Raw genomic sequence first — 56,907 nt, forward strand, 5'->3', positions numbered from 1 at the left:
TTTTGTGGCTATGGTGCTGGTATTTCTGGGCGCACTGTTCACCGGGCTGGGACTCTACGACGTCCTTGGAAATTTTGCCGGTGCGGGGTCGATTGTGCCCATCACCGGCTTTGCCAATTCCATCGTGTCCCCCGCCATGGAGTATAAGCGGGAGGGCATGGTGCTGGGCGTGGGAGCCAAATTGTTTTCCATCGCCGGGCCGGTGCTTGTCTATGGCATCAGTGCGTCGGTGCTGGTGGGGATCGTCTATTTCATCCTCCATGCCTGCGGCGTGGCGACGCCCCTGTGAGGAGGAGACGAATGAGCAAGAAACACCGCGGCGCCCAAAGCGTCGCATTTGAGAAGCCGGTCTATCTCATCGGCCGGGGCTGCGTCGGCGGCGTGATGGAGGGAAAAGGCCCTCTGGCCCGCCATTTTGATATTCTGGCCAGCGATGCCCTCTGGGGCGAGGATTCTTTTGAAAAGGCGGAAAGAAAGTTCTTTTTTGAAGCGGCGAAAAAGGCCATAGAGAAGGGAAAGAAAAGCTCCCGGGATATCGACTTCCTGGTGGGCGGCGATCTTTTGAACCAGATCATTTCCGCCAGTTTTTCCGCCCGGGATCTGGATATCCCGTATCTGGGGCTGTATGGCGCCTGCTCTTCCATGGCAGAATCCCTGGCCGTCGGTTCCATGATCGTGGACGGCGGCTTTGCCAGCCATGTCCTATGCGCCACCAGCAGCCATTTCGGCGCGGCGGAGCGGCAGTTCCGCTTCCCTCTGGAGTTGGGCACACCCAAACCGCCCACCGGCCAGAATACGGCAACAGCCGCAGGGGCCAGCCTGCTTTCCGACGCCAACGACCTCGGCGACCCGGGATGCCCGGTCATCAGGCGGGCGACGATTGGGAATGTCGTGGACTTTGGCGTGACGGATGCCAACAATATGGGAGCGGCGATGGCGCCTGCGGCGGCGGAAACCATCCTGAACCATCTGGAGGATTTTTCCCTGGAGCCGGATTACTATGACAAAATCGTCACCGGAGACTTGGGAACCTTTGGTTCCGAACTTCTCATCGATTTGGCGAAGCAGGTGAGCGGAACAGATCTTTCCAAAGTGCATTACGACTGCGGCGCTTCCCTGTATGCCGGGCTGAAGAAGGTCTATTGCGGGGCCAGCGGCTGCGGATGCAGCGCCAGCGTATTGAACGGTTATCTGCTGGACGAGATGCAGGCGGGACGTATCCGGCGGATCTTGTTTGTCGCCACCGGCGCGCTTCATTCCCCCACCAGCGCGCAGCAGGGGGAAAGCATTCCCGGAATCGCCCATGGCGTGGCCATTGAGAGAGGAGATGTCTGAATGGATTTTATGGATTTTGTAAACGCGTTTTGGGTGGGCGGGCTGATCTGCGTCGTCGGGCAGCTGCTGCTGTCCCTGACCAACATGACCTCTGCCCGCATTCTGGTGGCCTTTGTCACGGCCGGGGTGATTTTGACGGCGTTGGGGCTGTATCAGCCCCTGGTGGAATTTGCAGGCGCGGGGGCCACCGTTCCCCTGACCGGGTTTGGCTATTCCCTAGCCACCGGGGTTATTGAGGCCATTGGGGAAAAGGGATTTCTCGGCGTGTTCACCGGCGGCATCACGGCAGGAGCGGCGGGGATCACCGCGGCCATTGTCTTTGGATATCTGGCGGCGGTGATCTTCAATCCCAAAATAAAAAAATAGACCTGGGCGCTATCCAAACGGGGAAAATCGTGATACACTGAACCCGAGAAACACGAAGGAGGCGCAAGGATGAAAGCGGAAATACTATGCGTGGGAACTGAGCTGCTTTTGGGGGATATTGTCAACACAAACGCGGCGTATCTCGCCCGGGAGCTGGCGGCGATGGGCATCAATGTCTATCACCAGACGGTGGTGGGCGATAATCCCGGGCGGCTCAAAGAGGCGCTGGGAGAGGCCTTTGGCCGGGCGGAATTGGTCATCATGACCGGCGGGCTGGGGCCAACCTATGACGACCTCACCAAGGAGACGGTGGCGGGCTATTTCGGCCGGGAGATGGAGCTGAACCAGCCTTCTCTCAAAGCTATGGAGGACTTTTTCTCCTGCCGGAATATGAAGATGTCGGAAAACAACAAAAAGCAGGCCATGATGCCCAAGGGCGCCACGGTTTTTGCCAACCATAACGGGACGGCGCCGGGGCTGGCCGTGGAGGGAGAGGGAAAGATTGCCATTCTCCTGCCCGGGCCGCCCCAGGAGATGCAGCCCATGTTTCAGGAGGGCGTGCGGCCTTTTTTGATGAAATATTCCGGGCAAATCATCCTCTCCCATTCCATCCACATGATCGGGATTGGGGAGAGCGCCCTGGAGCAGCAGATGCGGGAGAGCATGCTGGCCCATAAAAACCCTACCATCGCTCCCTATGCCAAGCAGGGAGAGGTGCTGCTCCGGGTGACGGCTTCGGCCAAAACCCGGGAAGAGGCGGAGGCGCTCCTGCGGCCGGAGGTGGAAGCCATCTGCCGGGAATACAGTGAATATGTCTATGGCGTGGACGTGGGGGATCTGCAGCATGCCCTGGTGGCCGAGCTTTTGAAGAAAAAGCGTATGGTAGCCACTGCCGAGAGCTGCACAGGAGGCCTGGTGTCCAAACGGATTACCGAGGTGCCGGGAAGCTCAGAGGTGTTTGAATGCGGCGTCTGCTCCTATGCCAACCGGATCAAGAGCCAGATTTTGGGTGTTGGGGAGGAAACCCTCGCGGCCCATGGTGCGGTGTCGCCGGAGACGGCGGCTGAAATGGCGGCGGGGATTCGGAAACTATCCGGGGCGGATATCGGGATTTCCGTTACGGGCATTGCCGGGCCGGGCGGCGGAACGCCGGAAAAGCCGGTCGGGCTTGTATATATCGGTGTAGACAGTGAGCCGTTGACCACGGTTGTCCGGCACCAGTTTGGCAGCCGGCGCAAGGATGGCCGGGAATATATCCGCTATGTGGCGGCGTCCAACGCCCTCCGTCTGGCCCTTCAGGCAGCAAAGCTCTTTTAAAGGCAGGAAGCCCGGGAGCGGCGAGTTGGCAGAGAGAAAACGGGCGGCGGGGTCTGCGTTTCTGCCTGCCGTATTTCTCTGCCCCGGGAAAAAGCGGCAGACGGTTCTTGTATGCAGTCTCGTCCGGGTTCCTTTCAAAAGAAAATTCCCGTAAACCCAAAAACGGGTTGGATAAAGCTCCTGGGAATATAAAAAACAGCGTGCAACAGCGCGCTGTTTTTTTATTGGCAGTCAATTCTTTTCAAAAAATGGAGCAAGACCTTGGGAAATTTTGAAGTGGTTCCATCCCTGCCAAAACCCTCCGTCGGGATGCCGGGGCATCCCGGGAAGAGAACCCAAGTCACAAAGGTTTCTTTGGTTCCTTCTTTTCAAAGGATGGGCAAAGCCTTTGGAAGTTTTGAAGAAATTCCCGCCCTTCCAGAAAACTTCGGACGGGATGCCGGGGCATCCCGGAAAGAGAACCCAAGTCATGAAAGTTTCTTTGGTTCCTTTCTTTTCAAAGAAAGGAACACCTTAAGAAGCGTATTCTGGGGAAAATGTATTGCCCTGCAAAAACGGCAGGATATATCTGCCGGCGGTTATGGCAGGAAAACGGAAAAATTTGAAATACCCGGGCCAAAGAAGGTACGCTGTGATGGAAAAAATATGTCCGCTGGAAATGACGTTTCCCGCATTTTTTTCAAAGAGGTTTCGGTTTTTCCCGGAGTTATGTTTTGTTTCCATTCATCATCTGCATGAGGCTGGCCATCATGGAGGGGTCCATGCCGCTGCCGCCGGCGCCTGAGTTCCCCATGTTTTTCATATTGCCCATCATTTTCATCATGTTCTGCATCTGCCCCATCTGGCCCATCATCTGCGCCATCTGTCCCATATTTCCCATGGGACCGGGATTTCCCTTGCCGCCGGGCCTGCCATTCGGGCCGCCCATCTGAGAAAGCAGACCCAGCATAGAGGCCATATCCTGGGCCGGGCCGCCGGGTTTGCCGGAATATTTCTGGATCTTGTCATTGATATCCAGCGCCCGCTCCAGCTGTGTAAAAGTGGCGTCGGATTCCCGGCCGCCATAGCGGCGCAGCACTTTCAAAAGCCCGAAGAGCTTTTCCCGATTGGTGAGGGCGCGCTTCATGGTATAGGGCTGGAGGCCGTGATACGGCCCGCGGGAAGCAATATCCCCGGCGATCTGCTGCATTTCCAAAAGGCCGTCGATGGTCTGCCGGTCGGGGGAGGAGACATAGGGATAGATATCCCGCAGCAGATGAAAGGCGGTTTTGTTGCATAGGCCGTCTTTGATGGTGAGGGAGAGGAGGGAAGCCAGAAGCGGCGAAAAGCCAGCCAGATGCTCCTCCGGAAACGGCGCCTCCGGCTGCGAAGCCGGGGGCGGCTGGTATACCGCCGAGCGGGGCGGGCGATGGGATGAAAAATTCTGCATGTGCATTCCTCCTTTGCATAAGGTGCCTATAGTATCTTATGTGGCGCAGGAAAAAAGTTGAACGGTTTTCCTCTGGAAAGAATATATATAGACAGAAAAAAACAAAGGAGGGCTTTTGCGGATGGCAAGAGATTTCAAAAGTTTTTTAAAGGGCAAAGGGAAAAATGTCGATCCGGAAATTGAGGAAAAAATCCCCCCGGAGCAGCGGGACACGGCCTATGCCCTGCGGGATCAGATCGCGCAGTATGAAGGAAAAAGCGAAAATGAGCTGATGGAACAGCTGTTTGCCGCGGTGGAGCAGGGAAAACGGGACGGCACTTTCTCCAAGGAGGCGCTGGAGCAGTTCGCCGGGCAGGTGGCACCCATGATGGACGCGGCCCAGCGGCAAAAGCTGCAAAATCTCATGCAGCAGATCGAATAAGGGCGAAAACAGAAAAAAACACCGGAAAACCCGAAAAAAGCGCGAAAAACCGGGGTAAATCTCCGCGGCAGACGACACCTTTCTGAAGGCTTTTGTGATTGAATGAATGATACACAAAACCATATATATACAAAAGATACAAAAGCGAGGAAGGAACCATGGCGGAATTACGAAGAGAGAGGCAAAAGGCAAAGATGGAGGTCAACGTCACGCTGCACAGTGTGATGACGCTGGGGATCGTGTTTGCGGCTGGATTTTTGATCGGCCGGGTGCGCATCAGCGACGGCATCTGGCCTTTTGGCGTGGCCTATGTTCTGGCGGCGTTTCTCCATGCCGACCGGATCAACCCCTATATGGCCCTGGGCGGCGTGCTGGCCGCCCTTGCCACCTATATTTCGCAGATGGACAACATCGCATTCAATTTCGCCGTGGTGGGGATTGCGGCGGCATTGATGATCGTGGCCAGCTGTCTGAAGCTCCCCATGCGGCCGCTGACTGCCATAATCGCGGCAGGAATTGCCTATCTCATCGGGACGCTGGCCTTCAAGCTCTCCTTGCTGCTGGCGGCGCTGTCCTCCCTGGTAGAGATGGGGCTCTGCATGCTCATGGTGCTGGTGCTCCATAACGCCTTCCGCTTTTTCGCCGAAAGCCGGCAGCGGCGGGTTCTGAGCGATGAAGAGATCATCAGCCTTCTCTTTGTGGCGATTCTGGGTGTGCTGGGGTTGGGAGATATCCATGTGTTCGGCGTATATCTGCGCAATATCGTCGCCGTTTATCTCTGCCTGATGGCGGGATTTCTGGGAGGCGCATCCGTGGGCGCCGGCGTGGGACTGGCCCTGGGGCTGGCCTGCGTCATCAGCGGGGCGGACACGCTTTATATGGCCAATCTGGGCATCTGCTCCCTGGTGGGCGGCGTATGCAAAAAGCTCAAACGGCCGGGAACCGCCATCGGTTTTCTGGCAACCAACCTTTTCATGACCTTTTATGCGGCGGAATCGGCCACACTCATCCTTCCCATCATCGACGCCCTGCTGGGCACGGCAGGCTTTCTGTTCACGCCCAAGAGCGTTTTGGAGTTCATCGGCAAATATGTGGATGTTAACCTGCTGCGTGTCCATGAGCAGAAGCTGCATCTGGAACGCTTCCGGGAGCTGACCACCGGGCGACTCAAGGAAATTTCCCGGGTGTTTGCCAATGCGTCCCGGATTTTTGCGGATTCAGCCAGCAAAAACAAAGAGACGGGGAGCATCTCCTATATGATCGGAACCATTCCCGAAAAGTGCTGCGCTTCCTGCATGTTCTGCCGGAGCTGCTGGGATGAGGATCTGGAAAAGACCTATGCCCTGATGCAAAAGCTCTATGAAAAATATGATAAAAACGGGAATATCTATGAACGGGATCTGGGACAGGCCTTCCAAAAAAAGTGTATCTATCCCGAACGGCTCATCAAGGCGGCCCGGAGCGTGTTTGAAAAATACCGTACCAACAGCAAATGGGAGAGCAAGATTGTGGAGAGCCGGGCTATGGTGGGCGAACAGCTCAACGGCGTTTCCCGGGTGATCGATTCGCTGTTAAAGGAAGTGCAGATCGATCTGGAATTCCGCCCGGATCTGGAAGAAGAGATCCGCATCGGCCTGGACGGCGCGGGGATCTCTGCCAAGGAGGTCTGCGCCTATATCTGCGGCGGAAATATCCAGGTAAACCTGCTTTTGAAAAACTGCCATGGGCAGGAGCTCTGCCGGACCCGGGTGCAGCGGGTGATCTCCGAGGCCTGCGGCGTTCCCATGCAGATGCAGGATCTGGGCCCCTGCACGGGGCGGAAATACTGCCGCCTGCGCTATGAGCAGGCCAAGGCCTATAGCCTGCAGAGCGGCATTTCCCGGATGAAGAAGGAAGGAAGCAAGGTTTCGGGCGACGCCTATTCTTTTGAAGGGCTGCGGGACGGCCGGTTTATGCTGCTTTTATGCGACGGCATGGGAAGCGGCGAGCGGGCCGCCCAGGAATCCAGCGCCGCCGTCTCCCTGATGGAGGATTTTTATAAGGCAAATTTCGACGATAAGACCGTATTGGATGCCATCAACAAACTGCTCCTTTTGAGCAGCAGCGATGAAATTTTTTCCACAATGGACCTCTGCATGATCAATCTCATCGATGGAAATGCAAAATTCACCAAGATCGGCGCGCCCCATTCCTATCTGATCCGGGGCAACACCATCAAAAAGTTACAGGCGGGCACACTGCCCATCGGTATCCTGGATGAATTCCGGCCGGCGGTTTATAACATGAAGGTGGAAAACGGCGACTTAATCATCATGTTTTCGGATGGGATTGCGGATCTGGAAAACGCGAGCGACGCCCTGTTTGAAACGATTTTGGAGGCGGCTAAGCTGCGCAGTACCCAGGAAATTGCCGACCGCATCCTCTCCATGGCCCTGGGCATCGACGGCGGGGAAGCAAAGGACGATATGACGGTGATGGTGACGCGGGTGGTGAAAAACCGGAGTTTTGCGGCATAGCGGGAGAATTGCAAGAACCCCTCATTCATGATAAAATAAATTGAACTTTTATTATTTTTCCCCAAACGGGGGAAACGCACTTATCTTTTTTATCATGAAGGAGCGAAACATGAACAAGGACTGTTTGGAAGTTTTGCAGAAACTTTCCCGCGATTATTCCTATCGGAATATCTTTGATATCATGATGGGCTATGGCGATGCCACAGCCGCGGAATATCTGGATGCGCAGGATGAAATCGCAAAGCTGACCTACCGGGAAACCGGGCAGGAAGCGCGAAACGCGGCAGCGGCCCTTTTGGAGGCCGTGGATGAGCCAAAAGGGAGCTTTATCGGGCTCAAGATGGAAAACAGCCCCCATTGGCCCTCGGTTTTTTGGGGTATTCTGATGGCGGGCTTTCAGCCCGTTCTGCTGGATGTCCGCGCCGAACCCGAAGCAACGCTGAATCTGCTGGATCAGGCGGGCGCCGTCGGCATCATTACCGAGGAGGATGCGGGAGAATACCTGGGATATGAGGTGTTGCGATTGGAAAGCCTGCTGGAAAAGCAGGCGGCGCCGGACTTTGCGCCGGATTGGGCCGACCGGGTGGCTCTCTGCACTTCGGGAACGACGGGAACGGCTAAGGTATTTGTCTATGACGGAGCCGCTATGGGGCACCAGATGGATAACGCCCGCTATTTTCTCGGAAACAATGAGGACATCATGTATGATGCGTCGGACGGCCCGCTGAAAAACCTGGCCTTTTTGCCTCTGCATCATATTTTTGGCTTTGTGGCGGTGTATATGTGGTTTTCCTTTTTTGGAAAAACCATTGTCTATCTGAAGGACCGCAATCCCAAAAATATCATGGATGCCTGCAAGCGCCATGAAGTAACGCATATTTTCTGCGTGCCGCTGTTTTGGAATAATGTGGCCCAGGGCATCCTGCGCAAGGTGAAGCAGGGCGGCGAAAAGCAGGAAAAGCTGTTTGCCCGCATGAGCCGGCTGAGCATGCGCCTGCAGCGCAATATGAAGCGGCCGGGGCGGAAGATGGTGGGCGCCTCGATTTTCAAGGGGGTCCAGGGCAATCTGGTGGGCGGCAGCATCCGCTTCCTCATCAATGGCGGCGGCCATATCCTCCCGGAAACCTTAAAGACCATCAACGCCGTGGGCTATCCTCTCTATAACGGTTTTGGGATGACCGAGGCGGGCATCACCTCTGTGGAGCTGAGCCAGGAGATTGACAAGCGGATGGAGGGCAGCGTAGGCGAGCCGTTCCATTCCATCGAATATAAAGTGGAGCCGATTGGCAGGGGGGATAACGTAGGCGAGCTGTTCATCCGCGGCGAATCGCTGCATTCCGGGCGCATGGTCGATGGGCAGTATATCCCCCGCAGCCAGGAAAACGGCGGCTGGTTTGCCACGGGCGATATCGCCCGGATCCAGGACGGACGCCTGTTCATTGAAGGGCGGCTCAAGGAAGTCATCATCAACGAATCCGGTGAGAATGTCTATCCCGACGAGCTGGAGGACTATTTCTCTGAAATGCCGGGCGTTGCCCAGTTCACAGCGGCGGGCATCGACACCGGCGCGCCCTATGAGGAGATCATGCTTATTCTGCAGCTGGCGGAAGATGCCGACGCGCAGACCATCGCCCAGCTGGCGGAATATATCGGGGATGTGAATATCGCGCTGCCTATGTATAAAAAGGTGCGCAAGGTGCTGGTTTCGGATCACCCCCTGCCGGTGGCCAACGGCATCAAGGTGCAGCGGCAGAAGCTGAAAAAGCTCATTGAAGAGGGAAAGTGGAGCTATCGCGTTCTGAATCTGACCCTGCAGAAACTGGAGGGAGCGGATGCGGAGAAATCCCAGGGTTCCTCTGCCATTACAGACGAGCGGTTTACCCAGATTAAAGAGGATGTCCGCAAGGTGTTTGCCGAAGTGCTCATCCTAAACGAATCTGAAATTGGGGATTTTGACCACTTCGTGACGGATCTGGGCGGCGACAGCCTGTCGGTGATCGGCGTCATTGCCCAGCTGGAGGAAAAATACGGAATTTTCATTTCAGATGCCGAATTCGCCGGAGCGGTGAACGTCCAGCAGATCGCCGAGCTGCTCTATAAGAAGCTCTATGGCGGAGACGATGCCCAGGAAAGCGCGCCCGCGTCCCAGACGATCCGGGAAACAAAAACGGCGCAGCGGGTATGGGACTTTAAAAAGACGCGGGAATATGCCGAGCTGCAGCAGCGGTTTGAAGAAAATATGCAGCTCTCCAGCAATCCCTATTTTGTGGCCCATGACAGCCTCATCCGGGACACCAGCCTGGTAAATGGCCGGGAGGTCATTAACCTGGGATCCTATAACTATCTGGGCCTTTCCGGCCATCCGGAAACTGTGGCGGCGGCCGTGGAGGCTGTGGAGAAATACGGCACCTCCGCCAGCGGCAGCCGGGTGCTGGCCGGGGAAAAGACGCTCTATCAGGAATTGGAGGAGGCCATTGCGGCATGGAAGCACACGGAAGCCGCCGTGGTGCTGACGGGCGGATATGCCACCAACCTGACCTTTATCGGCAACTTCTGCGGGGAAGGGGATCTCATTCTCTATGACTCCCTCTCCCATAATTCCATCGTCCAGGGCACCCAGCTTTCCCGGGCGGAGAGCAAAGCCTTTCCCCATAACGATATTGCGGCGCTGGAATCCATGCTCCAAAATATCGAGGGGAAATATACGAAGGTTCTGCTGGTGGTAGAGGGCGTTTACAGCATGGATGGAGACATTGCCCCCGTGCCGGAGTTTGTCCGCCTGAAAAATAAATATCACACCTTCCTGATGGTGGATGAGGCGCATTCCAGCGGAGTCATCGGCGAAAACGGCGGCGGCGTGGACGATTATTTCCATCTGAACCCGACGGATATCGATATCAAAATGGGGACGCTCTCCAAGGCGCTGGGCACCTGCGGCGGTTATATCGCCGGGAGCAGGGCGCTTGTCGACTATCTCAAATATTCCCTGCCCGGCTTTGTATTTACGGCCGGAATCAGTCCGCCCCTGGCGGCGGCCTGCAAAAAATCGGTGGAGATCATCCGGCGGGATAACCATCTGCCCGCCAAGCTCCATGCGAACATCGCCCATTTCGTGAAGGGGGCCAAGGAGCGGGGCTTTGATACCTGCCGTGCGGCGGAATCCGCCATTGTGCCCGTGATGATCGGGCCGGACGACCTGGCTTTCCAGATCTCTTCTGAAATGCTGGAACGGGGTGTGTTCGTTCCTCCGGCGGTGTTTCCCGCAGTAGCTAAGGGGCAGAGCCGCCTGCGCTTCTCGATTTCCGCCGCCCATTCGCTGGAACAGCTGGACCGGGCTCTGGAGGTTTTGGAAGAGGTGATGGCGCTTCACGCCAAAGATTTGAAAACCGACGCCTAAACGCGGGACTTTTGTGGTATACTAATGGGACGGAGCGATTGCAGGCTCCGTCCTTACTATATCAGAACGATGTTGGGGCCGGAAAAAACGCGGAACCGACGGGCAAAAGGAGAGTATGATGAAAAGAAACCGAGTAATTGCCGGGGCGATGGCCCTTGTATGCGCATTTTGTCTTGCCGCATGTGCGGCGCCGCCGGAAGCGGCCCCCAGCGGTACGCCCAGCGCGAATGCCCAGCCCTCTGCCGGGGCGTCTGCATCGCCGCAGACTCCTGCGGCTTCTCCCGAGGCTTCCCAGCCTGCGGCGGGAAGTATGGAGGCCGTGCGGGAGGCCATTCACGGCGTTCTCAAGGCCGACGGCGTCCAGGGCGGCATTGCGGAAAGTGAATATGCCGACGGCGCTTTCCCCGGATATGCCGTGCAGAACCTGCCCGAGGGCATGGAAGAGATTCCCCCTTCGGCGCTCCAGGCGGACGGCATGGAATCCGGCCTGTATATCCAGGCGCTGATGAACGTCCGTTCGGATCTGATCTATGTCATCCGGGCGACAGACGAGGAGGCCGCAAAAACCATCGAAGAGCAGCTAAAAGAGGTTCTGGCAGGGCAGGAGGAGACCTGGAAGCAATATCTGCCCGACCAGTATGAAAAGGTGCAGAACACGATTTTAAAGCGTGAGGGAACGCTCGTATATTATATTACCTACGACAATCCCGAGGCGGTGGAGCAGGCTATCCTGGGCGCGGCGAAATAATCTGAAGACGGGAGGAGGGCGCTGAAAAAGCGCCCTTTTTGGCAATATGGTATTCAGCGGGATTCCCTTTCTATTCTATTTCCTGCCGGCGGCGCTGGCGCTGTATTATCTGGTTCCCTGGAAGCTGAAAAATCTGGTGCTTCTGGTGGTGAGCCTGATTTTCTATGCCTGGGGCGAGCCGGTCTATATCCTGCTCATGCTGTTTTCCATTCTGGTGGACTATACGGCGGGGCGCGTGATTCATCGGTACCGGGGCAGCGGAATCAGCAAGCTCGCGCTCTTTTGTTCCATCGCCGCCAATCTGGGGCTTTTGGGATTCTTTAAATACAGCGGCTTTATTGCGCAAAATCTGGCGGCGGTGGGGATTCCCGTTTCTTTTGCGTCCCTGCCTCTGCCCATTGGGATTTCTTTTTATACCTTCCAGACCATGTCCTATTCCATCGATGTATACCGGGGAACCGCGCCTGTGCAGAAAAACATCATTGCCTTTGGCGCTTTTGTATCCATGTTCCCCCAGCTTATTGCCGGGCCGATTGTCCGCTACAGCGATATTGCGGCGCAGCTGGAAAACCGAAGGATCACCCTGGACGGCGTGGGGGAAGGGGCGATGCGGTTTATCCGCGGCCTGGCAAAAAAGGTGCTGCTGGCCAACCCCATCGGCCTTTGCTGGGAGGCGGCCCGGGGCGGAGCGGATTCGGTTTTGGGAGCATGGCTGGGGATCGGGGCCTTTGCCCTGCAGATCTATTTTGATTTCAGCGGCTATTCGGATATGGCCATCGGGCTGGGAAAGATGATGGGATTTGATTTTCCTGAAAATTTCCGCGCGCCCTATCGCTCGGCCAGCATTTCGGAATTCTGGCGGCGCTGGCATATTACCCTGGGGAGCTGGTTTAGGGACTATGTCTATTTTCCCATGGGAGGGAGCCGATGCAGCCGGGGACGGATGGTTTGGAATCTGGCGGTGGTCTGGCTGCTCACCGGGCTTTGGCACGGCGCGGAGTGGAATTTTGTGGCCTGGGGAGCATATTTCGGCGTATTCATCGCAATGGAAAAGCTCTTTTTATCCGGCTGGCTGGAGAAGATCCCCGGAAAGGGCGGCGGCCTGGTGCGCCATGGCTATGCTCTTTTGGTGGTGCTTCTGGGATGGGTGCTCTTTGCCTGCAATAGCCTGCCATCGGCATTTTCCTATTGGCAAAGCCTCTTTTCCGGCCCTCTCTGGAGTGGGAACGCCCTGTATACCCTCTCAAACTACGGCCTGCTGTTCCTGCTTCTGATCGCCGTTCAGCTGCCATGGGAGCGGTGGTGCAGCGGCCTCGCTGAAAAATGGATGAAAAACCGGGGAGGACAGGCGGCCCTGTGCCTGGGGTATGTCCTGCTGTTCGGCCTGTGCGTGGCGTATCTGGTGGATGCGTCCTTTAATCCTTTTCTCTATTTCCGGTTCTGAGGAGACGTGTGATGAAAAAGACAATGGCAATATTGTTCGCCTGCCTGCTCCTGGGCGGCAGTCTGGCAGGTCTGCTCCTGCCGGACCGAGGATTTTCCCCAAGGGAGCGGCGGAACTTGGCAAAGCTGCCCAAATGGAGCCTGAATGCGTTGTTTTCCGGTGAATTCACCAAAAAATTTGAAAGCTATGCCCAGGATCAGTTTCCCCTGCGGGATGTGCTCATCAGCGTAAAGGGAACGGCCGAGGAGCTTCTGCAAAAAAAGGAAAACAACGGCCTCTATTTTGGAAAAGACGGATATCTTTTGGATGGGCTTGCGGATTTTTCCCGGGAGAAATGGCAGGAGAATCTCTCCTATATCCGCCGGTTTGGCGAGAACTTTCATGGAAAGACGGTTTTTCTCCCGGTGCCCACCAGCGCCGGGGCTTATCCCGAAAAGCTGCCGGCCTTTGCGCCGGTTACGCAGCAGGACGCACTCATTGGCGAGGCGGAGAAGCTCTGCGGCAGCCGGGTTGAGACTGCCGACGCCCTGCCAAGCCTTCGGGAAGGCGGGGAGGGGCTGTATTTCCGGCTGGATCACCATATGACCATGGAAGGGGCTTTTGTGCTCTATCAAAAGGCCGGAGAGGCCCTGGGATTTGATCCGCTGCCCCGGGACGCCTTCACGGCAAAGACGGTTTCCCGGAATTTTTACGGTACCTATTATGCCAAGGCCGGGCGGCTGACAGATGCCCCGGACTCCATTGATATCCTGCTCCCCAGGGAAGAATTTTCGGCGGCGATGACCATTCAGGATACGGGCGAGACAATTCCTGGGTTGTATAGTCAAAAGCAGCTGGAGGGATACGATCCCTATGCCGTGTTTCTGGACGGGAACCATGCCCGCGTGACCATCCGGACGGGTGCGGGCAACGGAAGAAAGCTGCTGGTCATCAAGGACAGCTATGCCCACACCCTGGTTCCCCTGCTGGCGCATCACTATGAGGTGATCGAGATGATCGACCCCCGGTATTACCGACAGGATCTCTATGCCTTTGCGGAGGAGCAGGAGATTGACGAGGCCCTTCTGGTTTTTGGCCTGGCCAATCTGGATCAGGAAACCGGATTGAGCACCCTTTATCTGGGAAGTGAAAAATAAAAAAAGGCCGCTGAAAAAGCGGCCTTTTCTCCATATGCGCTAGTTTTTATCGTTGGGGAAAATGCGCCCATAGGCGGCATGCACTGCCCGGGCAGATTCCAGAAGAAACTTTGTTTCCGTATCCGAAGCCTCCTGAAAAATCCGGGCAAAGTCGTCCTGTAAAACGGATTTGGATTTATAGATAGAATCGCATAACAACTCGTCTACGCTGACATGCAGGGCATTGGCGATACTGACGAGCGCCGGCAGACTTAATTTTGTATGTGCATGTTCAATGTTGCTGATGTGCTGGGTGGACAGATCGCAGAGGGCTGCCAATTTATCCTGTGTCATTTCCCGGCGAAGCCTTGCTTTGCGGATTCGTTTTCCAATGGCTTCATAACTAAGTTCCATAGTACATCTCAGCCTGCTTTCTTTCGGTTGATGCTACTATTGTATTCTGTTCACAAAATGCTGGAAATAAACGATATAAATTATAATCTATATAGTTATATATCCCGCCAAAATAATGTATATTTTTCGTCAACATTCTTCCAAAACAATTGATTTTTCCCCGGAAAAATCACAAAATTGTATTGTCGGAAGGGTTCCATGCCCGGATAGGGGACAACCTTTGGCATCGAGGGGATGGAAACGCGGAGAAGGACGCAGCCGCTGTTTTTTTGCAAAAGCGCGGCGCGGGTATATGTAAAACGAAAATCCCTGCTAAAAAAGATGGTTTGGAAAAGCAGGCATGGAGAGAAAAATGCCGGGCCTGTTTTGTTTTGCGAAAAAACAGGGGATATAATGCACGAAGGAGGAAAAAGAAATGCAGGAACCAAAGACACAAGTGCCGCGGGAAAAATGGACAGACAGGGTAAATTTAACGGCTCTGTTGACCCGGATTCTTCTGGGACTTCTCCTGACGGGAGCGGTACTGTTGGGGATACATTTCCTTTTCCCGCCGCGGGCGGAGGAGGGGCGGACAGTGATCGTATCCCAAGGGGGAACAGTGTCGCCCGCAGCGGCAGCGATGGCCCGGCAGACAGCCCCCCGCGCCGAAGGAACGCTGCTGCTGGTGAACTGGGAAAACCCGGTGCCCTTTGACCGCCCGGAAGGGTTAGTGACTCAGGCGGAGATTTTTGGCGACGAGGTCGTGCTGGTCAACGGCGAAGGGTCAGTCAACCGGGAGGCGGGGGAAGCGGCAAAAAGGATGTTTCTGGCGGCCCGGGCGGAGGGGATCGGCCGATATAAGATCTCCAGCGCCTATCGCTCCATCGCCTATCAGGAAAAGCTGTGGCAGGCGCGGCGCAGGCAGGACCCCTGCTATGGCGACGACCCCTATACCAATCCGGTAAAGGCTATGCCCGGATGTATGAGTGAACACACCACCGGGCTGGCCCTGGATATTTTATCCGAGAACCACGAGACGGCCAACGATGCCTATGGGGAGACACCGGAGGGAAGATGGCTGGCAGAAAATGCGCACCGCTATGGCTTTATCCTCCGCTATCCCGAAGGAAAGGAGCATATCACCGGGGTGATCTATGAGCCGTGGCATTACCGCTATGTGGGAGTGGAGGCGGCGACAGAGATTTGGGAACGGGGAATTTGCCTGGAAGAATATCTGGGGGCATAGAAAAAGCGCCGTGCGGCGCTTTTTCCATATCTCCGGGATTCTATTCTTGATGTTCGGAAATCTCCTGGACGTTATAGGGGGTTTCCTGATAGACATAATAGTTGAGCCAGTTGCAGAAAAGCAGGTTGGCATGGCCGCGCCAGCGGACGACCGGCGCCTTTGCAGGATCGTCGCCGGGATAGTAGTTCTTGGGAACGTCGATGGAAAGCCCTTTGGCGATATCCCGGTCATATTCCCATTTCAAAGTGTTGGGGTCATATTCGCTGTGGCCGGTGACAAAAATCTGCCGGCCCTTTTTTGCGGAGACGAGATAGACGCCCGCTTCCGGGGATTCGGCGATAATCTTCAGCTTGGGATTTTTTTCAATATCTTCCCGCCGGACGCCGGTATGGCGGGAATGGGGAGCGTAGAACACGTCGTCAAACCCCCGGGTCAGCTGCTCGCTGTGGTCGGTCACCTGATGGCGGAATACGCCGAAAATCTTTTTATCCAGGGCGTATTTGGGAATGCCATAGTAATGATATAGCCCCGCCTGGGCCGCCCAGCAGATATGCAGGGTGGAAAAGACGTTTTTCTTGCTCCAATCCATGATCTCGGTAAGCTCATCCCAGTAATCCACCTCTTCAAAGGGCAGCTGCTCCACCGGCGCCCCCGTGATGATCAGGCCGTCCATCTTAGAATCCTTGATGGCGTCGAAGGTAGTATAAAACGTGCGCAGATGCTCATGCGAGGTGTTTTTGGCCACATGATCCTTGGGACGGATGAGAACGACTTCCACCTGCAGCGGGGAATTTCCGATGAGCCGGAGAAGCTGCGTCTCGGTTTCGATTTTTGTGGGCATCAGATTCAAAATACCGATTTTCAGCGGGCGGATATCCTGATGGCTGGCCCGCTCGTCCGTCATGACGAAGATGCCCTCCTCGGAAAGTGTTTTGGCCGCCGGAAGGTCGGCGCGTATGTTAATCGGCATAGAAATCTCTCCTTTTTCCTTCACATTTTTCGCGTTTGACAACTATTATACTTTATCCTAGAATAAATGTATAGGACGAAAAATGAAAAACCGGAAGGAAACCGAAATTTTATGAGCAATATCAGTGATTGGATGCGCTTTAAATCCCAGAGTGTAGCGGACGAATTGGTGGAGATCAACGCCCGGCAGTTTCTCCGGGAAAACATCAGCGGCTTTGGCATGAAGGGCCGGGTGGTGGAGCTGCTGGGGGAGCTGAAAGCGGCGCTGTTTCCCAGCCTCTATGAGCGCGAGATGGAAAATGCGGATTACCTCAGCTCTCAGGTGCTGGACCGGCTGAACACGGCGACCCGCCTGCTCAATGGGATCATCAAGGACGTTCTCATGAACAAATGCCAGCTGGAGAAAAAGGGAAGCTGCCATGGCGCGGAGTGCGCCCAGCGGGCGGACACCATGACTGTGGAATTTATGGAGAGCCTGGGGGAGATCCGGCGCATGCTGACCCAGGATATCAAGGCGGCCTATGAGGGCGATCCCGCCGCCCTCTATACGGAGGAAATCCTCCTGAGCTATCCGTCGGTGGAGGCCGTGAGCGTCTATCGCATGGCCCATCAGCTCTTTGTCATGGGCTTGCCCCTCGTTCCGCGGATTATGACGGAATATGCCCACCAGCTGACGGGCATCGACATCCATCCCGGCGCACAGATCGGCGAGCATTTCTTTATCGACCACGGCACGGGCGTGGTCATCGGGGAAACATGCGTCATCGGTAAAAATGTCAAGCTGTATCAGGGCGTGACGCTGGGGGCCAAGAGCTTTGAGCTGGATGAAAACGGCAATCCCATCAAGGGAGTCAAGCGCCATCCCAACATCGAGGATAATGTGGTCATCTATGCCGGCGCCACCATCCTGGGCGGCGATGTGACGGTGGGGCATGACAGCGTCATCGGCGGAAACGTCTGGCTGCTCAGTTCCGTCCCGCCCTATACAAAGGTTTATAACGCGACGCCCAAGCCCATCATCAACACCATGGCGGGCGATGGGGAACAGGAATAAGGCGATCTGATTTTTCGCAATGGAGGAATCCGGGGCCGGTGTATCCCGGAAGAGAGCCGCGGGGCTTTTGTCCCCGCCCGGAACGGCAAAAGATAAAAGGAGAAAGATTATGTGGTATTCCGCGAGCTATGCTTCTCCCGTAGGCCGGCTGCTGCTGGCCAGCGATGGAGAAGCATTGACGGGACTCTGGCTGGAAGGCCAGAAATACTATGGCGCGACGCTGGCGGGAGAGGCGTCCGAGGGCTGCCCGGCGGTTTTGGAGACTGCAAAAGCCTGGCTGGACGATTACTTTGCCGGGAATAAACCGGCGGTTTCCGACCTGCCCCTGCGGCCCGCGGGCAGCAGCTTCCGGCAGATGATTTTCGGCATCTTGCTGGAGATCCCCTATGGACACACGATAACCTATGGGGAAATCGCAAAAAAGGCGGCCGCCCGGATGGGGCGGCCCAGCATGTCCGGGCAGGCCGTGGGCGGCGCGGTGGGGCATAACCCCATCTCCATCATCATTCCCTGCCACCGGGTGGTGGGCACCGGAGGGAGCCTCACGGGGTATGCGGGCGGCCTGGACAAAAAGATATGGCTGCTGCGCCATGAGGGCACCGATATGTCCGGCCTGTTCCGGCCCCAAAAGGGGACTGCTCTTTAGGGATTAAAAGAAGAAAAATATAAAACGGCCAGAGAGGGAATGCTTTTCCCATCTCGGGCCGTTTTTTTATAACAAATGACGGCGAAGAAATTGGGGCGGGTTTGGGGCGGATACATGCGTTTGCTCCCCTTCCGGCGGCCCGGAATGATTCCTCATTCGATATATCCTGATGTTCCGGATCTGCAATACCCCGTGCCTTCCAGCCGTATAACTGCATCGTCTCCCAAGCTTATAGCCGCTGGAAAACAGGATCTTTGCCGGCTCTGGCAGGAAATGCAGGAGAGTGTCAGCCATGATCCTCCCGCAGCCGTTCCAGAAGGGCGGCGTCCGGGGCGACAGTCAGGGTATGATGGCCCTCATAGAGCACCATGCCCGGGCGGGCGCCGTTGGCCTTCCAGACATGGGAACGGGGACAGTAATCGATATCCACTTTTCCGGCATTTTTGCCCCGGCAGAGGGTGGCGGCAATGGCGGCGGCCTCCAAAAGGGCGGTATCCGTGGGCGGATTGCCGCCGGTGAACAAAATGACATGGGAGCCGGGCAGGTTCTTGCTGTGCAGCCAGATGTCGTCTCCCCCCGCGATGCGCAGGGTAAGAGCGTCGTTCTGGCGGCTGTTGCGGCCTGCAAGGACGGTAAAGCCATCGCTGGTTTTGAATTTGAGCGGGGAGGCCAGAGGATCGCTCCGCTTGATTTTTTCCCTGGGTTCGGCGGAGAGATATCCGTATTTGATCAGCTCGCCCCGAACCTCCTGCAGATCCTCGATCGTCTGCGCCGCGGCGGCGTTATATTCCAGCTCCTCCAGATAGGCCAGCTCGGCGGCATATTCCTTTTCCTTTTGGGCGGCAATGAGAGCGCCGTTTTTTAATTTGCCCACCTTTTTAAAGTATTTGGCGGCATTGGCCGAGGGCGAAAGGGCCACGTCGAGGGGTACGCGCAGGGGCTCGCCGGTATAGTAATTGGTAAGGGTTACTTCCTTCGCACCCCGGGGAATCTGATAGATATTGGCGGTAATCAGCTCGCCATAGAGGCGGAAAGTGTCGCTTCGGGCGCCGGCCGCCAGGGTTTCCCGCTGAATCTTCAGCTTTTTTTCCACCCGGACGATATGCTGGCGGAGGACCTTCTGGAGAGCGCCGCGCTTGGCCTGCATGCGGGCGGCTGTGGAACGGAGGTGAAAATATCCGTCTACCAGGCTGTTGACCGTGGGGAAGGAAAGCCGCCCTTTTTTAGAAAAAGTAGCGTCATAGGGAACGATGGAGAAAAAGACGGGCATTCCCTCTGCGTTTTTTTGCAGGCAGGGCGACGGATGGGACAGACTGCTCCGGATAAAATCCAGAAGAAATTCTGCCAGCTTTTCTGCCTGGGCTTCACTCAAAAGCGAGGGCGCAGCGCCATGATAGCGCCGGGCAAGGATTTCTTGAGCCGTTTGAAAGGAGATGCCCTCAATGGAGCGGGGCAGGCAGTCCGGAAGCTCTCCCCGGCCCAGCACGTCCGCGATGCTCTTCGCGGAGGCGGATAGGGGGTTGAGCTTTTCCATTTCCGGCGGGACATAGGCCATGCCGGGCAGAACCTGCCGCACCCGGCTCATATCAAAGGAAACGTGGCGGATGCTGTCTAAAATGACATCACTGCCGTTTAGAAGCATGATATTGCTGTATTTCCCCATAATTTCAATGACCAGAGTAAATTGCTGCAGTACGCCCATTTCGTCCTTGGCCTCGATGGCGATGCGGACGATGCGCTCCAATCCGGGCTGTGCAATGGAGAGAATGCGGCCCCCGCCGATATATTTGCGCAGCAGCATGCAGAAATTGGGTGCCTGGAGGGGATTGGACTTGGGATGCTCGGTGAGATGAAGGCGGCTGTCGCCCCCCGCTGCCGAGAGGAGAAGCCGCTTCTTGCCGCTTTGGGTATGCAAAAGAAGGAGCAGCTCCTCGCGCTCCGGCTGGTGGATTTTTTCTATTTTTGCTCCCACGAGGGATTGCAGCTCCTCCGCGATCCCCCGGAGCGTGAGTCCATCTAATGTCATAATACGCCCCTTTCTTTCTGTCTTTTCATTATACTGCCGCCTAACCGGGGAAGCAACGGCTTTTTTTGCGCAAAACCGGCATAGCGGGGCGTCTTTTCCCATATAGTTATGGTGAGAATTGGCATATAAGGGGGAAACAGCATGGCGAAAAAACGGGCTTGGATGGCGGCGCTGCTGGCAGGGTTGCTTCTGCTCACCGGCTGCGGGGCAGACGCACTGCCCCAGGAAGAGATTCCCGTGGAGGGAGATCCCCTCATGCGGGATACCCTTGTCTATTATGAACAGGACGATGGGCTTCTGGTGCCTGTCGTAGTCCAGGAGGAATGGAGCGAAACCATGCTGACCTCCCTGGCGGAACGGCTGGTGGCCAATGAACTGGAGCAGCTGGATCTGGAGGAAGCCGGGCTGACGGCGCTGCTCCCAGGGGATACCCGGGTGAATGTCACGCTGGAGGACGGCACGGCAACCGTGAATATGCAGTCCAGCTGGCTGGGAGAAGTGAGCGCCAAACGGGGCAAAAATATCGCCGCTTCCATGGTCAACACTCTCTGTCAGTTCCCGGCGGTGCAGCAGGTGCAGCTGCAGGTCAACGGAAAATCCGAAAAGCTGGGAGAGACGGATATCTCAAAACCGTTGACGGAGATGGATCTGAACCCGGAAGGGAAGGCGGGAAAGAATACGCCCGTAACCGTATATTATAAGACGGCGGATACCGGCCTGCTGGTGCCCGTGACAAAATATGTAAAAAATGTTGAACCCGAGACGGTTGTGGAAACCATGCTGGGAACGCCGGCCACGGATAACGTCATGAGCCTGTTCCCCTGGGGGACGCGGATTCTGGATGTGAGCCTGGGAGAAGACGGCGTGCTTTCCCTGAATTTCAGCAAAGAGTTTCTCGAGCTGCGGGAAAATCCCTATCTGGAAAATATCGTGATGAAAAATATCCCCATCACCTGCAAACAGGTGGATGGCGTTAAAGATGTGCGGGTCTATGTGGAGGGCGAGGAATATCAGCCCCTGAGTAAAACGACTATGAGCGTATTTGGAAATGAGCTGGGCCGGACGGGAATGGCAGAGGATGAATAGAGGAATAAGAAAACAGGCGTTATCTTCGGATAACGCCTGCCGTACATGCGCCTATTTCGCGTATTTTCCCATGGAATCCCATTCCTCCGCCTGCGCGGCGGCAAAGTTTTTGAGAACCATGGCATCCACGATTTCATCGATCACCTGCCGCTGATCCAGGGGAAGGGAATGATATTTGCTGAGCAGATCCTGGTCTGCGGAGGAAAAGGACGAATCCGCCTCCTGAAAGAGCGGGCCCTCTCCGGTTGCCAGCCAAAGGGGATTGACGTGAAATTCCCGGCATACGGAATCCATGAACCGGGCGCTGGGATTTTGCTTTTTTCCACGCAGGATCATGGAAATATAGGCCTGTGAAAAGCCGATCCGTCTTGCAAATTCCCCTTTTTTTATTCCCAAAGCGCGGATCAGCTCGTTTAACCGCGTTCCCAACATATGTATCACCTCTTTCAAATAGTATCATCCAAATTTTTCTAAGTCAATAAATTGTATCACAGATTGTATTCGATTCCATGATTCCCGATCAATTTCTAAAAAAAGGAAATTTTTTTGAAAATTCGGGAAAAAAGTGTTGACGAACTTAACTTAATGATATATATTTTAACTAAGTTAAAAAAGGAGTGCGATGGACATGACACCGAAACGGGAGATTCTTGCAGAAATGCTCAAGAAAATGACCATCGAAGAGAAACTCAAATACCTGAACCAATCACAAAAGCAATACTTGAATGCCTGCATGGAGCAAAAACTGTCCTGCGGCAACACAGCGCAGAGGAGAAACGGAAACACAAAAGATATCTCTTCTGCACAAAAGCACCACCAAAAGAACCCTTTGTTTTAGAAAAAATGTAGACGCGTACATTCGCAACAGAATCCGGATATGGAGAAGGCAAGAGAGGTTTGGCATGAATCAGCGTGAAATTGCGCGGCTGGCCGGCGTCTCCACTGCGACGGTTTCCCGGGTGATCAACAACGACCGCCGGGTGACCGAGCAAACCAGGAAACGCGTGCAGCAGGCCATTGATGAAAACGGCTATGTGCAGAATATGAACGCCCGCAACCTTAGGGTATCCCATTCGCATGCCATCGGCTTTCTCATTTCCAATTTTGCAAATCCCTTTTTCCTGGACGTTTACTGCGGCTTTGAGCCTGTCTTGAAAAAGTTGGGATATAATATCATCATCGGGAATACCAATGAGGATATAGGGCAGGAAAAGGATGCCATCGACCTGATGCTGCAATACCGGGTGGACGGCATTGTGGCCAGCTTTGTCGGGCCTAACAGCCAGACACTGGGAAAGATCACCCGGCTGGGCACCGAGGTCTTGCAGCTGGACCGGAAACTATCCCATTTTTCTTCAGACTGCGTGGTAATCGATAACATTGCGGGCGCCATGCAGCAGGTGGAATACCTGGCGAAGCTGGGGCATACGCGCATCGCCCTCATCAAAGGAACAGATTTTGATTCCAACGGCATCGACCGCCTGCGGGGCTTCCATATGGGAATGGAGAAAATGGGCCTGCCGGTGCGGCCGGAATATATCGTGGGCGGAGAATTTTTGGAGGATGCGGCCTATCGGGCCACCGTGGAACTGCTGTCGCGGCCGGAACGGCCGACGGCGATTATCGCCCATAACAACCTGATGTGCATCGGAGCATACCGCGCCCTGCGGGATATGCGCATCAACATCCCGGCGGAGATCTCTCTCATTGGATTTGACGACTTTGAATTTTCCGAGCATCTGCAGCCCAGTATCACCCTTATCGACCGCCCGGTGCGGGAGATGGGAGAACTGGCGGGGAAAATGATGATCGAGCGGATTGAAAAGACCTATACGGGCGCGGCCCGGCAGGTGGTTTTCCCCGTCCGGCTGAAGGTGGGCGGCTCCTGCAGCGTGCCGGCAGACAAATGAAATACTTTTCCTTTCAACTGATAAACAACGGCGTTTTTCTATAGATTCAATTTGTAAAGTTTGAAAACCGAATCGAAGGGCACCGGCAAGGATGCCGGCGAAATAAAACGGGAATGGCCCCAGGTGTATTTTGTGTACCCAAAATGTAAACGTATACAGAGCCGGGCCGCTCCCATGAAAGAACCTTTTTAAGAAAACAAAGGAGGCTATGCAAAATGTGTGAAGGAAAATGCAGCGGATGCGCGGGGAAGAAATGCGGGGAATACCGGGCGCTTCCCGGGGAAAAATCCAAGAAAATCAAGGAGGACCTGTTCAAATATGAATCCGGCGGCACCTTTTGGCGGGTGACCAACGATTCCGCAGACCGCATTCCCGTCTATGAAAAGATGGAAGGGCTGCGCATGTGGGACGTGGACGGCAATGAATATATCGATACCTATGGCCAGTTTGCGGCCTCCTGCCTGGGGCATGCGCCGGGGCAGCTCATCGATGCCGTGACCGATCAGATGCGGACACTCATGCATGTTTCGGGGGATACGCCCAACGTGCCCCGGGCGCAGCTGGTGAAAAAGCTGGCGGAAGAGGTGGCTCCCGGGGATATGCGGGGAGACGCTAAGGTACAGTTTGAACTGGGCGGAAGCGGCGCCGTGGAGCTGGCGCTGCAGATCGCAGAATATTCCCAGAAGGACCCGCAAAACGATTTTATCTCCTTCTTTGGCGCCTATCATGGCCGGACGACGGCGGCGCTGACCGTGGCTCCCAACATCTATTTCCGGGACCGGCTCCCCACCATGGCCCAGAAGGTCACGCGGGTGCCATACGCCTATTGCTACCGCTGCCACTATGGCATGGAATACCCCAGCTGCGACATGTACTGCGTGAAATACTTAAAGAAGCTGTTTGAGTCGCCGGAATACGGCATCTATGACCCAACAACCAAGACCAACAGCATCGCGGCCATCATCGTCGAACCCGCTCAGTTCCATACCGGCGGCATCTATCCCCCGGCGGAATTTATCCAGGGCGTGCGGGAGGTATGTGACGAATACGGTCTTGTCATGATCGATGACGAAATCGCCGTGGGCATGGGGCGCAGCGGAAAATGGTGGTGCATTGAGAATTACGGCGTCACCCCGGACATGATCACTACATCCAAGGCGCTTTCCGGCGGTGTTTGGCCGCTTTCCGCCGTAATCGGCAAAAACAAGGTGATGGACGTCTGGAACGAGCATCCGGATAAACATATGGGCACCTGGCACGGCAACGCCGTGGGGGCCCGGGCGGCGCTGACCGTCATCGACGAGATTCAGAAGAACGGATATCTGGAGAAGAACGCCGAACACGGCCGCTATTTCCTGGATGGCCTCAAGCAGATCCAGAAGAAGCACCCCATGGTGGGCGACGTGCAGGGCATCGGCCTGGGCCTGAGCCTGGAGATGGTGCGGGATAAAAAGACCAAGGAGCCGGCGGAGGCAGAAACCATTGCGGTCATCAGAAAGGCGCTGGAATATGGCATGACCATCTGCCGGGCGGCCTACTACGGCAACCGGATGACTTTCATGCCCGGCTATATCGTGACCAAGAAGGATATTGACCTGATGCTGGATATCACGGATCGCTGCATCAGCGAGGTGGAGGCGGGAGATTTCTGATCCCCCTGGCATGGAACCCCTGCGGAGGCCCGGAGCAAGGGCCTCCCATGAAATAAAAAGGAGGAAATTATGAAAAAGAAGGTAGGTTTGGTATTTTTGGCGCTGGTTCTCTGCCTGTCCATTGTGGGATGCAGCGGGACGGAGACGATCTCCATCGGCGCGATTCCCCAGGACCCCAGCGTGGAATTCTATACCCGGATGGTGGAGGGATACCAGGACGGAGCCAAGGAAATGGGCGTGGAACTGGATGTCCAGTATTCCAATAACAACGTGGAAGAGGAAACCCGCCTCACCGAAGCGTTCATCAGCCAGGGAAGCTCGGGTGTGATTGTCAACCCCATCGACAGCGTCGCTATCGCAGGCCCCATCCAAAAGGCAAAGAATGCGGGCAAACACATTGTTCTTACTGACGTGACGCCGGAGGACGACCCGGGCGCGACCGCCATTGTGACCTCGGATAACTATTCCGGCGGCAAGGCTGCGGGAGAGATGATGATGGAAATGCTTCCTAATGGGGGCAAGATCATCATGACCAAATTCAAGTTTAGTTCTATCGCCATGGACGACCGCTATAACGGCTTCCAGGACGCCATCGCCGGCTCCAACATTGAAATTGTCGATACTATCGACGTGGACGGCACCCGGGAAGACACTCTTGCCAAGATCACGCCCATGCTGAGCAAATATCCGGATCTGGCCGGCATCTTCTGCTCTCAGGGCGACCCGGCGATTGGATGTCTGGCGGCAGTGGACGCGGCCAACATGAGCGATCAGGTCACCATTCTCAGCTATGACGTGGAATCCGAAGTGGCGGAGGCCATTAAACAGGGATCGGCCATCAAGGGCGGCGTCACCCAGTTCCCCTATGTCATGGGCTATGAGGCCGTGCGGCAGACCGTGCGCGCCATCCGCGGCGAGGAATATGAAAAGCTCATCGAGCTGCCTGTGCTTCCCGTGACCAAGGACAACGTGCAGGAGCTGATTGACGATCAGGCAGAGTTTTTAAAGAAATACGGCGGATATGACCTGGCGGCGGGAAAATAAACACCCGTAAAGCAGCGCAATAACGACTGTGCCCGCGGCGGAGGTTTCCGCTGCGGGCAGTTAAAGGGGTGAAAAGGCATTGGAAGAGAACATCGTAACGTTGCGGGGCATTGGAAAGGCTTTCAACGGCGTGCAGGTGCTTTCCCAGGTGGACCTGGATTTTAAAAAGGGAGAGGTGCATGCCCTGGTGGGAGAAAACGGCGCGGGAAAGTCCACGCTGATGAAAATTCTCATGGGCATCTATGACCGCACCCAGGGAGAAATTGTCATTGATGGGAAGGAGATGGACGAAACCTATTCCATCAACACCGCGCGGGCTAACGGCATCAACATGGTGCCGCAGGAACTGGCGCTGGTCCCGGCGCTCTCGGTCGGGGAAAATATCATGATGGGCCGGAAAAAGGGAAACCATGGGTTTTTCAGCCTGAAAAAAACGCAGCAGGAGGCCATTCCCTATCTGAACCAGCTGGGAATCACGGTTTCCCCGGAGGTGCGGGTGGATAGCCTGCCCATCTCCTACCGCCAAATGGTCTCCATTGCAAAGACCTGCGCGGACGACGCCAAGCTCATCATCATGGATGAGCCGACATCCTCCCTCTCCAAAGAGGAAGTGGATGAGCTGATGGCGGTCATCCGCAGGCTCAAGGAGGATGGAAAGACCATCATCTATATATCGCATCTGCTGGATGAGATTTTCGCCATTTCCGACCGCATCACCGTGTTGCGGGACGGGAAAAAGATCGTGACTAAACGGACGGAGGAGCTGACGCAGCGCGAGCTCATCTCCTATATGGTGGGGGAAGATCTGCTCCATACCCAGGAGGCGCTCCGGGAGGACGGCGAGGAGGGAGAGGATATCCTCCGCTCCGCCGGGGAGACGCCCGTGCTGGAGCTTAAGGATATACGGCGCAGGGGAACGGATAAGCGCGTGTCCCTGCGGCTCTACCCCGGCGAGATCGTGGGGGTTACGGGCCTGATCGGCGCGGGGAAAACCGAGCTGATCCGCAGCATCATCGGGCTGGACAAAATGGACGAGGGGCAGATTTTTGTGAAGGGCAGGCCGGTAACCATCCGCTCGCCCCGGGATGCCTATGCTCTGCGCATTGCGACCGTGCCCGAGGACCGCAAGCTGGAAGGGCTGGCCCTCATCCGCAGCGTCCGGGAAAATATCTCCATGACGCAGAAATACCGCAAATCCATCAGCCGCGCGGGCTTTATCGACAAGAAAAAGGAACGGGAAAATGCGCTTTCCCATATCGAAAAGCTGAACACCAAGGTGGCGGATCTGGAACAGCGGGTGCTGAAACTGTCCGGCGGCAACCAGCAGAAGATCGTGATTTCCAAGGCGCTTTTGTCCGGGCCGGAGATCCTCATTATGGATGAACCCACCCGGGGCATCGACGTGGGCGCCAAGGCGACGATCTATCAGCTGCTTCAGGAATTGAAAAAAGAGGGCATGGCGATTCTCTATTTCTCCTCGGATGTTTCCGAGATGTCCTTTGTGGGCGACCGTGTGCTGGTCATGCGGGAAGGAGAGATCGTGCGGGAGCTTCCCAAAAAACAGGCGACCGTGGAAAACATGCTGAACTACATGGCAGGGGGAACAAGCAATGAATAACAACAAAATTGGAGGAACAACGCTCTGGCAGCGGCTCAGGAGCAACCTGTCCCAATATGCGGGCGTTCTGGCGGCGCTGGTGGTTCTGATCGTCGTGGCGACCATCTTCAAGCCAGTTTTTCTGAGCGGCGATAATATCGTCAACATGATCGTCAACAGCACGACCATCGGTCTCGCAGCATTCGGCATGACCTTTGTCATCCTGACGGGCGGCATCGATCTTTCCGTGGGCGCTCTGGCAGCCCTGACCGGCGTTTTTGCCGCCGATCTTTTGGGCCGGGGCGTACCGATGGGCGTGGTGATCCCTCTGGGGATTATAGCGGGAGCGCTGGTCGGCATGGGTGTGGGAGCGATTATCGCAAAAACCAATATCCCGCCCTTTATCGTCACGCTGGGGCTGACCAATATCTATAGCGGCCTGGCCATTGCCTATAACGACGGATATCCCGTCCCCATTGCGCTGGAAGATCCTTTCACTGTATTGGGCAACGGAAAAATTCTCGGCATCCCCACGCCCATCCTGGTGCTGATTGCCGCGTTTATCATCTGCTATATCATATTGAACAAGACAAACGTCGGGCGCAATGTTTTCATCATCGGCGGAAACAAGGAGGCGGCCCGGCTTTCGGGAATCAGCGTCACCAAAACCACCATGTTCAGCTTTGCCATTCACTGCGCCCTGGTGGCCCTTGCGGGAATGATTCTGGCGTCGCGCCTTTATTCCGGCCTGCCCTCTGCGGGCAAAAACATGGAGATGAACGCCATCACCGCTGTGGTTCTGGGCGGCACCAGCATGACGGGCGGCGATGGCAATATCATCGGCACGGTCATCGGCGTGCTTCTATTGCAGGTGCTTTTGAACGTGATGACAATTTTCAGTTTTCCGGCCTTCCTGCAGTCGCTGGTGCAGGGCGTGATCGTGATCGTCGCGGTGCTCTATGACTATCTGCGCAAAAAGAAGATCTGACCATCAACAACAATAGGAGAACGGGATAGAGAATATGGGAAAAGTAAAGATTGGACTTATTTGTGTTTCTCTCGAAGGAGAGCATACCGAGCTGGCCCAGAAATTTCTGCGGGAGGCCCGGCAGGCTTTAGAGGCCGCCGGTGTGGGAGTCGTCAACCCCCAGGACCCCGTCACGCTGGACGGCGGCCAGGTGGCGGCCCAGTGCCGTGCGGCGCAGGAGGCAGGAGCGGAGGGAATCGTCTATATGGCCGGGACCTGGCTGCTGGCCACGCATATCGTGGACGCGGTTTTACAGAGCAGCCTGCCTGCGGCGGTCTGGGGAATCCCAGAGCCGGTGTCTTTTTCCTCGGTGGGATGCAATGTCGTGCATGGCGCATTGGATGAAATGAACATCCCCCATAAGCTGCTCTATGGAATGCCGGGGGATCCCGGGGTCTTGGAGGAAATCCGGGCCTTCGCGCAGGCAGCGCAGGCCGTGAGAAAGCTGAAAAACGCTCGGATGGGCCTCATCGGCGGACGCACCATCTGCGCCTATCCCACGGCGGCGGATCCGAACCAGATCAAGGCCCTGTTCGGCACGGAGGTCGAACATATCGACCAGCTGGTGCTGCTGGAAAAGGCAAAGCAGGTTCCGGATGCCCGGGCGGAAGAATGGCTGAAGGCGGCGCGGGGGCGCTATGGAAGCATGAACGTTTCGGCTGAGACGCTGAAAAAATCCGCCAAGGTCTATTTTGCCTTAAAGGAGATCGTCCGGGAATATGCGTTGGATTTCTTTTCCGTCAAATGTATCGGAGAATTTTTGGATACCTATACCTCCTGCTGCCTGGCTCTCTCGGCGCTGAATGACGAGGGGATTCCGGCCCAATGCCAATGCAATCTGAATGCGGCGGTTTCCGGATATGTGCTAAGTCTCCTTGCCGGAGAGCCGGCCTATTTTGGGGATATTAACATGGTGGATACGCGGGACGGCGTCGCCCGGCTCATCAACTGCGGTTCGATTCCCGGCCGCCTGGCTTCTGCCGACCAGGAGATTCAGATTGTGGAGCAATATGCCTATATGGGCCTGGGGAGGGGAGCCAGCACGCTGTTCTGCATGAAACCCGGCCGCATCACCTTTGGAACGCTGGGGCGCGTGGACGGTCGGTATGTCATGAGCATCGCCGGAGGCGAGGCATTTTCCCAGCCTTTGGAGAAGCTCCGGGAGGTGCGCAGCTGGGCCCAGGGGTTTGTCCGGCTGGACGGCAATCCCCAGGAATTTTTCCGCAATATCCGCTGCAATCACAGCGTGGCGGCCTATGGAGACCATCGTCTGGCCCTCCGGGAATTTTGCCGTCAGACCGGGGTGTTTGCCTTGGATAACGACGCAATATGACGGGAAATAGACACGCTGCACCATAAAATAACGCGGCCGGTGTTCTCCGCTGGAAACGGCGGAAACACCGGCTGTGTCTATAATGGGCCAACGCTTTGGGGAAGATGGCCTTTTTTTGTGCAGTGAAAATCCGTCGGAGTTTGAAAAACAGGGAGAAATGCAGTATACTACCGAATATAGAATGAAGGAAAAAGGGGAAATGGAAATGAAACGGATCGATGAGCGTGCGGCGGATGAGCTGCGCCGTGTAAAAATAACGCCGGATTTTATGCCCAATGCGGCAGGCTCCTGTTTTATTGAATGGGGGAATACCCGGGTGCTGGTGAGCGCCAGCGTGAAGGAAGGAGTGCCATCCTTTTTGGCGGAAAGCGGACGGGGATGGCTGACGGCGGAATATGCCATGCTGCCCGGCTCCACCGGGACGCGCAAGGCCCGGGAACGGGGCAAGGCAGATTCCCGCAGTATTGAGATCCAGCGGCTCATCGGGCGCAGTCTGCGCTCGGTTTTGGATCTGGAAGCCTTGAACGGGTTTACCATCACCATCGACTGCGATGTGGTTCAGGCGGACGGCGGCACACGGACGGCCTCCATCACCGGCGGCTTTGTGGCCCTGGGCCTGGCGGTGAAGCGGCTGATCCGGGAGGGCAGGCTGGAGAAAAATCCCATCAAGACGTATCTGGCGGCAGTTTCGGCGGGAATTGTGGAGGGCCGGGCACTTCTGGATCTATGCTATGTGGAAGATTCTTCGGCGGAAGCAGACATGAACTTTGTGGGAGACGAACAGGGCGGCATCGCAGAGATCCAGATCTGCGGTGAAAAACGGACGATTCGTGATGAGGAATTTGCGGCGCTGCTGGGCTATTGCAAAAAGGGCGTAGGCGAACTCATCCGGAAACAGAAGGAGATATTGGAAAACGCATGAAGAAATTAGTAATTGCGACGGGAAATCCCGGAAAAGTGCGGGAGATCAAAAAGATTTTGGAGGGAGTATACGACGAGATCTGCTCCCTGAAGGACGAGGGAATTGCGGTGGATATCGTGGAGGATGCGGACAGCTTCCTGGGCAATGCGGCCAAGAAGGCGCTGACCATCAGCCGCCTGGTAGACTGCGATGTTTTGGCAGACGATTCTGGCCTCTGTGTGGACGGGCTGGGCGGACGCCCGGGCGTCTATTCGGCTCGGTATTCCGCAAGCGGAACGGATGAGGACAATAATAAGAAGCTGGTGGAGGAATGCGCGGCGCTGGACGAAGAGGGGCGCCAGGCCAGCTATGTCTGCGCCATCGTTCTGGCCCGGGGCGGGCAGGAGATTTACAGCTGCGAAGGGAAATGCTATGGCCGGATTGTTTTGGAGGCCCATGGGAACGGCGGATTTGGCTATGACCCGTATTTCTATCTTCCGGAATATGGCCAGACCTTTGGCGAACTGCCCGCTGAGGAAAAGAACAAAATCAGCCACCGGGCGCTGGCATTGAAAAAGGTGCAGGAATTTTTGCAAAAATAGGAAAAGAATATGGATGCAAAGCGAATTTTAGTCCTGTCGGATACCCACCGGCACCGCGCCGCCTGGGAATGCGCCTTAAAACAGGCGGGGCCGGTGGATGAAATTTTTCATTTGGGGGATAATGTGGGTGATGCTGCTGCTATTGCGGACCGGGCGAAGATCCGGGTGACCTGCGTGAAGGGCAACTGCGATTTTGGCGGCGCGGAGGCTGAGGAGCTTGTGCAGATTCTGGGCCACAAAATCCTCCTGACCCATGGACACAACTACGGCGTCAAATATTCCATCGACCGTCTCTGTTATGCAGCGGAGGAGAAGCAGGCAGAAGCAGCTTTTTTCGGGCATACGCACCGCCCGCTGGTGGATTATTACCATGGCATTCTTCTCTTGAATCCCGGAAGCCTGGGAGAGCCGCGAGGAGGGCGCAGCACCTTTGGGATGGTGCTGGTATCTAAGGAAGGGATTTTTCCCAGGGTTGTAGAGCTGCAAGGTTAAAAAACTTCCAGTTTTTGCGCCATAGGGCTTGACAAGCTATGGTTTTTTATTATATAATCGAACCTGCGCACAGGCGGATCAACCTGTCTTTGGGGGGCATTGGTGAAGCCAAAAACCTTGTGAGCGCAGAAATTATTTACTTTGCGTCTGTAGCTCAGTAGGATAGAGCAACGGCCTTCTAAGCCGTGTGTCCGGGGTTCGAATCCCTGCAGGCGCGCCACCATGGTGGGTATAGCTCAGTTGGTTAGAGTGCCTGGTTGTGGCCCAGGAGGTCGTGGGTTCGAGTCCCACTACTCACCCCATAAAAATAATGGGGTGTCGCCAAGTGGTAAGGCACGGGACTTTGACTCCCGCATTCGTAGGTTCAAATCCTGCCACCCCAGCCAAAACGTAATATTGTGACTCGCTAGCTCAGGTGGTAGAGCACTTGACTTTTAATCAAGGTGTCCGGGGTTCGAATCCCCGGCGGGTCACCACGTCGCAACAAGCGACATTGACATGACCCCATCGCAGAAGCGATGGGGTCATTGTCTTATGCCGCTGATGCTCCTTTTCCGAGAAAAGTCACGCTTGCTGCGGTTATGCCCTTGTAAACGCGGGCATAACGCCTCCGCTGCGCTGCCAACTTTTCTCGGTTCTGAAATCGATAGTTTAAATCATATTCGATAAGTGTAAGTGGTTTGTGAATTTTTTATATTCCGAAAATAAATAACCATTCCGTAAAACTTCTCCACGGCAGAGGAAACTCCGCGGTCATGCCCCCCCACCGAAATGGGTGTTTTTTTACCGTTCCGATTCCTCCTACTTTTTCAGGAAAAGTGCGCTCCCTTTCGGCTAAGGGCTTATAAATACGCCCTTTTAACGCCGATTCGGTCGCTGTCACTTTTTTGCGGGTACGCGCCTACAGCGCGTTTTGTTATCAGTCAAGAGTTCAAGTTTGATAAACCACATAAAAAGGGGGGATCCGAAGGGCTGTCCGGCGTATCCAGTGGAGGAAAAGCGAAACGGCAGGTATGAAACCCCGCCCCGGAGCACAGGCAAATGGCGGGTCACCAAGAAAAACCGCTTAACAAAGGGATTTGTCAAGCGGTTCTTTTTTTGTGTTCGCCCGAAAAATCAGTTTTGACTGATTTTTGACTGATTTTGAAAAGCATGATCGAGCCGGGAAGCCAGCGTTTTGCTGTCGATTGTGATGTGGTTATATATGTCCATAGTCATCGCTATGGTGCTGTGGCCCGGCAGTTTTTGGGCAAAAAATCACGGGGAATGTCTTTGCGCAGAGATTGGAGTCAGGCAGAGGGCGTGGCCTCATCCCCGCCGTTCAGGAGCAGCTTGATATGTGTGGCGGCATCCATAATAAATTCCGCATTGGTGGGCTTCTCCGGAATAAACCGGATCGGCATCTTTGTTCGCCAGGAAGCTTCGATCAGCGTGCGGATACAACGCTCCACACACTGCCAGGAAACGCCGTATTCTTCCGAAACCATCGTGTAAACGGATTTGATGGGAAGATATGTATCCGCCTGAATGATGATCTGAATGGCGCTGACGGCATAATTGAATCCTTTATAGTGCGGTTTAATACCGTGATCCAGCAAATAATTTGTAATCTGATTTTTCATGATCCGTCCCTCCAGGCAAATTTGACGTATTTTGTAGGTTTCACTTGCTAGTGTATAGGGAAAATTGGAAAAAATGTGAAAAACGCTAAAAAAAGACCTTAACCGACAAAAAAATCGCCGGTTTATGACCTTGATTTGGGACAACGAAAAAAGGGCCTCATATCTATGAGACCCTTTTTTATACCTATGTAGTTTTAGTCTTCGTAGGCATCCGAGAAATTCCGCTGCTGAGAGTTCTGCTGATTGCGCTGGCTCTGGTTATTTTGACGTCCATTATGGCAATTCTGGTTGTTCCGGCAGTTCTGCTGGTTATTCTGATTCTGGGAATTTCTATTGCTGTTTTTGCTCATGTTCTTTCTCCTTCAAAAATAGATATTCTGAAGCGATCTGCTTCTTTTGTAGTATGCGCGGATGCCGGCAGATTATGAAGTCAAAACTTGGAGCCAGGCCAAACATATTCCAAAGGAAAATTTTACAAGCAGAACAATACTTGTATGTTAAATTTTTCAAAGTTGTGAACAATTATCCCTATTTCTCGGTTAAATTATTTTTGCAAAAATTGAAATATTAAAATATATTGTATTTAACTTCTTGACAAACGATAAACGATAGTGCATTATTATATGTAAGTTGCGGTAATTTTCAGTCATTATTTGGCAAATATTTGCATTTTTTGGTTTGTTTCTAGAATCACAAAGATAGGAGAATATTTTGGAAAATAATTTTGGCGAGCGTTTGGCTCATGCGATGGAACTTCGCGGCATGCGCCAAAAAGAGCTTGCAAAAGCAACGGGCGTTACAGAGGCAACGGTATCGCGGTATGTGAATGAAAAACGGCGGCCGGATATTGATTTTATTCGGGACGTTGTGAAGGTGCTGAGGGTGAGCGCGGATTATCTTTTGGGCTTTACAGACGATATCTGCGTGGCAGAGGACCGGCAGAAAACGGCGCTGAATCTGGAAGAGGGCGCTTCGGCGAAATATAGCATTATATCCCGGGGAACCGACGATATGATTGCCATTGTGGATGAAAAACAGGTGGAGGTGCTGGATTCCTTCTTTGAAATGGTGAAGAACACCATGCGCAAATGAGGGCGGCTCCGGAGCTTCGGATCTCCGGCCGGCGGCGCAACGAGATCAAAAAGGCCGTCGTGGCGCTGTTAAGAGAATGCGGGGTGAACACGCTTCCCGTATGCCTGCAGAAAATCACGGAAAAGAAACAGTGGATTCCTGTGGAATATGCAGTAGCCCGGCGCAGCGGACTGGAAATCCCCTCGCCATCGGAAGATGGGTGTACGATTGTCCGCGAGGCGGAGAACACGCGGGAATATATCATTTTATATAATGAGAGAGATCCCCGCAGGCGAATCCGATGGACACTGGCCCATGAGATTGGGCACATTGCCCTGGGACATTTGGAACTGCGGCCTGGAGACAGGCCGGAGAAGCGGGTTTTGGAGGCAGAAGCCAATTATTTTGCCAAAAACCTCCTGGCCCCTATGGCGGTGATTGCCCGGGCGGGCGCTATGGATCGGGAGACAATCGCAAGCCTATGCGATATTTCTATGGAGGCGGCGGCTTACCGGGAAAAAGACTGCCTGCGGCACAAACAGTATTTCAAGACCTATGGGTATACATTTTGGGACCGGCAATTTTTAGAGACATTTGAATTTGGCAAGCAGAATAAGGTAAAAAAGTGACGTATGGAAAATGCGTCGCTTTTTTCTTGCCGGAAAACAGAATCTGACCGCTTTTCAGTACAGTGTATTGGCTATGATAAAAGGAAAGATAGCAATATACAAACGGTTCTTAACCAGAAAGGGCGAGGTGGGAACATGCAGCCGGTCAGTGGGAAAAAAGCCATGCTCATGGGAATATATGAGGTGCTAAGGCGGTATTCGGATGTGGAACATCCGCTTTCCGTTAAATTCATAATTGAAAAGCTGCAAAAGGAATATGGAATGGAGGCGGAACGCAAGGCAGTCGGCAACAATATCCGGGTTTTGCTGGAATTGGGCTATGACATTTCCAGTTACCAGGAAAACCGGAAGGGATATTATCTGCGGGAGCGGGAATTTGACGATGTGGAGCTGCGGATTCTGATTGACAGCGTGGCGGATAACCGATGCCTGCCGCAAAATGACGCCAGACGGCTGGTGCGCAAGCTGATGGATCTGTCCAACGTTTATTTTGCGGACCAATGCCGCAGCCTTTCCAACGCGGACTACGCCAACCATCAGGAAAACAAGGAATTCTTTTTCAATCTGGAACGGCTGGAACGCAGCATCCGCAAAAACCAGCGGGTTTCCTTTATCTATAACCAATACGGCACCGACGGCAAGCTGCATCCGGTGGCCGGGGATGCCTTTATTGTCAGGCCCAGCCGAATTTTACATAAGGATATGCGCTATTATCTGTTGGCAGAGAAGGCGGAAGGACAGGAAACCTTTTGCTTCCGCCTGGACTGCATGACCAGCCTGGCTGTGCTGGAGGAAGAAAAGGCGGAGCTGGGGCGCAGGCGGCAGAAAAGCCCGCCTCCGGAGGCATGGGCCGCGGTTTCTCTATGTGCTCCGGCGGCGGATGGCCGGGAAAAGCTTTCGATCCTCCGCATGGATCAGAGGTTTGCCGGAGATGTGGCGGACTATTTCGGCACGGAGGCCACCATGCACGAGATAGCGGGGCACAAAATGGAGATCCGTATCCGCGCCCTGTTTGGAAAGGTCTGGCGGTTCATCTGGACATATGGCGCCCAGTGCGAGGTTCTTTGGCCCCGGCAGCTGCGCCGGAAAGTGCGGGAGGAGCTGGAGGATATGCTCCGCCTCTATCAAGCGGGCGAATAGAAGGAGTACAGCGAAAGCGGATGAAAGAGAGGGCAGAGGAGAAACGGGCAAAAGCATCCCGTATGGGGTGTTTCAAAAGTGGATGCAATGCTGGGCAGTGAATTCTATTTTCCGGCATACGTTCTGCCGGCTGGGACGCGAGGGAAGGCGATTGCGGCCGGTAATGGGCTGCAATTTGATAATATCTTGTCTTTATAGCCTTTGCATGAAAAAATAAAAAGCAGCGAAAATTTTTCCGCTGCTTTTTATTATGATTATGGGTTTAGTCCTTGGCACTGTTGCCAAGGACGTCCGAAACCTCGGAAATGGTGATAAACGCGTTGGCGTCGATGGATTTGACGATATTTTTCAGCTTGGCGATCTGAAAGCGGTTGACCACGAAATAGATCACCGTCCGGCTGGTATTGGAATAAAAGCCGGTGGCATGAATCTGGGTGACGCCCTTTTGAAAGGCTTCCGAGAGAGCCTGGCAGACCTCCTGAGCCTGGGTAGTGACGATCATGGCTGATTTGGCCTTATCCAGGCCCTCTACGATGAAGTCCACGGTCTTGATGGCGGCGCAGTAGGCAATGATGGAATAGAGCGGCAGAATCCAGCTTTGAAAAATGCAGCCGATGACGATATACAACAAGACGTTGAAGGCCATGACGAAGGTTCCAACCGTCATGCCCAGCCCTTTGGCAAAAATCACGGCCATGACCTCGATGCCATCCATGGCGCCGCCGAACCGGATGGCCGTGCCGCTGCCTATTCCCGAAATTAAGCCGCCGAACAGGGCGCAGAGGACCAGGTCCTGTCCGGCAAAAGGGGAAGCGGATGAAACATCAATCGGAAGAATATCCGTGATGAGAAACGATGCCAGGGAATAGATAAGCACTGTCCAAATAGAATACAGAGTAAAAGAAGCTCCCTGCTTCTTATAGCCAAAGATAAATAGGGGAAGGTTTAGGACGATGAGGAAAAAAGAGAGGGTGAGATATTCGGGCGTGATCTGCCAAAGAAGCATGGAAGTGCCGGAGATGCCGCTGTCATATAAATTGACGGGAGCTAGGAACATCGTGACCCCAACGGCGTTGATACAGCCCGCGAGAAAGAGGAGCAGAAAATTCATTGCCCGCAGGCTTTTCAGCTCCCGGAAGAACGGGCGGCTTTGAGAAGAGGAAGGGATGTTTTTTTTTACGCTGCATGAAGACACTCCTTTATAAAATCTTAATGTCAATTTCAGTATAACATAGGGACAAAGTCGAAGAAAAGTGAAAATAAACCCCTGGAGGGCTTTTCTTCATGAAAAGAAAGGTTTATAATGATGCAGGATTTTTATTTTTTTATAAGGAAAGTGAAACAAAATGATAACCGACATGACGGAAGGCTCGCCCGCCAAACTGCTTTGGCGTTTTTCCATTCCCCTGTTTTTAAGCGTGATTTTTCAGCAGTTCTACAACATCGCCGACAGCGTTGTTGCCGGCCAGTTTGTGGGGGAAAACGCCCTGGCGGCGGTGGGAACATCCTATCCTATCACCATGATCTTCATGGCCGTGGCGACCGGAGCCAATATCGGGTGCTCCGTCATCATATCCCAGCTGTTTGGAGCAAAGGACTATAGCCGGATGAAAACGGCAGTGAGCACATCCCTCATCTCCTGTCTGGCGCTTTCCCTGATACTTACGGTGGCGGGCGTGTTCTTATCCAGCCCTCTCATGCAAGCGCTCAACACGCCGGGGGACATCTTCGGCGATGCGGAGCTCTATTTGCAGGTCTATGTCTGGGGACTGGTCTTTCTTTTCCTCTATAACGTCTGCACGGGAATTTTCACGGCGCTGGGGGATTCCAAGACGCCGCTCTATTTCCTCATTGCCTCTTCTCTGAGCAACATCGGCCTGGATATTCTGTTTGTGACGGCCTTTCAAATGGGCGTGGCAGGCGTGGCGTGGGCCACCTTCCTCTGCCAGGGCGTGGCCTCTGTTCTGGCGGCGCTTACGCTGTTCAAGCGGCTCCGGGCCATTGAAACGCCCTATTATGCAAAATTCTCCGGCCATATGCTGGGAAACATCAGCAAGGTCGCCGTCCCCAGCATTCTCCAGCAGAGCTTTGTTTCGGTGGGGAATCTGTTGATCCAAGGGCTGGTGAACAGCTTCGGCCCAGCGGTCATTGCGGGGTATTCCGCCTCCATCAAGATCAACACCTTTGCCATCACCTCTATTTCCACTCTTTCCAATGGGCTCTCCAGCTATACCGCCCAAAATGTCGGGGCACGCAAGGTGGAGCGCGTCCGGCAGGGCGCCCGGGCCACGGCCGGAATGAGCGCCGGGATCATCGCGGCGTTTATCGCACTGCTTCTCCTTCTGAGCCGGCAGTTGGTGGGACTGTTTATGGATAACCCCAGCCAGACGGCCATGAGCGTGGGCGTGGAGTTCCTCCAGGTCGTTGTTCCCTTCTATGCGATTCTGGGCTGCAAGTTCATTTTCGATGGTGTGCTTCGGGGATCCGGCTCGATGATCTGTTTCATGATCGGAACTTTTTTGGATCTGATTATCCGCGTGGTGCTGTCCTTTGTGCTGACCGGATCGATGGGGCCTGCGGGCATTTTCTATGCCTGGCCTGCAGGCTGGGTCGTTTCCACGATTCTCGCAGGAGCCTTCTATTTCACGGGTATATGGAAGAGGCGCTGGAAACAGCCGGAAATGCCGCCCGAGGCCGAAGAATGGGCGCCGGAAACCGAATAGCAGAAAGAAAAAAGCATATCTGCAAACCGTGCCTTCGCTGCGAAAAGGGGGCAGCCCTTTGGCGGAAGGATATGAATGCAAATATGCCCGGCTATGCAGTTTTTTGTGCTGATAGAGAACGAACATCTGCAAGATGCACTGCCCGCGGAAGAAAGTATGGCAGTGCGTCTTTTTATTTGAAAGGATTTTGCTGCGGCCTGGCAAATGAAAAGCTACAGGACCATCACTAAAGTTCCAATGCCGATGAGAATACATCCGATCACTGATTTTGCAGTAAATTCCTCATGCAGAAACGTAAAAGCCAGAATCAATGTAATGACTACGCTTAGCTTGTCGATGGGCACTACTTTTGAAGCTTCGCCGATTTGCAATGCGTGATAATAGCAAAGCCAGGAGACTCCCGTGGCCAGACCGGATAGAATTAAAAATATCCAACTTTTTTTGCTGATTTCCGAAATGCCGTGTTGCGCGTTTGTGAGAAATACCATTCCCCACGCCATAATTACGACAACCACCGTTCGGATGGCTGTTGCAAGATTGGAATTTACCCCATCTATGCCGATTTTTGCCAATATAGAAGTGAGCGCGGCAAATATTGCGGACAGCAGTGCGAATACGAACCACATATGATATTTCCTCTGTTCATTCTTTAAATTTATTCTATATTTTGGCTCTATTCATAAAATATATCACATAAAGCAGAAATTTTCACTGTTTGCGCCGCAGCCATCCCCATAGTTTCGCACTGGCAGTTTTGCTATCGATCATAAATCCGTTTAAACCGCACGTTGCCTTTCCCCAATGTTTGAAGCACTTTGTTTCCGGGAAAGGGCTGTTTTATATGAGTTGTCCCCCGGGCTTAAGCCGGAGGGCGCAGAAGCGGGAAAAGCGAGGTTTCCATATACGCCAGATAACCGGCATCGCCTTTTGGGCTTATGCAGGTGCCCGGATGAACCGGCGGAAGAAACCCTATCCATACTTTGAGATCGGAAAATTATTGCTCTTTGCCAGCCCGGGAGAGCAGGACGATGAGGAGCCCGGCGACACACAAGGCGGCCAGAGAAAAATAGGCGGGGATCATGCCCCATCCGGCCAGGAGCAGGCCCGCCAGCATGGGGCCAAAGGTCATGCCGACGCCATAGACGGCCTGGAAGAAGCCCATGGCCGTCGATTTCTTTTCCGGGGGGATGCCCCGCATGGCAGAGGACATGAACAGGGAGAGAAGTGAAGTAAAGCCAAGTCCGCCGATAAACTGAAGGATATAGAGCATCCAGACTGCTCCGGACAGGGGGACCAGGATGAGATAGGCGATGAAGCAGACGAAGAAGAAGGAGAACAGGAGCTTATCGCCCCATTTCTGCGCCGTTTCGGTGCCGGTAAAATACGATCCCAGTACGCCGGCTATGATATATAAAACCGAGCAGAGGCCGATTTGTATATTGGAGGCCCCAAGCTCCCGGGCATATTCTGTGGTGAAGGACATGGCTGTGCTCATATTGGCCGCCTGAATGAGAGCCGCGGCGAGGGCAAATATCCAAAGGGAGCGGAAACGGAGAACCCCCAAAAGTTCCCGGATAGAGGGAACATGTTCCCGCGGAGGCGCCGGCGATTCCTGGACAAAAAAACTGATGAGAAAGCCCAAAAGGGCGGCCCCTGCGCTCAGCAGAAAGAGGATGTCCACCCCTGCCGCCTGGGAGACGACGGTACCCACGGCAAAACCGATGAGGGTGCCGCAGTTGTTGACCATGAGAATGGTGCCCGTGGCTTTTTTCAGCCCGCCCGGCCCATAATAGGTGGGGAAAAGAACGGTGAAGGAGATCCAGGTGGAGGCGGCCATCCCCGAGATGAGGTTGGCGATCAGAAAAGCGGTTCCCGAAGGCCAGAGATAGCGCAGGAGGGAGGCAATCCCCGCCAGCAGTACGCCAATGGAGATAAAGGGCTTATGATGGCTCTTCCGGTCGGCAAACAGCCCAAGGGGGATGCGGATGACCATTTGGGAAAAGCCATAGACCCCGACGATGACCCCGACTGTGGAAGCGGCCAGCCCCATAGCCGTCAGGTATGGCGTTTGATAGGGAATATAGATATAGAGCGCAAACCAGAACAGGCCGGTGACCAGCAGCAGAGGCAGACGTTTGCGTGAAGCGACAGGGTTTTCCATAACAGTTCCTCCCTTTTTGTGATGACACTTCTGCTCGATGGCAACTCCCATGGGCGGAAGGATGCAAATGTGAATTTTGGGGATATATTTTCATTTTAGCACGACAAGGGGAAAAGTCAATTTTTTCCTCGAAAATATAAAAAATTTTAAAAGGATTGTTAAGTTTCCATGAAAGATGGAAAAAGTGTGTTACAAACGAAAAAAACTGCATATATAATATAAATACACACCTATGTTTTGCGGTTGTGCGGCCAGCGCATACGCCGGAAAAAACCGGGGGCTTCCATCCGGTTTTTTTAACGGGAAAACAACGGAACGAATACCCGGCGCCGGCCGGCAGAAATATACACAGGAGGGAAGGTTGAAACGATGATGTCGCAAACAATAGAAGAAAAAAAGAGTATGGACAGTGAGAATGGACGGACAGGGCGCCCGATGCGGACGGAAAACAGGGAAAACAGCTGCCCGGGCGGCGATTTTGCGCGGATTGGAAAGGCCCAGAGCCTGGAAAAACTGGCGGCGGCCTATGGCGTGACGCCGGAGGAGCTTTTGGAGGCGAATCCTTATCTCCGGCCGGAACGGATGGTTCCCGGCCAGGTGGTCGTCATTCCCGGGCAGGAAGGCAAGGCATGGAAAGGGCCGGTGAAAAAAATGGAATACATTATGAAAGATACGGATACATTGGGAGATATTCTCCGGAAATTTGACATCAGCATTCTGCAGCTCCGGCGGCTGAACCCGGGGCGGGATGTGTTTTCGCTGGGAGCGGGGGACGCCGTTGACGTGCCTGTTTGGCCGGAAACCAGCCTGGAGGACGGATACTATATTCTGGGCGCCGGGGATACCCTGGCGGGCGCTGCGCAGAAGTTCGGCACCAGCGTCATGGAGCTTTTAAGAGCCAATCCCAACCTGCGGCCCCAGGAATTCTGCGCCGGGCAGCGCATCGCCCTGCCGCGCCGCCGGACCTATGCCCATTAAGCCTTTTTTGCGTGGATTTTTTGCGGGGATGTTGCCCGCCGGCGAATTTTAGGATAGAATAGACGCAGGAAAATATTGCGATTCGATTCTGAAAGGAGCATACCAATGATAAAAGTCAATTCCAATTTTGGAAAATTACAGGGCAGCTACCTGTTTTCTGAAACGGCAAAGCGCATCAACGCCCACGCCCAGGCGCATCCCGAGGCGGAGATCATCCGGCTGGGGATCGGGGATGTGACCATGCCCATCTGCGAGGCGGTTTCCAAAGCCATGCACAAGGCGGTGGACGAAATGGCGACCAAGGGCGGCTTCCATGGCTATGGCCCCGAGCAGGGCTATGAGTTTCTCCGGGCGGCCATTGCCAAGAACGATTATAAAGCGCGGGGCGTGGACATTGCACTGGATGAAATTTTTGTGAGCGACGGTTCCAAATGCGACACGGGCAATATCGGCGATATCCTGGGGAGCGACTGTGTTGTCGCCGTCACCGACCCGGTCTATCCCGTCTATGTGGATACCAACGTTATGGCGGGGCGCTCGGGAGATTTTGACCCGGCCACTGGACGCTTTAAAAATATCGTATATATCGTGACGGACGCGGGCAACAGCTTTGTTCCCGAAATCCCCAAACAGAAGGTGGATATCGTCTATCTCTGCTATCCCAATAACCCCACGGGAATGACGCTCACCCGGGACCAGTTAAAAGTATGGGTGGATTGGGCGAATAAGGAGGGGGTGCTTATCCTCTTTGACGGTGCCTATGAGCGGTTTATTACCGAGGACGATGTGCCCCACAGCATCTATGAGATCGAGGGCGCCAAAACCTGCGCCATCGAATTCCGCTCCTTCTCCAAAACCGCCGGGTTTACGGGAACGCGCTGCGCCTATACCGTGGTGCCCAAGGAGCTGATGGGCAGAGACGATAAGGGGCAGGCAGTTTCCCTGAACGCCCTTTGGAATCGGCGCCATACTACCAAGTTTAACGGGGTGTCCTATGTCGTCCAGCGGGGCGCAGAGGCAGTATATTCCCCCGAGGGCAGGCAGCAGGTGGAAAGTGTTCTGGCCTATTATCTCAACAATGCCAAGATCATTCTGAAAGGGCTGGCGGATATCGGAATCACGGCCTATGGCGGCGTGAATTCCCCCTATGTCTGGCTGAAAACGCCGGGCGGCATGGATTCCTGGAGCTTCTTTGACAAGCTCTTAAAGGAGGCCAATGTGGCGGGAACTCCGGGCGCGGGCTTTGGCGCTGCGGGTGAAGGATATTTCCGCCTGACGGCATTCAACACGCCGGAAAACACAGAGCGGGCCATTCAACGGTTTGCTTCGCTGAACATCTGATAATAAAAAACGGGAGTGCCTAGCTCCCGTTTTTTTTGGATGGAGATATCCGGCGACAAAGATGAAAGAGGTTTTGCTTGAAAGCTGGAGAGAAAGCAGATGCGGATAGAGAAACAGGCCTATGCGTTCCCAGCTTTTTGCCCTGGATATCTTTCTGACGACGTGGCCTCCGCCTCTCCCTTGTCCGAATAGAGCCGGGAATTCCGCACCCTCTAAGTGGCCAAAGATTTGAGCAAACTGCCAAAGAAACGCCGCCATTCCTTGATTATCAGAGGGATGCGGCATTTCTTATAATATCTCGTCTTCACTTATTAAAAATTCCATAGGGGCCTGCGCCGGGATTTTGCATAGCAAAGCTGGCATATAAAGAGAAGCGGAGGACCATCTCTGCCGTATATAAAATGGAATCCGGCCCTGAGAGGGGATATCCTGCCTAAGTTATATGGCTTTGCAGGGCGGAGATTGGAACCCTTGCTTTTTTATGGCCTTTTTAATATACAGGCCCCTCTGCATGCTGCATTTGTGGATATCCCGCAGATCTTCCACTTTGCGGAACAGAAAAAACGAGCTCAGGCCTGCGGCCCGGTTTCCTCTGCACCCAGGCGCAGAATCTCCGGCTTTTTCCGGTGGATAAAGAGAGAATAGCTGACTGTGGAGAAAATGGGGCCGGCCAGAATGGCCAGGCCGACGCCCGTGAATCCCCAAAGATGCGTGGCCAGAAGCGCCACCGGAATGCGGACAATATATTGAGAGAGGATGACATTTTTTAAGGGATACATCACGTTGCCGGTCCCGCGGATAAAGCCGGTCATGGGGAATACCAGGGCGAAAAACACATAAGAGAAGCAGGTAATATGGAGATAGGTGGTGGTATATTCGATTACCTGCGGGTCCTGGTTGAAAAGAGCGGTGATGCCGGGCGCGAAGAAAAACGCAGCAGCCGCCACCAAAATTGCGATGCCTACCGAGATCTTTAGGGCCTCCCGAAGCCCGGCAAAGGCCCGCTCGGGTTTTTTTGCGCCGATATTCTGCGAACCGAAGGAGGCGAGGGCGGCGTTGATGGCATCGCTGGGCAGTGTGGCGAAGCTGTCAACTTTGACGCCCACGCCATAGGCCGCGCTGGCTTCCACTCCAAAGGCGTTGACGATGCCGCTGAAAATGGTCAGGGAGAGATTCAAAAGAAGCTGGTGAAGCGCAGAGGGGAGGCCGATTTTCAGCACATATTTCAGCTCTTGCTTGTGAATGCGGATCTCCCGGGGACGGAAGCGGATGACATGATCCTTAACGCGGAAATAGATGAGTCCCAGGATGAAGGACAGGGCCTGGGCCATCACCGTGGCGATGGCAGCCCCCAGCGGCCCCATATACATCAGGCCGACAAAGATATAATCCAGGAGAATGTTGGCAAGCGTCGCTACAATGATAAACAGCATGGAGGAGCGGGAATCGCCGAAGCCCCGCTGGAACGCGCCGATGAGGTTATAGCCGAACATAAACAGAAGCCCAAGGAAAATGGTGCGCAGATAATCTGTCGCGCCCGGGAGAGCGGAGACGGGCGTATTTACCCAGCTCAAAATTGCAGGCGTCAAAAACCATCCGACAAGCGAGAGGGCCAGGGCACAGATCCCATAGAAGGCGATGCAGGTATTGGCGATGGCCTTGACCCGATCCTGCCGCCCCTGGCCCAGCTGGGCTGCGATGACGATGGAGACCCCCACCGAAAGGCCGGAAATGGTCATAATCAAAATATTCATAATCGGACCGCAGACCGAAACGGCGGAAAGTCCGGCGGGATTCGTAAACTGCCCGACAAAGATCATGTCGACGGCGTTATAGAGCGCCTGAAAGAGATTGGAGATTACCAGGGGAAAGGCGAAGCGGAGCAGATGCCCCCGCACGTTTCCCTGGGTCAGATCGGTGTATAAAGCCATTTTGCTGTCAGCCTCCCGAAGATATTACAGGTAAAAAACTTTTTTTATAACCGGAGCGAAGCGCAGGTTTCAAAAAATTGTCCTTGATTCCTTTTATGCGCCAGCGGCGCAAAAAATCTTAGATCCAATTATTTTTTATTATAGAAGAAAAACAGGAGCAAAGCCAGAAAAAATTTGCTGGAAATTCATAAGGGGATGATGGCGCTGAAATTTTTTATGGGAGAGAAGAAGAAACAGAGCTCTGGACGGGAACGGCGGATGGCATAAGGGAGGATGCCCGGATATATGGATTGCCGCCATTGGCGAGATGATGGACGGAAAACTGACTCTCTGATGCGGAATATCTATCGGCCGGGAAGGACCGCCCATATTTGGCATTGGGTTTACCCATACGGAACAAGTGGATTAAGAATAACAGGAAAGACGGCGGTTCCCTATGGTGCGGCTTATGAGAAAAAGGATAAAATGCCCTGTCCCGGATAAAGGGCAGGGCATTTATTATATTTGGAAAATAGGATGGCGGACTATAGCAGCCGCGCCCGGTCGATATTGCCGTTTTCATCCAGAGGAACCGGCTGGGGCGGCGCGGAAACGGTCATGCCGGGAATCGCTTCCGCCTCGGGAAGCAGGGCTTCGGAAATGAGGAAGGATTCCAAGCAGAGGGTGTTTTTGAGCCAGACAATCCGGGGGGCGCGCTCCGCAGGAGGGACGGGGAGCAGCTTCAGGGCAGCGAGAATGGCCTGCGCATCGCTGGGCATGATGATGGGGAGCTTGACCCCCAGCCCATCCTTGCAGGTGAAACAATTGGGATAGGTCATCTCAAAACGGAATTTTTCAAACACCCGCTTTGTGGAGATATCCGCGTTTCCCAGCCCGGTGCCGTTCCCATGGGATACGTCCGTCAGATCGAACACGACAATCTGGTCAAAATCCGGCGCGGAACGGCCCAGCATGGTGGAGCGGCCGGTGACATTGGGATCCATGCCCGCGCCGCTGATGTTTTTCCCGATCTCGTCCATCAGGAGCACATCCGCCTTCTGGAAGGGAAGGCGGGCCATGAGGGCTTTGGCCTCCAATAGCAGGGGCGGCTCCTCCTCGGCGATGCGCTCGGCCGGAATAACGGCAATTTTGGCAGTCTGGTGATGGGCGTTTTCCAAAATCCCCAGGCCGAAGAGAACCGGGCGGTTTTGAATCATCACCTGGCCGAACTCCATGACGTTTTTGGACATGTTGGGGAATCCCATTTTATGGCAGATAGAAGCGCCGTATTGTTTGCCCAGGCCGATGGCCAGCATTTTCATAAGCCCGCTTTCCACCGGGCCGCGGAAGTCCGTGTGGGCCTTGATGCGGCCCACCGGGATGATATGGTCTGCCCCGGCGGCATAGGCATCCATCCGGACATCCAGGCCGGAAGGCGTCCGCCCTACAAGGACGGTTTCCATGGTAGCCCGGATGGGGACGCCGAGAGCCTCCTGCGTGATGCCATACCCGGCAAGGATCTCCCGCTGGCCTTCCGGGGTAGCGCCTCCGTGGCTGCCCATGGCAGGAACGATGAAGATTTCCGCGCCCGTAGGCCGCAGGGACTCCACCAGCGCCCGGACAATGGACTGCAGATTGCCGATCTCCCGGCTGCCCACGCCGATACAGACGCTTTCCCCCGGATGAATGCGGGAGAGAAGCCCGCTTTTTTCAATATTCCGGCGGGTTTCCTCCGCCGGGTCTGCAAGATGCGCGGAAGGAAGGGCATAGGTGACCCGGGCAAAACGGGGAATCTCCAAGCCGCGGAATATTTCGGTATATACGCTCATGCTGTTTGCCTCCGTTGTATAAGCATTTTTTTCTAGGGTAAATCCTTCGCAGGGAGCTTGTCAAGAAATCCGGGCAAATGAAATGTAAAAAGGGGCTTGTGCCGCGCCGGGCATCTATGATATGATACTAGCGTAGTATGGAAGTATAGAGTAAAATGGTAGGAATTTTCAGCTCCGCAGCAGACGAAGAATGGAAGGACGGTATCTTTTTTTATGCAATTCGTTATTATTGGGATTTACATTGCAATTATGATCGGCGTGGCGGTATTCTCCGCCAAAAAGGCAACCACGCTCAACGATTTCTATCTGGGCGGCCGGAGCATCGGCGGATGGATGACGGCGTTTTCCTATGGGACGACGTATTTTTCCGCCGTGATGTTCGTGGGCTATGCGGGCCGGCTGGGCTATCAGTTTGGCCTGTCGGTCATCTGGATCGGCATCGGCAACGCCATCCTGGGAAGTTATGTGGCATGGAAGCTGCTGGCAAAGCCCACCCACGACATGACCCGGCGGCTGGATGTTTCCACCATGCCCGCTTTTTTTGAAAAGCGGTTCCTGAGCAAAAATATGAAGATTTTCGCTGCCGCCGTCATTTTTATCTTCCTGGTGCCTTATTGCGCTTCGGTATATCAGGGCCTCAGCTATATCTTTGAATCCGTGTTCCGTGTCCCCTATGAATACTGCATGATCGGCATGGCGGCGCTCACGCTGCTATATCTGCTGGTGGGCGGCTATATCGCCAGTACGCTTTCCGACTTTATCCAGGCGATCATCATGATTGTGGGCGTGGTGCTGATGATCGGCTTTATTCTGGCGGCGCCGGAAGTGGGCGGTATTATGGGCGGACTGGAAAAGATTGGGCGGATCGACGCCTCCAAGGCGACGCTTTTTGGCGACAGCACCCGGGCCGTGTCCCTCATCGCCTCGGTCATCACCACCAGCATCGGAACCTGGGGCCTGCCCCAGATGCTGCATAAGTTTTATGCCATCCGGGACGAAAAGGCCATCCGGCGCGGCACGGTGATCTCCACGCTTTTCGCCTTGGTGATCGCGGGAGGGACCTATTTCATCGGCATCTTCGGGACGCTGTTTTCCGGCGGGCAGGTGCCCATCGATGCGGCGACCGGCGCGGCCAACGCCGACCTCATCATGCCCACCATGATCCATGCGGCCCTGCCCGAGGCGCTTTTGGGGGTGATCGTCGTGCTGGTGCTGGCAGCCTCCATGAGCACGCTCTCCTCTCTGGTTTTGGTATCCAGCTCGACGATTTCCATGGACCTCGTAAAGGGCGTTATCAAAAAGGATATGTCCAGCAAAAAGACGCTGCTGCTCATGCGGGTGATGTGTGCGGTGTTTGTGCTGGTTTCACTGGTGATCGCTCTTGACAAAAACAACGCCATATTGACCCTCATGTCCTTCTCCTGGGGCGCAATTTCGGGCTCCTTTTTGGCTCCCTTCCTGCTGGGAGTGCGCTGGAAGAAGATCACCCGGGCGGGCGCCTGGGCGGGAATGCTCTGCGGCCTGGGGACGACGGTGATCCTGGCCCTGGCCTGGGGACTGGATACCTCTAAATCCACGATCATTGCCAGCATTTCCATGGCGGTTTCCATGCTGGCGACCGTTTTTGTGAGCCTGGGGACGAAAAAATTCTCCAAAGAACATGTGGAAGAGGTTTTTGGGGAATAGGAATCAAATAGAAAAAAGGGGGAGAGAAAAATCTCTTCCTTTTTTTATAGAACCTCTTGACTTAGAGCAACTCTAAGGAAGTATGATATATATACCGAGGAAATGCGTAAAGGAGAGAAACCGATGGAAAAAGCAAAAGTATATTTTTCAGATTTACATGCCCTTCCGGGAACCGACCTCCTGCAAAAGCTGAAAAAGCTCATGAAAAAGGCGGGAATCGGGGAGATTGATTTTGAAGAGAAGCTGGTCGCCATCAAGCTGCATTTTGGTGAACCGGGCAATCTTTCCTATCTGCGGCCCAACTATGCCAAGGCCGTGGCGGACGTGGTCAAGGAATTGGGCGGAAAGCCCTTCCTGACGGACTGCAACACCCTCTACGTGGGGCGGCGGAAAAACGCCATCGACCATATCGAAAGCGCCTATGAAAATGGCTTCACGCCTTTTTCCACGGGCTGTCAGGTTATCATCGGCGACGGCTTGAAGGGAACCGACGACGTAGAAGTTCCGGTGCCGAACGGCGAGCTGGTAAAGAAGGCTAAGATCGGCCATGCCATCATGGATGCGGATGTGTTCATCAGCCTGAACCATTTCAAGGGACATGAAATGGCGGGTTTTGGCGGCGCTTTGAAAAACATCGGCATGGGCTGCGGGAGCCGGGCCGGAAAAATGGAGCAGCACAACACCGGAAAGCCCAGCATCGATAAATCCCTTTGCCGGGGCTGCCGCGTATGTTCCAAAAACTGTGCCCACGGGGCCATCAGTTTTGACGAGAACCGCAAGGCATCTATCGATCACAACAAGTGCGTGGGATGCGGAAGATGCCTGGGCGCCTGCAACTTCGACGCGGTTTATAATGAAAACAGCAGCGCTGTTTTGGAACTCAACAAGAAAATGGCGGAATACAGCCTGGCGGTATGTCATGGGCGGCCGAATTTCCATATCAGCCTGGTGATGGATGTTTCGCCCTATTGCGACTGCCATGCGGAAAACGATATTCCCATCATTCCGGATGTGGGCATGTTCGCCAGCTTTGACCCGGTGGCGCTGGATCAGGCCTGTGCGGACGCCTGCAATGCCATGCCGCCTGTGCCGGGAAGCGTTCTTGACCAGCATATCCACGAAGATGGTTTTGAAGATCACCACGATCACTTCGTCAACACAACGCCCGAGAGCGAATGGGAAAGCTGCCTTGCGCATGCGGAAAAAATCGGCCTGGGCACACGGGAATATGAGCTTATTACCGTAAAATAAATGAGGAAAAGAAAAAACGGACCGCTTCGGCGGCCCGTTTTTGTATGCCGCCAGACTTCAAACAAAGTTTACAGTTTCGGCAGGGTTCGCAGGCCCGGGGGCGGGCCGTTTATGATACAATATCGGTATGGCGACGAAGAGAAATTCGCAGAAGGCGAAGCAGGCCGCGAGGAAAAGGAAAAATGCCCGGCGCATACAAAAGGGGCGCGGTGCATATACATCCAACATGCGGCGGAAAAAGAAACAAAAGGACAACCGAATATGGGTGGCCGTGGCGGCGGTGGCTGTGCTGGCGGCGGCGGTGGCGTTTCTGCCCCTGGGGAAGAAGAATCTGGAGCTTTCCATGGAACGGCAGGAGCTGAAACAGATCGAGACATATCTCGTGACGGACAGCACGCTCAACGTATATAACGCCAAGACGAAAAAGGTGGAAACCATGGCGCTGGAGGACTATATCGTCTGCGTAGTGGCGGGAGAAATGCCCGCATCCTATGAAAAAGAGGCATTGAAGGCCCAGGCGGTGGCCGCGCGGACGTATACGGTCTCCAAAATCCGTTCCGCGGGTGGCGGCGGCTGCAATCAGGGGGAGAATGCGGATATCTGCACATCTTCAGCCCATTGCCAGGCGTTTGTGGATCTGGAAACCCGCAAGGCCAACTGGGGCGCAGACTATGCGGTTTATGAGCAGAAAATCGAGGAGGCAGTGGCCGAAACCGCGGGGCAGATTCTCGTCTATGATGGAAAGCCCATCGAGGCGCTGTATCACGCCAGCAGCGGGGGAAAGACCGAGGATGTGGAGAATGTTTACAGCAATGCCCTTCCCTATTTGAAAAGCGTGGATAGCCCGGGAGAAGGGACCATGGGAAGCAACTCTGCCGAGAAGAAATTCACAAACGAGGAATTTGTCCGGATATTCAAGGAAAGATATCCGGAGATGGAGCTGCATGCGGAAAATTTGCAGGGACAAATTGCCATCGTTTCCCGCTATGAGAGCGGCCGGGTGGAAACCATCAAAATTGGCGACAAGACTTTTTCCGGGAAAGATATGCGCTCGATTTTGGGCCTCAATTCCGCCAATTTCAAGATCCGTTTTGCCGCGGACAGCCTGACCTTTGAAACCAGCGGATTTGGGCATGGCGTCGGGATGAGCCAGGCAGGAGCCAACGCCATGGCCCAGGCAGGGTCCTCCTATGATGAAATTCTGACGCATTATTATACCGGGGTGGAGATTAAAACCTTTTCGGAAAATGCGTCCTCCTGACCCGTTTTTTTGAAAAAGGCAAGGAAAGATTGAAAACGGGCTGCCTGGGAAATCGAATCTGGCCGAGATGGGGATGCGCCCGCTTACTTTCAAAAGACAGAGGCAGAGATGCCGAATGAAGGGATGTCTTACTTTTTATAAATCTCTGCCGCTGTCGGTTTTTTATCCACAATGCTCTGCCATTGGAAAGAGCAGGAACAGAAGGGGGCTGGAGAAGGAACTATCCGTATCAGAGAAATGAAGCGCGGATAGCCGGAAACATATTTTTATTTATTTGGAAGCGAAACAACACTGTTTTTTCGGCTGGAGAATCCAAAGCAAAACCGATCCTCAAAAACAAATTGAGGAAAGCGTATAAAATTAGAAAAAATTTCCATCAAAATACCTGCCAGCAGGTATTTTTTTTCGTGTTGCGGGAAAAATAGTCATACGGAGGTGGAAACATGTTTGAAAACCGAAAAGGCAGATTTCTGAATTTTATAAAGAAACAAGGCTTTTATCTTGTGTTGATTTTTTGCGTATTGGCGGCGGGAACCATTTGCTATTTTGCCGTGAATGCCCCGGGAGAAACAAAACAGCCCGAGGATCAGAACGTCCAGAAGCAGGAGGCGCCCAGCCTGGAGGATGAGCTTAAGGCCCGGCAGTCTGCAACGCCCACGCCCTCTCCCAGCCCCAGCGCGACGCCCGTGCCCTCGGCAACACCCAGCCCGTCGGCGTCTGCCGGCGCCAGCCAGAAGGCAGCGCAGACCGTGAAGCTGACAATGCCCCTGGACGGCGAAGTGACCAAGGCGTTTTCCGGAGAAACGCTGGTGTTCAATGCGACACTGAACACCTGGATGACCCACAACGGCATTGATATTTCGGCGGCTAAGAACACCAAAGTGGTGGCGGCGCTGGCCGGAACAGTGACGAAGGTAGAGAACGATCCTTCCAAGGGAAAGATTGTCACCATCGAGCATACGGGCAAACAGCAGACCGTCTATGCCGGACTGGAGGAAGCCAGCGTCAAAGAGGGGGACAAGGTAAACGCCGGGCGGGAAATCGGTAAGGCGGGTACTCCCGGCTTTGAAGCGGCAGAGGGAGCCCATCTGCATTTTGAATACCTGGTGAACGGGAACTATGCGGACCCGGTGAAAAATATGCAGACAAGCAAATAAAAGAAGAAACGCTACACCATAAACGGCCGGCGCCGGGGAAAAGACCCCATGCCGGCCGTTTGCATGGGAAGAAAAAATGCAAAAGCCCTTTCAAAACCGCGGAATATAGAGTAAAATAATACCGTATACAATAAGATAGATGTATCCCAAAACGGATGCAGGGGAAATTAGGAGGAAAATATGAATCTAAAGAAACTTCAAAACGGAAGTGATATACGCGGTGTCGGCAGCGAGGGCATCGAGGGCCAGCCGGTCAATCTGACCCACCGGGCAGTATACAGCCTGGCCTGCGCTTTTGTGGAATGGTTGCGGAAGAAAACCGGCAAAAATGACCTGCGCATCGGCGTGGGGCGGGATTCCCGCATCTCCGGGCCTCGCATTCAGGAAACTGTCTGCGAGGCGATGACAGATCTGGGTGTGCATGTCTATGAAACTGGCCTGTCTTCTACGCCCGCCATGTTTATGACCACCGTCACTAAGGGATTCCTCTATGACGGCGCTGTGATGATCACGGCCAGCCATCTGCCCTTCAACCGCAACGGCCTGAAGTTTTTCACCAGGGACGGCGGCCTGGAAAAAGAGGATATTGCTGCCCTCATCGACCTGGCGGAAAAGGACGATTTCAAAAAAGGAAAAAAGGGAACGGCGGAGCCGGTGGATTTCATGTCGGTCTATGCCGGGCTGCTGGCGGATAAGATCCGCAGGGCTACGGGAGAGGAACGCCCTCTTTTAGGCATGAAGATCGTGGTGGACGCCGGAAATGGTGCGGGCGGCTTTTTTGTGGAAAAGGTTTTGAAGCCTCTGGGCGCGGATACGACGGGAAGCCAGTTTCTGGAGCCGGACGGCCTGTTCCCCAACCATATTCCCAACCCCGAGGACAAGACCGCAATGGCGGCGATTATCGATGCCGTGAAGAAAAACGGCGCAGATTTCGGCGTAATTTTCGATACGGATGTGGACCGGGCAGGGGCTGTGGACAGCCAGGGGCACGTTTTGAACCGCAACCGGCTGATTGCCATGATTTCTGCCATTCTGCTGGAGGAAACCCCGGGAACGACCATCGTAACCGATTCGGTCACGTCCAGCGGCCTTGCCAAATTTATCAAGGCCAAGGGCGGCGTGCATCACCGCTTCAAGCGGGGCTATAAAAACGTCATCAACGAATCCATCCGGCTGAATGCAGCCGGGCAGGATAGTCAGCTGGCCATCGAAACATCCGGCCACGGCGCCCTGAAGGAAAATTATTTCCTGGACGACGGCGCTTATCTCATCACCAAGCTGCTCATCAAGATGGCCCAGATGCGCAAAGAGGGGAAGACGCTCTTCAGCCTGATTGCTGACTTGGAGGAGCCGGCCGAGGCCCAGGAATTCCGTCTGCGCATCCAAAATGAGGGATTCCGGCAATATGGAGAAAAGGTCATCGCTGAGCTTACGGAATATGTGAAGGGCGATGCGCGCTTTCAGGTGGCACCGGATAACCATGAGGGCATCCGGGTGAGTCTGGGCAGGGAGGACGGCGACGGTTGGTTCCTTGTGCGCCTCTCGCTGCATGATCCCATCATCCCCGTGAATGTGGAGAGCGACAGCGCGGGCGGCGTGAAAAAGATCACGAAGATTCTCTATGATTTCCTTCGCCGCTATGACCAGCTGGATCTGCATCTTATGAAGGAATATATAGAAGCATAGCGAGGAGGAAAAAATATGGCATTCGACAGCAAAGAATTTTTTGGAAAAATCAAATCCGGCGCGTCTTCCGCCGCCTCGACCGTGGGAGAAATGGGAAAGGCGGTGGGAAAGAAAACCGGGGAAAAAGTGGAACTGGTGAAGGTCAATTCCAAAAAGCACGACCTGGAGAAGGAAATTGACGGCCTGTTTTTGCAGATTGGCGAAAAGGTCTATCAGCATAGCGGCCCGAGCATCGAGAAGGCGCAGTTTAATGACCTGATCGCCCAGATTGACGAGAAATATACCCAGATTAAGGACTGCGTATACCGGGCGGCTGTTTTGAAGGGGCTGGCGATCTGCCCGAAATGCGGATGGGAATGCGAGGAGCAGAGCGCATTCTGCCCCAAATGCGGAGCGCCGATCCCGGCGCCGGGGCCGGAGGATACTTCCGGGGAATAAGCGGAAAAATTCCCTTGACAAAGGGATGAGGGCATGGTATGATTACTTTTGTTAAGTAGAAACGCCCGTTTCTCACCTGCCGGCCGGTTGCTGGTATGGTCAAAAGGATAGGAGAATTTGCGGGCTTTTGCCCGCATTTTTTTATGGATTGCTCCGGGGTGGGGCTTCTATTTGACAGGATTATAAAGGAGGCGTTTTTCATAGCTAACGAACTGCTGATCAACGAGCAAATTACAGACAGGGAAGTGCGCGTCATTGGAGAAAATGGCGAACAGCTGGGCATTATGAGCCGGATGGAGGCCTTAAAGGCCGCGGAAGCCGCGGATCTGGACCTGGTGAACATCTCGCCCAAGGCTGCGCCGCCGGTCTGCAAGATTATGGACTATGGCAAATACCGCTTTGAACAGGGAAAGCGGCAAAAGGAAGCCAAAAAGAACCAGAAGATTATCACGCTGAAGGAAACCCGTCTTTCGCCCACCATCGACGTTCATGATATGCAGGTAAAGGCGAAGAATACGGCGAAATTCCTGGCCGGGGGAGACAAGGTCAAGGTCTCCATCCGTTTCCGCGGGCGGCAGCTGAGCCACACGGACAACGGGCTGAATGTGATGAACACCTTCCTCACCATGCTGGATAATGCGACAGTGGAAAAGCCGGCAAAGATGGAAGGGCGCAATATGTTTATGATTTTAGCACCAAAGAATTAAGTTGAGAGGAGGGCACCAATATGCCAAAAATGAAAACCCATAGAGGGGCTGCGAAGAGATTCCGCGTAACGAAATCGGGTTTGGTGAAGAGAGCGAAGGCCTATAAGAGCCATATCTTGAACAAAAAAACCACCAAGAGAAAGAGAAACCTGCGCAAAGGCACATATATTTGTGCGGCAGAGCAGAAGAATATCCGGGAGCTCATTCCCTATAAGTAATCCCCGGGGATGCTTATGTATTTCGTTATAGGAGGAAAGAACAGTGGCAAGAATTAAACGGGCAGTAAACGCTCATAAAAAACGCAGAAAAGTTTTTAAACTGGCGAAGGGGTATTTCGGCGCGAAATCCAAGCAGTACCGCACGGCGAAAGCGGCGGTCATGAGATCCCAGAAATACGCTTATATCGGACGCCGCCTGAAAAAGCGCGACTTCCGCAAGCTCTGGATCGCCCGCATCAACGCGGCGGCCCGCCTCAATGGGCTGAGCTATTCCCGCCTGATCGACGGCCTGAAGAAAGCGGATGTGGAAATCAACCGCAAGATTCTGGCGGATATGGCAGTCAACGACGCGGCGGCCTTTGCCAAGCTGGCAGAGCTGGCTAAAAGCAAACTGGCGTAACCAGTAAAAAATTAACAAGCACGCAATAAAAATTCGGGAAACCGAATTTTTTTGCACTATGGGAAAAGGAGCGGGCATGGAAGAGATCACCAGCACAAAAAATCCCTATATCAAGGAACTTCGTTCCTTAAAGGAGCGAAAGAACCGCCGGGCGCTGGGAAAATTTATCGCAGAGGGCGAAAAATGCGCCCTGGAGGCGCTGCATTATGGGCAGGTGGAAAGCGTGCTGGCGGCAGAGGATTCTCCGGCGGCCCGGGAAGCCCTGGAACGGGGCGTGCACACGATCCGGGTGAGCCGGGCGGTGCTGGAAGCAGTCTGCGAAGCCCGGCATCCCCAGCCTTCCCTGGCAGTGGTGCGGCAGAAGGCGGAAACGCCGCCGGAGGAAACGCCCCCGGGGATCTATGTGGCTCTGGAAAATGTGAGCGATCCGCAGAACGTCGGGACGATTATCCGCACGGCGGACGCCGTGGGAGCGGCGGGGATACTGCTCTCCAGAGGCAGCGCGGATTATACCGGCCCGAAGGCGGTGCGCGCCGCCATGGGCAGCGTTTTTCATCTGCCCATTTGGGTGTCAGAGGACTTTTCCGCAGTTTTGAAAAAATGGAAGGATCAGGGGATGTTCCTTGTGGCCGG

Annotated in this window: 53 protein-coding genes and 4 tRNA genes (2 of these 57 running past the window's edge); 45 read left to right on the forward strand and 12 right to left on the reverse strand. The window is 54.4% G+C overall.

The annotated features are described in order from the left end of the window. The 5 genes from spoVAC to H8693_RS09370 form a co-directional block, all read left to right on the forward strand. Positions 1-289: the 3' portion of a stage V sporulation protein AC gene (gene spoVAC / locus H8693_RS09350; protein ID WP_249280745.1), read on the forward strand. 188 nt of this gene lie to the left of the window's left edge; 289 of the gene's 477 nt are visible here — the last part of the coding sequence; its start codon lies beyond the left edge, outside the window; the stop codon is at positions 287-289. 11 nt (positions 290-300) lie between these two features. Then, positions 301-1,335, forward strand: coding sequence for a stage V sporulation protein AD (spoVAD, locus tag H8693_RS09355; RefSeq protein WP_249280746.1), 1,035 nt, complete (start codon positions 301-303; stop codon positions 1,333-1,335). A gap of 9 nt (positions 1,336-1,344) precedes the next feature. Further along, positions 1,345-1,701 carry a stage V sporulation protein AE gene (spoVAE, locus tag H8693_RS09360; RefSeq protein ID WP_178618340.1) on the forward strand — a complete coding sequence of 119 codons (357 nt, stop codon included), beginning with the start codon at positions 1,345-1,347 and terminating at the stop codon, positions 1,699-1,701. A gap of 69 nt (positions 1,702-1,770) precedes the next feature. Continuing rightward, positions 1,771-3,018, forward strand: a complete 1,248-nt coding sequence (locus H8693_RS09365) for a competence/damage-inducible protein A (protein WP_249280747.1) — start codon at positions 1,771-1,773, stop codon at positions 3,016-3,018. 261 nt (positions 3,019-3,279) lie between these two features. Next, positions 3,280-3,756 (forward strand): hypothetical protein, encoded by a 477-nt coding sequence (locus H8693_RS09370; protein ID WP_249280748.1) that lies wholly within the window; start codon positions 3,280-3,282, stop codon positions 3,754-3,756. Here the strand turns inward: H8693_RS09370 and H8693_RS09375 are convergent. Next, on the reverse strand, positions 3,725-4,447 hold the full coding sequence (locus H8693_RS09375; protein WP_249280749.1) for a hypothetical protein: 723 nt from the start codon (positions 4,445-4,447) through the stop codon (positions 3,725-3,727). The two genes, H8693_RS09370 and H8693_RS09375, sit on opposite strands and share 32 nt — an antisense overlap. 121 nt (positions 4,448-4,568) lie before the next feature. Between H8693_RS09375 and H8693_RS09380 the strand changes: the two genes are divergently transcribed. The 6 genes from H8693_RS09380 (at position 4,569) to H8693_RS09405 (ending at position 14,109) form a co-directional block, all read left to right on the forward strand. Continuing rightward, positions 4,569-4,868 carry a hypothetical protein gene (locus tag H8693_RS09380; protein WP_249280750.1) on the forward strand — a complete coding sequence of 100 codons (300 nt, stop codon included), beginning with the start codon at positions 4,569-4,571 and terminating at the stop codon, positions 4,866-4,868. 158 nt (positions 4,869-5,026) lie between these two features. Next, positions 5,027-7,384 (forward strand): stage II sporulation protein E, encoded by a 2,358-nt coding sequence (gene spoIIE / locus H8693_RS09385; protein ID WP_249280751.1) that lies wholly within the window; start codon positions 5,027-5,029, stop codon positions 7,382-7,384. Positions 7,385-7,493: 109 nt separating this feature from the next. Next, positions 7,494-10,781, forward strand: coding sequence for an aminotransferase class I/II-fold pyridoxal phosphate-dependent enzyme (locus H8693_RS09390; protein ID WP_249280752.1), 3,288 nt, complete (start codon positions 7,494-7,496; stop codon positions 10,779-10,781). Positions 10,782-10,899: 118 nt separating this feature from the next. Then, positions 10,900-11,529 carry a DUF4358 domain-containing protein gene (locus H8693_RS09395; RefSeq protein ID WP_249280753.1) on the forward strand — a complete coding sequence of 210 codons (630 nt, stop codon included), beginning with the start codon at positions 10,900-10,902 and terminating at the stop codon, positions 11,527-11,529. A gap of 46 nt (positions 11,530-11,575) precedes the next feature. Next, complete coding sequence (locus tag H8693_RS09400) at positions 11,576-12,973, forward strand: MBOAT family O-acyltransferase (protein WP_249280754.1); 1,398 nt, start codon at positions 11,576-11,578, stop codon at positions 12,971-12,973. Between the two features lie 11 nt (positions 12,974-12,984). Beyond that, on the forward strand, positions 12,985-14,109 hold the full coding sequence (locus tag H8693_RS09405) for a DHHW family protein (RefSeq protein WP_249280755.1): 1,125 nt from the start codon (positions 12,985-12,987) through the stop codon (positions 14,107-14,109). Positions 14,110-14,148: 39 nt separating this feature from the next. Here H8693_RS09405 and H8693_RS09410 read toward each other — a convergent pair whose 3' ends face one another. Further along, positions 14,149-14,502, reverse strand: a complete 354-nt coding sequence (locus H8693_RS09410; protein WP_249280756.1) for a helix-turn-helix domain-containing protein — start codon at positions 14,500-14,502, stop codon at positions 14,149-14,151. A gap of 415 nt (positions 14,503-14,917) precedes the next feature. Between H8693_RS09410 and H8693_RS09415 the strand changes: the two genes are divergently transcribed. Then, the gene (locus tag H8693_RS09415) at positions 14,918-15,727 is read left to right on the forward strand and encodes a M15 family metallopeptidase (RefSeq protein ID WP_249280757.1); all 810 of its coding nucleotides are present in this window, start codon (positions 14,918-14,920) and stop codon (positions 15,725-15,727) included. A gap of 40 nt (positions 15,728-15,767) precedes the next feature. Here the strand turns inward: H8693_RS09415 and metA are convergent, their stop codons facing one another. Then, positions 15,768-16,697, reverse strand: coding sequence for a homoserine O-acetyltransferase MetA (gene metA, locus H8693_RS09420; RefSeq protein ID WP_178619539.1), 930 nt, complete (start codon positions 16,695-16,697; stop codon positions 15,768-15,770). Between the two features lie 111 nt (positions 16,698-16,808). On the opposite strand from metA, the gene epsC reads away from it, so the two are divergent. Further along, complete coding sequence (gene epsC / locus H8693_RS09425; RefSeq protein ID WP_249280758.1) at positions 16,809-17,750, forward strand: serine O-acetyltransferase EpsC; 942 nt, start codon at positions 16,809-16,811, stop codon at positions 17,748-17,750. 109 nt (positions 17,751-17,859) lie between these two features. Beyond that, entirely contained in the window at positions 17,860-18,396 is a 537-nt protein-coding gene (locus tag H8693_RS09430; protein WP_249280759.1) for a methylated-DNA--[protein]-cysteine S-methyltransferase, read from the forward strand. A 286-nt stretch (positions 18,397-18,682) separates the two neighbouring features. Here H8693_RS09430 and H8693_RS09435 read toward each other — a convergent pair whose 3' ends face one another. Next, positions 18,683-20,422 (reverse strand): Rqc2 family fibronectin-binding protein, encoded by a 1,740-nt coding sequence (locus H8693_RS09435; protein ID WP_249280760.1) that lies wholly within the window; start codon positions 20,420-20,422, stop codon positions 18,683-18,685. A gap of 141 nt (positions 20,423-20,563) precedes the next feature. Here H8693_RS09435 and H8693_RS09440 point away from each other — a divergent pair, with 141 nt between their 5' ends. Continuing rightward, positions 20,564-21,508 (forward strand): GerMN domain-containing protein, encoded by a 945-nt coding sequence (locus tag H8693_RS09440; protein WP_249280761.1) that lies wholly within the window; start codon positions 20,564-20,566, stop codon positions 21,506-21,508. A gap of 51 nt (positions 21,509-21,559) precedes the next feature. Here the strand turns inward: H8693_RS09440 and H8693_RS09445 are convergent, their stop codons facing one another. Continuing rightward, complete coding sequence (locus tag H8693_RS09445) at positions 21,560-21,940, reverse strand: helix-turn-helix domain-containing protein (protein ID WP_178619554.1); 381 nt, start codon at positions 21,938-21,940, stop codon at positions 21,560-21,562. Between the two features lie 114 nt (positions 21,941-22,054). Between H8693_RS09445 and H8693_RS09450 the strand changes: the two genes are divergently transcribed. The 14 genes from H8693_RS09450 to H8693_RS09515 all read left to right on the forward strand — a co-directional run bounded on the left by H8693_RS09450 (position 22,055) and on the right by H8693_RS09515 (position 32,542). Next, a complete protein-coding gene (locus H8693_RS09450; protein ID WP_249280762.1) occupies positions 22,055-22,357 on the forward strand; it encodes a hypothetical protein in 303 nt (100 codons plus the stop codon). 26 nt (positions 22,358-22,383) lie between these two features. Next, positions 22,384-23,418 (forward strand): LacI family DNA-binding transcriptional regulator, encoded by a 1,035-nt coding sequence (locus tag H8693_RS09455; protein WP_330605755.1) that lies wholly within the window; start codon positions 22,384-22,386, stop codon positions 23,416-23,418. Between the two features lie 215 nt (positions 23,419-23,633). Next, the gene (locus H8693_RS09460; RefSeq protein ID WP_178622040.1) at positions 23,634-25,070 is read left to right on the forward strand and encodes an aspartate aminotransferase family protein; all 1,437 of its coding nucleotides are present in this window, start codon (positions 23,634-23,636) and stop codon (positions 25,068-25,070) included. A gap of 69 nt (positions 25,071-25,139) precedes the next feature. Next, the gene (locus tag H8693_RS09465) at positions 25,140-26,114 is read left to right on the forward strand and encodes a sugar ABC transporter substrate-binding protein (protein WP_178622038.1); all 975 of its coding nucleotides are present in this window, start codon (positions 25,140-25,142) and stop codon (positions 26,112-26,114) included. Between the two features lie 79 nt (positions 26,115-26,193). Continuing rightward, the gene (locus tag H8693_RS09470) at positions 26,194-27,732 is read left to right on the forward strand and encodes a sugar ABC transporter ATP-binding protein (RefSeq protein WP_249280763.1); all 1,539 of its coding nucleotides are present in this window, start codon (positions 26,194-26,196) and stop codon (positions 27,730-27,732) included. Further along, a complete protein-coding gene (locus H8693_RS09475; RefSeq protein WP_178622034.1) occupies positions 27,725-28,699 on the forward strand; it encodes an ABC transporter permease in 975 nt (324 codons plus the stop codon). Before H8693_RS09470 ends, H8693_RS09475 begins: the two co-directional genes overlap by 8 nt. 34 nt (positions 28,700-28,733) lie before the next feature. Beyond that, a complete protein-coding gene (locus H8693_RS09480) occupies positions 28,734-30,071 on the forward strand; it encodes a hypothetical protein (protein ID WP_249280764.1) in 1,338 nt (445 codons plus the stop codon). Between the two features lie 205 nt (positions 30,072-30,276). After that, positions 30,277-30,993 carry a ribonuclease PH gene (gene rph, locus H8693_RS09485; RefSeq protein ID WP_249280765.1) on the forward strand — a complete coding sequence of 239 codons (717 nt, stop codon included), beginning with the start codon at positions 30,277-30,279 and terminating at the stop codon, positions 30,991-30,993. Continuing rightward, positions 30,990-31,574: an RdgB/HAM1 family non-canonical purine NTP pyrophosphatase gene (gene rdgB, locus H8693_RS09490; RefSeq protein WP_249280766.1), complete on the forward strand. Its 585-nt coding sequence runs from the start codon at positions 30,990-30,992 to the stop codon at positions 31,572-31,574. The genes rph and rdgB overlap by 4 nt, the downstream gene beginning before the upstream one ends. A gap of 9 nt (positions 31,575-31,583) precedes the next feature. After that, entirely contained in the window at positions 31,584-32,066 is a 483-nt protein-coding gene (locus tag H8693_RS09495) for a metallophosphoesterase family protein (protein ID WP_249280767.1), read from the forward strand. Positions 32,067-32,209: 143 nt separating this feature from the next. After that, positions 32,210-32,286: transfer RNA gene (locus H8693_RS09500), tRNA-Arg, on the forward strand. Positions 32,287-32,291: 5 nt separating this feature from the next. Further along, positions 32,292-32,368 (forward strand) — tRNA-His (locus tag H8693_RS09505). Positions 32,369-32,377: 9 nt separating this feature from the next. Continuing rightward, positions 32,378-32,452 (forward strand) — tRNA-Gln (locus H8693_RS09510). A 14-nt stretch (positions 32,453-32,466) separates the two neighbouring features. Next, positions 32,467-32,542, forward strand: a tRNA-Lys gene (locus H8693_RS09515). Positions 32,543-33,355: 813 nt separating this feature from the next. Here the strand turns inward: H8693_RS09515 and H8693_RS09520 are convergent. Both H8693_RS09520 and H8693_RS09525 read right to left on the reverse strand, forming a co-directional pair. Further along, positions 33,356-33,688, reverse strand: a complete 333-nt coding sequence (locus H8693_RS09520) for a sporulation initiation factor Spo0A C-terminal domain-containing protein (RefSeq protein WP_249280768.1) — start codon at positions 33,686-33,688, stop codon at positions 33,356-33,358. Between the two features lie 194 nt (positions 33,689-33,882). Beyond that, positions 33,883-34,038: a hypothetical protein gene (locus H8693_RS09525; protein WP_249280769.1), complete on the reverse strand. Its 156-nt coding sequence runs from the start codon at positions 34,036-34,038 to the stop codon at positions 33,883-33,885. A 361-nt stretch (positions 34,039-34,399) separates the two neighbouring features. Between H8693_RS09525 and H8693_RS09530 the strand changes: the two genes are divergently transcribed. The 3 genes from H8693_RS09530 to H8693_RS09540 all read left to right on the forward strand — a co-directional run bounded on the left by H8693_RS09530 (position 34,400) and on the right by H8693_RS09540 (position 36,528). After that, entirely contained in the window at positions 34,400-34,780 is a 381-nt protein-coding gene (locus tag H8693_RS09530) for a helix-turn-helix domain-containing protein (RefSeq protein ID WP_249280770.1), read from the forward strand. Further along, entirely contained in the window at positions 34,777-35,388 is a 612-nt protein-coding gene (locus H8693_RS09535; protein WP_249280771.1) for an ImmA/IrrE family metallo-endopeptidase, read from the forward strand. The genes H8693_RS09530 and H8693_RS09535 overlap by 4 nt, the downstream gene beginning before the upstream one ends. A 135-nt stretch (positions 35,389-35,523) precedes the next feature. Next, positions 35,524-36,528, forward strand: a complete 1,005-nt coding sequence (locus H8693_RS09540) for a helix-turn-helix transcriptional regulator (RefSeq protein ID WP_249280772.1) — start codon at positions 35,524-35,526, stop codon at positions 36,526-36,528. Between the two features lie 262 nt (positions 36,529-36,790). Here H8693_RS09540 and H8693_RS09545 read toward each other — a convergent pair whose 3' ends face one another. Then, the gene (locus H8693_RS09545; protein ID WP_249280773.1) at positions 36,791-37,639 is read right to left on the reverse strand and encodes a YitT family protein; all 849 of its coding nucleotides are present in this window, start codon (positions 37,637-37,639) and stop codon (positions 36,791-36,793) included. 235 nt (positions 37,640-37,874) lie between these two features. On the opposite strand from H8693_RS09545, the gene H8693_RS09550 reads away from it, so the two are divergent. Then, positions 37,875-39,251: an MATE family efflux transporter gene (locus H8693_RS09550; RefSeq protein WP_249280774.1), complete on the forward strand. Its 1,377-nt coding sequence runs from the start codon at positions 37,875-37,877 to the stop codon at positions 39,249-39,251. A gap of 212 nt (positions 39,252-39,463) precedes the next feature. Here H8693_RS09550 and H8693_RS09555 read toward each other — a convergent pair whose 3' ends face one another. Both H8693_RS09555 and H8693_RS09560 read right to left on the reverse strand, forming a co-directional pair. Then, positions 39,464-39,877 carry an EamA family transporter gene (locus H8693_RS09555; protein ID WP_249280775.1) on the reverse strand — a complete coding sequence of 138 codons (414 nt, stop codon included), beginning with the start codon at positions 39,875-39,877 and terminating at the stop codon, positions 39,464-39,466. Positions 39,878-40,245: 368 nt separating this feature from the next. Continuing rightward, positions 40,246-41,412 carry an MFS transporter gene (locus H8693_RS09560; protein ID WP_249280776.1) on the reverse strand — a complete coding sequence of 389 codons (1,167 nt, stop codon included), beginning with the start codon at positions 41,410-41,412 and terminating at the stop codon, positions 40,246-40,248. Between the two features lie 402 nt (positions 41,413-41,814). Here H8693_RS09560 and H8693_RS09565 point away from each other — a divergent pair, with 402 nt between their 5' ends. Both H8693_RS09565 and H8693_RS09570 read left to right on the forward strand, forming a co-directional pair. Then, positions 41,815-42,390: a LysM peptidoglycan-binding domain-containing protein gene (locus H8693_RS09565; protein WP_249280777.1), complete on the forward strand. Its 576-nt coding sequence runs from the start codon at positions 41,815-41,817 to the stop codon at positions 42,388-42,390. Between the two features lie 105 nt (positions 42,391-42,495). Continuing rightward, positions 42,496-43,731, forward strand: coding sequence for an LL-diaminopimelate aminotransferase (locus H8693_RS09570; RefSeq protein WP_249280778.1), 1,236 nt, complete (start codon positions 42,496-42,498; stop codon positions 43,729-43,731). 569 nt (positions 43,732-44,300) lie between these two features. Here the strand turns inward: H8693_RS09570 and H8693_RS09575 are convergent. Together H8693_RS09575 and H8693_RS09580 are read right to left on the reverse strand one after the other, a co-directional pair. Continuing rightward, positions 44,301-45,662, reverse strand: coding sequence for an MATE family efflux transporter (locus H8693_RS09575; RefSeq protein ID WP_249280779.1), 1,362 nt, complete (start codon positions 45,660-45,662; stop codon positions 44,301-44,303). A 524-nt stretch (positions 45,663-46,186) separates the two neighbouring features. Continuing rightward, a complete protein-coding gene (locus tag H8693_RS09580) occupies positions 46,187-47,470 on the reverse strand; it encodes a nickel pincer cofactor-dependent isomerase, group 22 (protein WP_249280780.1) in 1,284 nt (427 codons plus the stop codon). A 213-nt stretch (positions 47,471-47,683) separates the two neighbouring features. Between H8693_RS09580 and H8693_RS09585 the strand changes: the two genes are divergently transcribed. The 10 genes from H8693_RS09585 to H8693_RS09630 form a co-directional block, all read left to right on the forward strand. Beyond that, the gene (locus H8693_RS09585; RefSeq protein ID WP_249280781.1) at positions 47,684-49,156 is read left to right on the forward strand and encodes a sodium:solute symporter family transporter; all 1,473 of its coding nucleotides are present in this window, start codon (positions 47,684-47,686) and stop codon (positions 49,154-49,156) included. Positions 49,157-49,279: 123 nt separating this feature from the next. Further along, entirely contained in the window at positions 49,280-50,407 is a 1,128-nt protein-coding gene (locus H8693_RS09590; protein ID WP_249280782.1) for a DUF362 domain-containing protein, read from the forward strand. A 127-nt stretch (positions 50,408-50,534) separates the two neighbouring features. Next, positions 50,535-51,668: a stage II sporulation protein D gene (gene spoIID, locus H8693_RS09595; protein WP_249280783.1), complete on the forward strand. Its 1,134-nt coding sequence runs from the start codon at positions 50,535-50,537 to the stop codon at positions 51,666-51,668. Between the two features lie 503 nt (positions 51,669-52,171). Then, entirely contained in the window at positions 52,172-52,825 is a 654-nt protein-coding gene (locus H8693_RS09600) for a peptidoglycan DD-metalloendopeptidase family protein (RefSeq protein WP_249280784.1), read from the forward strand. Positions 52,826-53,005: 180 nt separating this feature from the next. Continuing rightward, the gene (locus tag H8693_RS09605) at positions 53,006-54,511 is read left to right on the forward strand and encodes a phosphohexomutase domain-containing protein (protein ID WP_249280785.1); all 1,506 of its coding nucleotides are present in this window, start codon (positions 53,006-53,008) and stop codon (positions 54,509-54,511) included. A gap of 15 nt (positions 54,512-54,526) precedes the next feature. Next, on the forward strand, positions 54,527-54,949 hold the full coding sequence (locus H8693_RS09610) for a zinc-ribbon domain-containing protein (RefSeq protein WP_178621421.1): 423 nt from the start codon (positions 54,527-54,529) through the stop codon (positions 54,947-54,949). 143 nt (positions 54,950-55,092) lie between these two features. Further along, the gene (infC, locus tag H8693_RS09615) at positions 55,093-55,656 is read left to right on the forward strand and encodes a translation initiation factor IF-3 (protein ID WP_407926348.1); all 564 of its coding nucleotides are present in this window, start codon (positions 55,093-55,095) and stop codon (positions 55,654-55,656) included. Between the two features lie 20 nt (positions 55,657-55,676). Continuing rightward, complete coding sequence (gene rpmI / locus H8693_RS09620) at positions 55,677-55,874, forward strand: 50S ribosomal protein L35 (protein ID WP_178620290.1); 198 nt, start codon at positions 55,677-55,679, stop codon at positions 55,872-55,874. A gap of 43 nt (positions 55,875-55,917) precedes the next feature. Further along, positions 55,918-56,274 carry a 50S ribosomal protein L20 gene (gene rplT / locus H8693_RS09625; protein WP_178620293.1) on the forward strand — a complete coding sequence of 119 codons (357 nt, stop codon included), beginning with the start codon at positions 55,918-55,920 and terminating at the stop codon, positions 56,272-56,274. 76 nt (positions 56,275-56,350) lie between these two features. Next, positions 56,351-56,907, forward strand: the 5' portion of a protein-coding gene (locus H8693_RS09630; protein ID WP_249280786.1) for a TrmH family RNA methyltransferase. The gene runs 202 nt beyond the window's last position; the window shows 557 of its 759 coding nt (coding positions 1-557); the start codon lies at positions 56,351-56,353; its stop codon lies beyond the right edge, outside the window.

Origin of the sequence: Guopingia tenuis, from assembly GCF_014384805.1 — a bacterium.
Classification (GTDB): Bacteria; Bacillota; Clostridia; order Christensenellales; family Christensenellaceae; genus Guopingia; species Guopingia tenuis.

What these genes read in the sequence shown, in the direction of transcription:
- metA (WP_178619539.1), bottom strand. Translation starts at nt 16,697, where the DNA reads ATGCCGATTAACATACGCGCCGACCTTCCGGCGGCCAAAACACTTTCC.
- H8693_RS09480 (WP_249280764.1), top strand. Translation starts at nt 28,734, where the DNA reads ATGGGAAAAGTAAAGATTGGACTTATTTGTGTTTCTCTCGAAGGAGAG.
- H8693_RS09550 (WP_249280774.1), top strand. Translation starts at nt 37,875, where the DNA reads ATGATAACCGACATGACGGAAGGCTCGCCCGCCAAACTGCTTTGGCGT.
- spoIIE (WP_249280751.1), top strand. Translation starts at nt 5,027, where the DNA reads ATGGCGGAATTACGAAGAGAGAGGCAAAAGGCAAAGATGGAGGTCAAC.
- H8693_RS09430 (WP_249280759.1), top strand. Translation starts at nt 17,860, where the DNA reads ATGTGGTATTCCGCGAGCTATGCTTCTCCCGTAGGCCGGCTGCTGCTG.
- H8693_RS09605 (WP_249280785.1), top strand. Translation starts at nt 53,006, where the DNA reads ATGAATCTAAAGAAACTTCAAAACGGAAGTGATATACGCGGTGTCGGC.
- H8693_RS09400 (WP_249280754.1), top strand. Translation starts at nt 11,576, where the DNA reads ATGGTATTCAGCGGGATTCCCTTTCTATTCTATTTCCTGCCGGCGGCG.
- H8693_RS09405 (WP_249280755.1), top strand. Translation starts at nt 12,985, where the DNA reads ATGAAAAAGACAATGGCAATATTGTTCGCCTGCCTGCTCCTGGGCGGC.
- H8693_RS09440 (WP_249280761.1), top strand. Translation starts at nt 20,564, where the DNA reads ATGGCGAAAAAACGGGCTTGGATGGCGGCGCTGCTGGCAGGGTTGCTT.
- H8693_RS09565 (WP_249280777.1), top strand. Translation starts at nt 41,815, where the DNA reads ATGGACAGTGAGAATGGACGGACAGGGCGCCCGATGCGGACGGAAAAC.
- H8693_RS09580 (WP_249280780.1), bottom strand. Translation starts at nt 47,470, where the DNA reads ATGAGCGTATATACCGAAATATTCCGCGGCTTGGAGATTCCCCGTTTT.
- spoVAE (WP_178618340.1), top strand. Translation starts at nt 1,345, where the DNA reads ATGGATTTTGTAAACGCGTTTTGGGTGGGCGGGCTGATCTGCGTCGTC.
- H8693_RS09460 (WP_178622040.1), top strand. Translation starts at nt 23,634, where the DNA reads ATGTGTGAAGGAAAATGCAGCGGATGCGCGGGGAAGAAATGCGGGGAA.
- H8693_RS09535 (WP_249280771.1), top strand. Translation starts at nt 34,777, where the DNA reads ATGAGGGCGGCTCCGGAGCTTCGGATCTCCGGCCGGCGGCGCAACGAG.
- H8693_RS09445 (WP_178619554.1), bottom strand. Translation starts at nt 21,940, where the DNA reads ATGTTGGGAACGCGGTTAAACGAGCTGATCCGCGCTTTGGGAATAAAA.
- H8693_RS09435 (WP_249280760.1), bottom strand. Translation starts at nt 20,422, where the DNA reads ATGACATTAGATGGACTCACGCTCCGGGGGATCGCGGAGGAGCTGCAA.
- rpmI (WP_178620290.1), top strand. Translation starts at nt 55,677, where the DNA reads ATGCCAAAAATGAAAACCCATAGAGGGGCTGCGAAGAGATTCCGCGTA.
- epsC (WP_249280758.1), top strand. Translation starts at nt 16,809, where the DNA reads ATGAGCAATATCAGTGATTGGATGCGCTTTAAATCCCAGAGTGTAGCG.
- H8693_RS09540 (WP_249280772.1), top strand. Translation starts at nt 35,524, where the DNA reads ATGCAGCCGGTCAGTGGGAAAAAAGCCATGCTCATGGGAATATATGAG.
- H8693_RS09375 (WP_249280749.1), bottom strand. Translation starts at nt 4,447, where the DNA reads ATGCAGAATTTTTCATCCCATCGCCCGCCCCGCTCGGCGGTATACCAG.
- H8693_RS09520 (WP_249280768.1), bottom strand. Translation starts at nt 33,688, where the DNA reads ATGAAAAATCAGATTACAAATTATTTGCTGGATCACGGTATTAAACCG.
- H8693_RS09610 (WP_178621421.1), top strand. Translation starts at nt 54,527, where the DNA reads ATGGCATTCGACAGCAAAGAATTTTTTGGAAAAATCAAATCCGGCGCG.
- H8693_RS09390 (WP_249280752.1), top strand. Translation starts at nt 7,494, where the DNA reads ATGAACAAGGACTGTTTGGAAGTTTTGCAGAAACTTTCCCGCGATTAT.
- H8693_RS09475 (WP_178622034.1), top strand. Translation starts at nt 27,725, where the DNA reads ATGAATAACAACAAAATTGGAGGAACAACGCTCTGGCAGCGGCTCAGG.
- H8693_RS09365 (WP_249280747.1), top strand. Translation starts at nt 1,771, where the DNA reads ATGAAAGCGGAAATACTATGCGTGGGAACTGAGCTGCTTTTGGGGGAT.
- infC (WP_407926348.1), top strand. Translation starts at nt 55,093, where the DNA reads ATGGATTGCTCCGGGGTGGGGCTTCTATTTGACAGGATTATAAAGGAG.
- H8693_RS09570 (WP_249280778.1), top strand. Translation starts at nt 42,496, where the DNA reads ATGATAAAAGTCAATTCCAATTTTGGAAAATTACAGGGCAGCTACCTG.
- H8693_RS09410 (WP_249280756.1), bottom strand. Translation starts at nt 14,502, where the DNA reads ATGGAACTTAGTTATGAAGCCATTGGAAAACGAATCCGCAAAGCAAGG.
- spoIID (WP_249280783.1), top strand. Translation starts at nt 50,535, where the DNA reads ATGGCGACGAAGAGAAATTCGCAGAAGGCGAAGCAGGCCGCGAGGAAA.
- H8693_RS09495 (WP_249280767.1), top strand. Translation starts at nt 31,584, where the DNA reads ATGGATGCAAAGCGAATTTTAGTCCTGTCGGATACCCACCGGCACCGC.
- H8693_RS09395 (WP_249280753.1), top strand. Translation starts at nt 10,900, where the DNA reads ATGAAAAGAAACCGAGTAATTGCCGGGGCGATGGCCCTTGTATGCGCA.
- H8693_RS09545 (WP_249280773.1), bottom strand. Translation starts at nt 37,639, where the DNA reads ATGAATTTTCTGCTCCTCTTTCTCGCGGGCTGTATCAACGCCGTTGGG.
- H8693_RS09415 (WP_249280757.1), top strand. Translation starts at nt 14,918, where the DNA reads ATGCAGGAACCAAAGACACAAGTGCCGCGGGAAAAATGGACAGACAGG.
- rdgB (WP_249280766.1), top strand. Translation starts at nt 30,990, where the DNA reads ATGAAGAAATTAGTAATTGCGACGGGAAATCCCGGAAAAGTGCGGGAG.
- H8693_RS09555 (WP_249280775.1), bottom strand. Translation starts at nt 39,877, where the DNA reads ATGTGGTTCGTATTCGCACTGCTGTCCGCAATATTTGCCGCGCTCACT.
- H8693_RS09465 (WP_178622038.1), top strand. Translation starts at nt 25,140, where the DNA reads ATGAAAAAGAAGGTAGGTTTGGTATTTTTGGCGCTGGTTCTCTGCCTG.
- H8693_RS09590 (WP_249280782.1), top strand. Translation starts at nt 49,280, where the DNA reads ATGGAAAAAGCAAAAGTATATTTTTCAGATTTACATGCCCTTCCGGGA.
- H8693_RS09380 (WP_249280750.1), top strand. Translation starts at nt 4,569, where the DNA reads ATGGCAAGAGATTTCAAAAGTTTTTTAAAGGGCAAAGGGAAAAATGTC.
- H8693_RS09575 (WP_249280779.1), bottom strand. Translation starts at nt 45,662, where the DNA reads ATGGCTTTATACACCGATCTGACCCAGGGAAACGTGCGGGGGCATCTG.
- H8693_RS09560 (WP_249280776.1), bottom strand. Translation starts at nt 41,412, where the DNA reads ATGGAAAACCCTGTCGCTTCACGCAAACGTCTGCCTCTGCTGCTGGTC.
- spoVAD (WP_249280746.1), top strand. Translation starts at nt 301, where the DNA reads ATGAGCAAGAAACACCGCGGCGCCCAAAGCGTCGCATTTGAGAAGCCG.
- H8693_RS09525 (WP_249280769.1), bottom strand. Translation starts at nt 34,038, where the DNA reads ATGAGCAAAAACAGCAATAGAAATTCCCAGAATCAGAATAACCAGCAG.
- H8693_RS09585 (WP_249280781.1), top strand. Translation starts at nt 47,684, where the DNA reads ATGCAATTCGTTATTATTGGGATTTACATTGCAATTATGATCGGCGTG.
- rph (WP_249280765.1), top strand. Translation starts at nt 30,277, where the DNA reads ATGAAACGGATCGATGAGCGTGCGGCGGATGAGCTGCGCCGTGTAAAA.